The 57671-nt window shown below is 49.4% G+C and carries 45 protein-coding genes; 24 read left to right on the plus strand and 21 right to left on the minus strand.

Annotation, left to right across the window (positions count from 1 at the left end; translation table 11 throughout):
* Positions 1 to 82 precede the first annotated feature (82 nt).
* The gene (locus Q4563_RS11505) at positions 83 to 1831 is read right to left on the minus strand and encodes an alpha-amylase family glycosyl hydrolase (protein ID WP_303604590.1); all 1749 of its coding nucleotides are present in this window, start codon (positions 1829 to 1831) and stop codon (positions 83 to 85) included.
* Positions 1832 to 1941: 110 nt separating this feature from the next.
* The gene (locus Q4563_RS11510) at positions 1942 to 2487 is read right to left on the minus strand and encodes a gluconokinase (protein ID WP_215977276.1); all 546 of its coding nucleotides are present in this window, start codon (positions 2485 to 2487) and stop codon (positions 1942 to 1944) included.
* A gap of 102 nt (positions 2488 to 2589) precedes the next feature.
* Here Q4563_RS11510 and Q4563_RS11515 point away from each other — a divergent pair, with 102 nt between their 5' ends.
* Complete coding sequence (locus Q4563_RS11515; RefSeq protein ID WP_303604591.1) at positions 2590 to 3627, plus strand: LacI family DNA-binding transcriptional regulator; 1038 nt, start codon at positions 2590 to 2592, stop codon at positions 3625 to 3627.
* A gap of 67 nt (positions 3628 to 3694) precedes the next feature.
* Here the strand turns inward: Q4563_RS11515 and Q4563_RS11520 are convergent, their stop codons facing one another.
* The 6 genes from Q4563_RS11520 to pdsR form a co-directional block, all read right to left on the minus strand.
* A complete protein-coding gene (locus Q4563_RS11520) occupies positions 3695 to 6061 on the minus strand; it encodes a GH36-type glycosyl hydrolase domain-containing protein (protein ID WP_303604592.1) in 2367 nt (788 codons plus the stop codon).
* 131 nt (positions 6062 to 6192) lie between these two features.
* Positions 6193 to 7818: an MFS transporter gene (locus Q4563_RS11525; protein WP_303604593.1), complete on the minus strand. Its 1626-nt coding sequence runs from the start codon at positions 7816 to 7818 to the stop codon at positions 6193 to 6195.
* Positions 7819 to 7984: 166 nt separating this feature from the next.
* Positions 7985 to 8263: a DUF413 domain-containing protein gene (gene maoP / locus Q4563_RS11530; RefSeq protein ID WP_215977273.1), complete on the minus strand. Its 279-nt coding sequence runs from the start codon at positions 8261 to 8263 to the stop codon at positions 7985 to 7987.
* 253 nt (positions 8264 to 8516) lie between these two features.
* Positions 8517 to 8783: a 30S ribosomal protein S20 gene (rpsT, locus tag Q4563_RS11535; RefSeq protein WP_215977272.1), complete on the minus strand. Its 267-nt coding sequence runs from the start codon at positions 8781 to 8783 to the stop codon at positions 8517 to 8519.
* Between the two features lie 92 nt (positions 8784 to 8875).
* Entirely contained in the window at positions 8876 to 11089 is a 2214-nt protein-coding gene (locus Q4563_RS11540) for an ATP-binding protein (RefSeq protein WP_303604594.1), read from the minus strand.
* Complete coding sequence (gene pdsR, locus Q4563_RS11545) at positions 11086 to 11781, minus strand: proteobacterial dedicated sortase system response regulator (RefSeq protein WP_215977287.1); 696 nt, start codon at positions 11779 to 11781, stop codon at positions 11086 to 11088. The genes Q4563_RS11540 and pdsR overlap by 4 nt, the downstream gene beginning before the upstream one ends.
* A gap of 89 nt (positions 11782 to 11870) precedes the next feature.
* Here pdsR and Q4563_RS11550 point away from each other — a divergent pair, with 89 nt between their 5' ends.
* From Q4563_RS11550 to Q4563_RS11565, 4 genes are all read left to right on the plus strand, one after another.
* On the plus strand, positions 11871 to 13610 hold the full coding sequence (locus Q4563_RS11550; RefSeq protein WP_303604595.1) for a DUF3592 domain-containing protein: 1740 nt from the start codon (positions 11871 to 11873) through the stop codon (positions 13608 to 13610).
* Entirely contained in the window at positions 13600 to 15009 is a 1410-nt protein-coding gene (locus tag Q4563_RS11555; protein ID WP_303604596.1) for a C13 family peptidase, read from the plus strand. Before Q4563_RS11550 ends, Q4563_RS11555 begins: the two co-directional genes overlap by 11 nt.
* A 106-nt stretch (positions 15010 to 15115) precedes the next feature.
* On the plus strand, positions 15116 to 17185 hold the full coding sequence (locus Q4563_RS11560; protein ID WP_303604597.1) for a sensor histidine kinase: 2070 nt from the start codon (positions 15116 to 15118) through the stop codon (positions 17183 to 17185).
* Between the two features lie 157 nt (positions 17186 to 17342).
* Positions 17343 to 18185, plus strand: coding sequence for a hypothetical protein (locus Q4563_RS11565; protein WP_303604598.1), 843 nt, complete (start codon positions 17343 to 17345; stop codon positions 18183 to 18185).
* A 70-nt stretch (positions 18186 to 18255) separates the two neighbouring features.
* On the opposite strand, the gene Q4563_RS11570 is transcribed toward Q4563_RS11565, so the two are convergent.
* The 10 genes from Q4563_RS11570 to Q4563_RS11615 all read right to left on the minus strand — a co-directional run bounded on the left by Q4563_RS11570 (position 18256) and on the right by Q4563_RS11615 (position 27720).
* Entirely contained in the window at positions 18256 to 18669 is a 414-nt protein-coding gene (locus Q4563_RS11570) for an SRPBCC domain-containing protein (RefSeq protein WP_215977266.1), read from the minus strand.
* 246 nt (positions 18670 to 18915) lie between these two features.
* The gene (locus tag Q4563_RS11575; RefSeq protein ID WP_215977265.1) at positions 18916 to 19275 is read right to left on the minus strand and encodes a Na+/H+ antiporter subunit G; all 360 of its coding nucleotides are present in this window, start codon (positions 19273 to 19275) and stop codon (positions 18916 to 18918) included.
* A 7-nt stretch (positions 19276 to 19282) separates the two neighbouring features.
* Positions 19283 to 19552: a K+/H+ antiporter subunit F gene (locus Q4563_RS11580; RefSeq protein ID WP_215977264.1), complete on the minus strand. Its 270-nt coding sequence runs from the start codon at positions 19550 to 19552 to the stop codon at positions 19283 to 19285.
* Positions 19537 to 20049: a Na+/H+ antiporter subunit E gene (locus Q4563_RS11585; protein ID WP_215977263.1), complete on the minus strand. Its 513-nt coding sequence runs from the start codon at positions 20047 to 20049 to the stop codon at positions 19537 to 19539. Before Q4563_RS11585 ends, Q4563_RS11580 begins: the two co-directional genes overlap by 16 nt.
* Positions 20042 to 21565, minus strand: coding sequence for a monovalent cation/H+ antiporter subunit D (locus Q4563_RS11590; protein ID WP_303604599.1), 1524 nt, complete (start codon positions 21563 to 21565; stop codon positions 20042 to 20044). The genes Q4563_RS11585 and Q4563_RS11590 overlap by 8 nt, the downstream gene beginning before the upstream one ends.
* Positions 21562 to 21903 carry a Na+/H+ antiporter subunit C gene (locus Q4563_RS11595; protein WP_215977261.1) on the minus strand — a complete coding sequence of 114 codons (342 nt, stop codon included), beginning with the start codon at positions 21901 to 21903 and terminating at the stop codon, positions 21562 to 21564. The genes Q4563_RS11590 and Q4563_RS11595 overlap by 4 nt, the downstream gene beginning before the upstream one ends.
* Complete coding sequence (locus Q4563_RS11600) at positions 21903 to 24740, minus strand: monovalent cation/H+ antiporter subunit A (protein ID WP_303604600.1); 2838 nt, start codon at positions 24738 to 24740, stop codon at positions 21903 to 21905. Before Q4563_RS11600 ends, Q4563_RS11595 begins: the two co-directional genes overlap by 1 nt.
* 394 nt (positions 24741 to 25134) lie before the next feature.
* A complete protein-coding gene (locus Q4563_RS11605; RefSeq protein WP_303604601.1) occupies positions 25135 to 25671 on the minus strand; it encodes a DUF3833 domain-containing protein in 537 nt (178 codons plus the stop codon).
* 8 nt (positions 25672 to 25679) lie between these two features.
* A complete protein-coding gene (locus Q4563_RS11610; protein ID WP_303604602.1) occupies positions 25680 to 26570 on the minus strand; it encodes a phospholipase A in 891 nt (296 codons plus the stop codon).
* Between the two features lie 172 nt (positions 26571 to 26742).
* The gene (locus Q4563_RS11615; RefSeq protein ID WP_303604603.1) at positions 26743 to 27720 is read right to left on the minus strand and encodes a hypothetical protein; all 978 of its coding nucleotides are present in this window, start codon (positions 27718 to 27720) and stop codon (positions 26743 to 26745) included.
* Between the two features lie 433 nt (positions 27721 to 28153).
* Between Q4563_RS11615 and Q4563_RS11620 the strand changes: the two genes are divergently transcribed.
* Both Q4563_RS11620 and Q4563_RS11625 read left to right on the plus strand, forming a co-directional pair.
* Positions 28154 to 29386, plus strand: a complete 1233-nt coding sequence (locus Q4563_RS11620; RefSeq protein WP_303604604.1) for an efflux RND transporter periplasmic adaptor subunit — start codon at positions 28154 to 28156, stop codon at positions 29384 to 29386.
* Entirely contained in the window at positions 29386 to 32541 is a 3156-nt protein-coding gene (locus Q4563_RS11625; RefSeq protein ID WP_303604605.1) for an efflux RND transporter permease subunit, read from the plus strand. The genes Q4563_RS11620 and Q4563_RS11625 overlap by 1 nt, the downstream gene beginning before the upstream one ends.
* A gap of 77 nt (positions 32542 to 32618) precedes the next feature.
* On the opposite strand, the gene Q4563_RS11630 is transcribed toward Q4563_RS11625, so the two are convergent.
* Positions 32619 to 33536, minus strand: coding sequence for a response regulator transcription factor (locus tag Q4563_RS11630; protein WP_303604606.1), 918 nt, complete (start codon positions 33534 to 33536; stop codon positions 32619 to 32621).
* Positions 33529 to 36900 carry a hybrid sensor histidine kinase/response regulator gene (locus tag Q4563_RS11635; protein WP_303604607.1) on the minus strand — a complete coding sequence of 1124 codons (3372 nt, stop codon included), beginning with the start codon at positions 36898 to 36900 and terminating at the stop codon, positions 33529 to 33531. Before Q4563_RS11635 ends, Q4563_RS11630 begins: the two co-directional genes overlap by 8 nt.
* A 438-nt stretch (positions 36901 to 37338) precedes the next feature.
* Between Q4563_RS11635 and urtA the strand changes: the two genes are divergently transcribed.
* The 13 genes from urtA (at position 37339) to Q4563_RS11700 (ending at position 53377) form a co-directional block, all read left to right on the plus strand.
* Complete coding sequence (gene urtA, locus Q4563_RS11640; protein ID WP_215977284.1) at positions 37339 to 38529, plus strand: urea ABC transporter substrate-binding protein; 1191 nt, start codon at positions 37339 to 37341, stop codon at positions 38527 to 38529.
* Between the two features lie 89 nt (positions 38530 to 38618).
* Positions 38619 to 39545, plus strand: coding sequence for an urea ABC transporter permease subunit UrtB (urtB, locus tag Q4563_RS11645; RefSeq protein WP_215977254.1), 927 nt, complete (start codon positions 38619 to 38621; stop codon positions 39543 to 39545).
* A 12-nt stretch (positions 39546 to 39557) separates the two neighbouring features.
* The gene (gene urtC, locus Q4563_RS11650; RefSeq protein ID WP_215977253.1) at positions 39558 to 40706 is read left to right on the plus strand and encodes an urea ABC transporter permease subunit UrtC; all 1149 of its coding nucleotides are present in this window, start codon (positions 39558 to 39560) and stop codon (positions 40704 to 40706) included.
* Positions 40693 to 41442: an urea ABC transporter ATP-binding protein UrtD gene (gene urtD, locus Q4563_RS11655; RefSeq protein WP_215977252.1), complete on the plus strand. Its 750-nt coding sequence runs from the start codon at positions 40693 to 40695 to the stop codon at positions 41440 to 41442. Before urtC ends, urtD begins: the two co-directional genes overlap by 14 nt.
* A 10-nt stretch (positions 41443 to 41452) precedes the next feature.
* Positions 41453 to 42142 (plus strand): urea ABC transporter ATP-binding subunit UrtE, encoded by a 690-nt coding sequence (gene urtE / locus Q4563_RS11660; RefSeq protein ID WP_215977251.1) that lies wholly within the window; start codon positions 41453 to 41455, stop codon positions 42140 to 42142.
* A gap of 18 nt (positions 42143 to 42160) precedes the next feature.
* Positions 42161 to 43204 carry an aliphatic amidase gene (locus Q4563_RS11665; protein WP_303604608.1) on the plus strand — a complete coding sequence of 348 codons (1044 nt, stop codon included), beginning with the start codon at positions 42161 to 42163 and terminating at the stop codon, positions 43202 to 43204.
* A 110-nt stretch (positions 43205 to 43314) separates the two neighbouring features.
* Positions 43315 to 44382, plus strand: a complete 1068-nt coding sequence (locus tag Q4563_RS11670; protein ID WP_303604609.1) for an AAA family ATPase — start codon at positions 43315 to 43317, stop codon at positions 44380 to 44382.
* A 577-nt stretch (positions 44383 to 44959) separates the two neighbouring features.
* Positions 44960 to 45967, plus strand: a complete 1008-nt coding sequence (locus Q4563_RS11675) for a formamidase (protein ID WP_303604610.1) — start codon at positions 44960 to 44962, stop codon at positions 45965 to 45967.
* A 157-nt stretch (positions 45968 to 46124) separates the two neighbouring features.
* Positions 46125 to 47360 (plus strand): formamidase, encoded by a 1236-nt coding sequence (fmdA, locus tag Q4563_RS11680; protein ID WP_303604611.1) that lies wholly within the window; start codon positions 46125 to 46127, stop codon positions 47358 to 47360.
* A gap of 3 nt (positions 47361 to 47363) precedes the next feature.
* Complete coding sequence (locus Q4563_RS11685) at positions 47364 to 47735, plus strand: zinc ribbon domain-containing protein (protein WP_215977245.1); 372 nt, start codon at positions 47364 to 47366, stop codon at positions 47733 to 47735.
* Positions 47736 to 48674: 939 nt separating this feature from the next.
* Entirely contained in the window at positions 48675 to 49934 is a 1260-nt protein-coding gene (locus Q4563_RS11690) for an MHYT domain-containing protein (protein ID WP_303604612.1), read from the plus strand.
* A gap of 576 nt (positions 49935 to 50510) precedes the next feature.
* Positions 50511 to 51779 (plus strand): ATP-dependent RNA helicase RhlB, encoded by a 1269-nt coding sequence (rhlB, locus tag Q4563_RS11695; protein WP_303604651.1) that lies wholly within the window; start codon positions 50511 to 50513, stop codon positions 51777 to 51779.
* Positions 51780 to 52000: 221 nt separating this feature from the next.
* A complete protein-coding gene (locus tag Q4563_RS11700) occupies positions 52001 to 53377 on the plus strand; it encodes an AmpG family muropeptide MFS transporter (RefSeq protein ID WP_303604613.1) in 1377 nt (458 codons plus the stop codon).
* Here the strand turns inward: Q4563_RS11700 and Q4563_RS11705 are convergent.
* On the minus strand, positions 53356 to 53661 hold the full coding sequence (locus Q4563_RS11705; RefSeq protein WP_303604614.1) for an MGMT family protein: 306 nt from the start codon (positions 53659 to 53661) through the stop codon (positions 53356 to 53358). The two genes, Q4563_RS11700 and Q4563_RS11705, sit on opposite strands and share 22 nt — an antisense overlap.
* Before the next feature lie 100 nt (positions 53662 to 53761).
* On the opposite strand from Q4563_RS11705, the gene Q4563_RS11710 reads away from it, so the two are divergent.
* The 4 genes from Q4563_RS11710 to groL all read left to right on the plus strand — a co-directional run bounded on the left by Q4563_RS11710 (position 53762) and on the right by groL (position 57484).
* Complete coding sequence (locus tag Q4563_RS11710; protein ID WP_215977241.1) at positions 53762 to 54760, plus strand: DUF481 domain-containing protein; 999 nt, start codon at positions 53762 to 53764, stop codon at positions 54758 to 54760.
* A 2-nt stretch (positions 54761 to 54762) separates the two neighbouring features.
* Complete coding sequence (locus tag Q4563_RS11715) at positions 54763 to 55227, plus strand: FxsA family protein (protein WP_303604615.1); 465 nt, start codon at positions 54763 to 54765, stop codon at positions 55225 to 55227.
* 265 nt (positions 55228 to 55492) lie between these two features.
* Complete coding sequence (gene groES, locus Q4563_RS11720) at positions 55493 to 55783, plus strand: co-chaperone GroES (RefSeq protein WP_215977239.1); 291 nt, start codon at positions 55493 to 55495, stop codon at positions 55781 to 55783.
* 51 nt (positions 55784 to 55834) lie between these two features.
* On the plus strand, positions 55835 to 57484 hold the full coding sequence (gene groL / locus Q4563_RS11725; protein ID WP_215977238.1) for a chaperonin GroEL: 1650 nt from the start codon (positions 55835 to 55837) through the stop codon (positions 57482 to 57484).
* Positions 57485 to 57671: the final 187 nt, after the last annotated feature.

The following is a 57671-nucleotide window of genomic DNA, read 5'->3' on the forward strand; positions in this document are numbered from 1 at the left end:
TCCGCATTCCGCATTCCGCATTCCGCATTCCGCATTCCGCATTCCGCATTCCGCATTCCGCATTCCGCATTCCGCATCGCGTTTACTCACCCACATAATTCGTCAGCCATAAATTCTGATATGGCTGAAGCTGCATGGTTGAGCAAAGGTCATCAATCACTTGTCCGCTGATTAAATCGATCCAGTTTTCGGTGCTGATTAAATTAATGTCGGCCAGGTTAAGTTCTTGTGTCTGATCGCTTAAATTGTAGATGCAGAAGATGCTTTGTGTTCGTTGCATGCTTTGGCGCCAGAAAGCAAAAATTTCGGGCCTTAGGTGCAAGGTGAATTGCGTTGCATTGGGGTGAAAGGCGGGCTGTTTAGCACGAATTTTAATAAGGCGCTGTAGCTCGTTAAAAACTCGCTGGCCAGGGCCGTTGTCTTTACCGAGTCGCTCATTCAGATCGCTTAAGCTCCAGTTACAGCGGTTAATGGAGCGGTTGTGACCGGTGGTTTTTACCTTGTCGTAATCGTTGTGAGTGGCAAACAAGGTGTGAATATAAAATGCCGGAATACCTTCTACCGCCAGCATAATGGATTGCGAGCTGATTAGACGCTCCACTTGCCACTGATCGGTGCCTTTGTATGTACCTTTAAAGGCATCGAACAGGCTGATGTTAGCTTCGTAGGGTTTGCTGTTGCCTTCGGCGTCGGTGCGCGAAGAAATACGGCCGCCGAAGGACTCCAGCGCCGTTAGCATTTGTTTTAATTCGCCGTCATCCAATAGACCTTCTGCCGGGCGCAAACCAATACCATCGTGACTGGCGGTAAAGTTCAGGTAGGTGCAGCCCACAGGGGAGGGCGGCATGCTCATCATCCAGGTTTTTAAGTAGGTGCAATCTCCGGCGAGCAGGGCATGAATAACCAGCGGCGGCAAACTGAAGTTGTAAATCACGTGCGCTTCGTTACTGTTGCCAAAGTAGGTTAGGTTTTCACGATTGGGTACATTGGTTTCGCTGATTAACAGAGCGTGCGCATTTTTGTATTCGGTTAATAGACGAACTAGTTTAATAACGTCGTGAGTCTCGGGCAGGTGAATACAGCGCGTACCGATTTTTTTCCATAGGAACGCCACGGCATCAAGCCGTATCCACTGCGCACCTTCATCCAGATAGCGGCCGATAATACCGAGGTATTCCAATAAAACTTTTTCGTTGCGAAAGTCGACATCGACTTGATCGTGGCTGAAGGTGCACCAGACATGCTTGGTGCCGTCTGCGGTATCCGTTTTGCGCAGCAGTGGGCTGGTGCGAGGTCGTACCACGTCGGATAAATTGTCATTGGGGTCGGCTTCAACAAAGTAACCGCGCCCGGGGTCTTTGCCGTATTGGTAGTTGCGAAACCATAAACTTTGGCTGGATACATGGTTGATGACCAAATCGGCCATCAGTTTAAAATCTTGTGCCAGAGCATTGATGTCGCCCCAGTCGCCCAGTTCCGGGTCGACTTGGGTGTAGTCGATAACGGCAAAACCATCGTCTGATGAAAATGGAAAGAAGGGCAAAATATGCACGGCGGAAAACACGCCTTGCAGGTGATTGTGTAGAAAGTGCTGTAGGGTGTCCAGTGGCTTGTGGCCCGCTTCGCGGATGGAGTTGCCATAGGTAATGAGAAGGCAGTCTTTTTCCGACCAGAGCCGTTCTGGGGCCACTACATCTTTGCTAATTCGCGGCCCTATAGCGGCCAAACATTGTTCGGTTAGCTCATCGGCATTGCAATGGGGGTAGAGGGCTGCGATTAGCACGTGAATTTTTTGTTTGAGCTCTTCCAGTGAAAGGAAGTCTGTGGTCATGGAGTGGCCTCATTACCTAATGAATCGATACTACCTGTTCAGCGCTAGGCTGTAGGACGGGCATAAAAAAGGTGCCCGAAAGATCAAAGGCAAGAGTTGTGCCGCGCAGCCTAGTGCTCACTTAGTTTAGCATTAATGGTTTGTTTGCAGTCGTGTATTACCTCGGCCAGAGGTTTAGAGATATCAATAGGGATAATATCCTGTTCGTTTTCACAGGGCTCGAGGCTATCAAATTGGCTATCTAATAGGCTGGTCGGCATAAAATGATTGCTGCGGGCATTCATTCGGGCACCGATAACGGCTTTTGAGCCCTCAAGGTGTAGAAACAGGGTTTGGAATGGAAGTTGCCTTAATACGTCCCTATGGGCGTGGCGCAGCCCTGAAAACGCTAGGGTGCAGCTTTGCTTTCGTTCGGCGCAATCGGTTAAAAACGCACTAATGTTGTGCACCCAGGGGGCGCGATGCTCATCTGATAGCGCAGTGCCCGCGGCCATAAGGGCTTTGGCTTCATTGCTGTGGAAGTCGTCGGCATCATAAAAATGGTATTGGTAGTGTTGTGCCAAGGCCTGAGCAACGCTGGACTTACCTGAGCCAGAAACACCCATAATGATAATAAGCACCGGTGAGGTGGACGATTCAGGTTTGGTATGAGGCATTAAAGATAACTCGGTCGCATTGATTTGTTTCGAATAAGTCAAATGATAGCGCAAACATCGATTGTTATGCTAGTATTCGTTTAAAAATAGGGAGTAACACTCGTGGTGCGTACCCGCAATTCCTCTACCACTAAAAGAGCAACCTTGGCCGATGTAGCTAAGGTGGCAAATGTGAGCGCTATTACTGTTTCTCGGGTGATTAATCAGCCCGATAAAGTGTCGTCTGATTTGTGCCAACGAGTGCAAGAGGCGATTGATATGCTCGGTTACATTCCCAATCAATCTGCCAGCTCCTTGGCCTCGGCTCGCTCTGGCGTTATTGGTGTTTCTATTCCCTCACTGTCCAATATTGTCTTTAATGATGTGCTGCGCGGTATCTACGATGTGGCCGGCGCCAGCGATTACAAAGTGCTGCTGGTGGATACCCACTACTCGCCACTTGAAGAAGAAAAAATGATTCGAACGCTGTTGAGTCAATCCCCTGAGGCGATGATCATTACCGGTGGCGATCAAACCCGAGCGTGCGAAAGAATGCTCGCCAAAGCGGGATTACCTGTGGTGCAAATCATGGAAATTTTAAACCAGCCGCTGGATATGAATGTGGGCTTTTCCCACTATCAGGCAGGTTTTGATGTCGCATTGAAGTTGCTTGCCACTGGTTGTCAGCGTTTAGGGTTTATTGGTGCACGAATGGATGCCCGTGTGCAGCAACGTATGGCGGGTTTTAGAGATGCGCTGCAAGAGCGGGGCAAGTTAAATGAAAAGTTTCTAGTGACGACACCTGAGCCATCATCCATTGCATTGGGTGGGGAGTTGTTTCGCAGCTTATTAAGTTTATCGGCGGGGCAGGTCGATGGTATTTTTTGTTGTAATGACGATTTAGCGCTGGGCGCGCTGTTTGAAAGCCAGCGTATGAATATTAAAGTTCCTACCGATATCTCCTTGTGTGGCTTTAATGACTTTGAATCCTCCGCTTTTGTTAACCCGTCGCTGTCCAGCGTGCATGTGCCCCGCTATGAAATGGGAGTGCAGGCGGCTCAAATGATTGTGCAGGTACTTGAAGGTGAGGCCGTGGCGCAAAAGCAAAGGGATATTGGGTTTGAGGTCATATTGCGCCAATCATCTCGACCTATACAGTAGTGAATACTGGTCACTATAAGCTCTGACAAATAACGAGCGCCGACACAACGTCAGCGCTCGTTACGGTTTAATCCGACCCGATGTACATCTTCAAGTTGTATTCTTTACCTGCCGTGGGCGCTCTTAATCTAAAGTCTGCTTGTGGCTCACCATCGACAATCAGCACTGAAGCGCCTTCCCCTTTTTGATAGTGAACGTGAACGGTGGCGCCTCTAAAGTGCCGGGTGACCTTGGCATTATCCCAGCTAGTCGGTAGTTTTGGTTCGACCAATAAATCGTCGTTGTCGCCTTTTAAACCCAATAACCCTTCCACTAATGAGCGGTAGACCCAGCTCACCGTACCGGTATTAAACAATTGGCTGGAGCGCCCGGCGGTACGCGGAAACTGATAGTAGGCCCCGCGGTAGTAGTTGGGAATATAGATCGGCATTTGCCCGCGCTGGGCAAAATCGTCCGAGCTTGGGCCGGGAATCATTTGACGCAATAGCTTGTAGGCGCGGTCGGACTCGCCAATGCTGTACAGACTGTAGATGTAAAAAATAGCCGCGTGGTTGTAGACCGAGCCGTTTTCGGCGGACCCCGGATGTTTTTGTGTCACGCGGCCCACGTCTTCACGCATGGCGGTAAACGCCGGGGCCAGCATGGTGACACCGTAGGGGGTTTCAAGTTGCTGCTCTACGGCCTGCAACATTTTTTCGCGCTGCTCAGGCGAGCAGGTGCCGGCCAGTATCGCCCAGCTTTGTGGGTTGAGAAATATACGACCCTCAGAGTCTTGGCTGATGCCGAACACAACATTGTCGTCAGTAATGCCGCGGCCATACCAGTTGCCGTCCCACAGGTGTTTGTTGACCGAAGCGTTAATTTCATCGGCACTGGTGCGAAAATTCTGTGGGTTGTCGATAGAGCTTCGTTCACAGATATCGGCCCATACGTTAAGGGCGTAGGCGGTGGCAATGCTTAACCAGCCGGAAACTCCGCGGCCTTTATAGCCGACCATATTCATCGGGTCGCACCAGTCGCCCTGTGCAATGTAGGACAATCCGCGTTCATCGCGTGAGTCCAACAGCCACTGCATGGCGTTGCTGATGCGCTGTGCTACGCTGAGCGTTTTACCATCAACACCTTTGACCGGCTCATTTAGTAGCGCAAGGTCGCCGGTCTCGTCTAGGTAAGCTTTTAAACAGACGGGTAGCCAAACACAGTGATCGGTATGTGGCACTTGGTTAATGTACTTTAACTCGGCGTCTTCGTGCAGCAAGATACCGTCGGGCATAGCACCGCTCGCTTCCTGCTGGCCTAGCGCATGAGTAAATGCGTGGCGAGCGGTGGCGGGCTTGATATAACTCATGCCCATGTTGTCTTGCAGATAGTTGCGCGTTTGAGGGTCGGTGGTTAAACGGTTGACGTCGCCGTGATAAAACACCTGTCGTGCCAGCCAGTGATTAACAAAGTTGTTGAGGCCTTCATCGGGCGTTTCAATATGCAGGACACCGCTGCCGCTGGCAACATACTGGCCATAGGCTTGTTTGGCTTGTTGGAATTTTTCGGCGCTTAAATAGCGCTCTTTAATGAGCGCTATTTCGTTCTCATCTTTGGCAGGTCCAAACGCAAAGCGGTAAGTTTCGCATTGATTTTCTGGCAAGGATACGCGGTATTGCAAGGCCGCTAGTGGCGTTTCATAACGCGCGTCGTCGCAAGCTAGAGTATCGGCTTGCAGGGCGTCGGGGTTGTGCAGGCCACCTTCGCCTTCAAAGGCTTCGCGTTGAGTTTGCCAGGCGACGGGTGGGCGTTCGTGCAGCAAATATGTTTTGTCTTTAAAGTGCTGATTTTTAAAGTAGTCAGGGTACTTTTGATAAGGTGTTACGCAGCTGGCAACAATAGCGCCGAGTGCTGGATCGTATTGGGCACTCTGATTCATCCAGCTCATATAGCCGGGCGTGAAATACGGGTAGAGGCTAAGGTTGCGTGTGCTGGCTCCGGTATTTTTGACACTGAACTGCCACAGCTCTACCGCGTCGTCGACGGGTAAGCTAAGCTCAACATGCACTTCAATGTCGCCGAAGCGTAGCGTCCATTGAATGTCATTTTTTCCGGGTGAGAACGTATAGTCACAACCCTTGGCGCGCACTGGCTCATAGGGGGCCGAGAATATTTCCCCGCTATCCTCATCTTTGAGATAAAAAAAACGACCGGGGTGGTGGGCGTAGTACGGCTGCTCTGGCTGCATAAACGTTTTCGCTTCCAGATTGGGAGCGTAGGCATATTTGGCCGGTTCTGGCTGCATAAACTGGGAGACGGCATAGCCCCGGCAGTTCATTTGAATCATCATCTTTTTATTCCATAAAAAGCCCGAGGCGCGCGGCATCAAGGTGGGGCTTTTAAGATGAAAGTACTGACCATCTTCGGATGGAAATAGCTCTGGTGTAAAAGACATGATTGCCTCGTAGATAAAAAAGAGCGCCCAACCTCGGTTGAGACGCTCAAAGGGAGGATGATTGTGTCGATTGTGACTGCTGGTTGTTAATCTCTTTGAGCTGTCTGTGACAACGTTTATATGCGATCGTTTTATTGATGCTTAATCTCAAGCTCGCGCTGTATAACGGTCAACTTGTCGCCGGTTAAGTCGTAAAATATCAGTGCGATAATGGCAATAAAGGCAAAGGCACCAGGGGCCAGTGTTTGCATATACACAATGCCGTCCAGTGATGCATTTGATTGCGCCTGATTGGCTTGGTAACCCAGCGCGGCCAGTACCGATAGCATGAGCGCTGAACCAATGGCGCTGCCTATTTTTTGCGAGAAAGTTGTGGCGGCAAAGGTCATTCCTGTGGCGCGGCGCCCGGTCTTCCATTCGTTATAATCGGCCACGTCGGCGTACATGGCCCAGGTGATAGGGGCTTTTGGCCCCAACGCCAATGAAATCAGCATGCTTAATATAAACATCCAAATAATTTCATTGGGGATGCTGGCACTGTCGAGTGTGCTGCCATCGGCACGAGTTTTAACAACACTGATTGTTTCATTATTTTGTGTGGTTAACGATAAGGTGGCCGATGTTTCGGCTAAATCTACCCGATCTTTGATTATCCAAAAGACTTTTTCGTAGCGCGTCCAGCGGTAGCTGTCGCCGGTTTGATGTTCTTCTGCTAAAAGTTCGTGGGCTTGCAGTTCGGTACGATTGGTTTCGTTGACATCAACCACACCAAGGGCGTTGGGCTTAGGGACAAAAGCAAAAATAATACACAGTACGCTGACAACACCCATTAAAATCATTAACAGTTTTACTTTGTCCATGTATCGGGTAAGGGTGGCGGCGGACATGGCACCAATCATCAACCCTAATACTTGCAGCCCGATATACGCACCAAGCAAATCTGGGCGTTCAACAAAATACTTAAAATAATAAGTGGCGGAGCTGCCACGCAAGGTGAAGGTGGTCATAATCACCATGGCGAGAATAAAAATAATTATCCAGGGCTTGCAGGTGAATAACGTTTTTAAATCTTGCAGTGGTTCGGCGGTTTGTTGTGCCGGCGGGGCAATACGCTCGCGGGTGGTGGCAAATGTAATCACAAATAAAATGGAGGCAATAACCGCATAGATGCTCATGGTTATCTGCCAGCCGATAGGGCTATAGCGATCGCCGCTACCGAAATATTCGGCTAACTCAGGCGTCGCGGCACCTACGATAATGCCGGTAAAGTAGGCAAAGAAAAACCGGGTACTGTTGAGTGTGTTTCTCTCTTGTGGGTCGGCGGTTAGTACGGCCGATAATGAATTGTAGGGCATGTTGAGTACGGTGTAGGTCAACATTAAAATCATATAGGTTGCATAGGCCCATACTAGTTTGCCGCTCTCGCCTAAGTCGGGCGTAGTCATGGTGAGCAACCCGGCGCCCATCATCGGCAGTGTGCCGAACAATAAGTAGGGGCGGAATTTCCCCCAGCGGGTTTTGGTTCTATCGGCAATAGCGCCCATAGCCGGGTCGGTAAAGGCATCCACTATTTTGGTAATGGTTACCATGGTGGCTGCCGCCGCGGCGCTGATACCAAAAATATCGGTATAAAAGAAAATTAAGTACGAGCCAATAATGGCCCAATAGAAGTTAAAGCCGGCATCACCCAGTCCGTAGCCTATACGTTCACGCCAACTGAGTTTGGCCAGTCTCTGGCTGGGAGTTTTGTCTGTCACGATAGTGCCTCTGGTTTCTTATTGGCTTTCGAGAGCTAATTAGCTTCGAAAATGGCAAATGATAGCGCAATCATACTGCTATCTAGAGGTAAAATCCAGTGTCAGAGTTTTGCATTTGTTGGCATTAACCCGCTAAGCACTGCTGGGCTTAGCGGGGTTTGTGGGCTCAGGCAGAATTTTTCAGGGTGATTTGCGATTGTTTTAGCTGGGTGTATTTCTGCCAGGCGTGAACCACGGGGTTGGTGGGGGCATTTTTGCCGTTAATGGCTTTGAGTATTTGCAGGTCGGCAAAATTGGGGTTGAGAACCTCGTCCTGCAGCAATGCATTGATGAGGCAGCCGTGTTTTTTGATTAGGCGAATTTGGGCGCTGGTCAGGCTGGCCGTATCTTTAAGGTCATTGATACCGTAGTAAGGCTGTTTGATAAAGTGTTCACGTGGCAGCATGGGGTGATCTCCTTGGTGTATCTCCTGATGAGCGAAGTGACGGGAGATTTATAGCCAAGTTTTCTGACGCGGGTATTGCGGTTGTGTGACGTTTTTGAGAAATAAGTATGGGGAGTGGCTAAGACGATCGGGCAGCGAAAAAGAGGAGGGGGTGCATTTGCGTAGGCAGTTTCGTGTCTACTGCTATGGGGCGTGTCATTCTCAGGCACAAAAAAACCGGCTTAAGCCGGTTTTTTTCAAGCTCAGCTTCCGCTTAGGAGGCCAGTGCTTTAATTTTGCTATTCAGGCGGCTCTTGTGGCGAGCAGCCTTATTTTTGTGATATACGCCTTTGTCGGCTACACGATCCAGCACTGGAACAGCTGCTGTGTAGGCTTCTTTGGCTTTCTCGGCGTCACCTGCTTCAATGGCGGCATCCACTTTCTTCAAGTAGGTGCGCACCATGGAGCGCAGGCTGGCGTTGTGCTTGCGAGCTTTTTCATTCTGGCGTGCACGTTTTTTGGCTTGAGGTGAATTTGCCACCGTGTTGCTCCTATTAAATCAAAAAAATGTATTACTGAGCGGCTGACGTCAAGACGTAACAGTGCCCGTAAAAGACGCGGCATTTTACCCGTTTAACAAGTATTGTCAACACTTGTTGTGCGTCTTTGTGCATTTAGCTCAGGGTACAGAGCCGGTATCGTAACACAAACTTTTACCCCATCGGGCAGGTCGGTGGCGGTGGCTGTACCGCCGTGAAAGCGGGTAATTAGCTCGACAATATAAAGCCCCAGCCCCAGGTGGGGGGTATCTCCACCTGAGCGGGGTCGGTGCGAGGTGAGTGACTGAAATAACCGTCCTTGCATATTGTTGGGTAGGTGGGGGCCTTGGTTGCAGACTGACAGTGCCAAGATTACGCCATCTTGCTCAGTGGATTGATAGTTCAGGCCAAGGGTAACCGGGGTGTTGTCGCGGGCGAAGCCTACGGCGTTATCGACCAGTTTATCCAGCATTTGCACTAATAGCTCTGGGGCAACCTTGACCTCATAGGTGCCGGTGCTCGCCGGTTGAATGTCCACCATAAAACGCTGGGCGGGGTAGGCCGATGAGTAAGCTTGGCTGATATCACTTATCAGTTGTTGCAAGTTGACGGTAACGAGCTCTGCACTGGCAATGCTCGCCTCTACCCGGCTGGCCTCGGTCATGGCGCTGATGATAAAGCTTAAGCGCTCACTACCCGCCTGGGCGCGGTGCGTGTATTTGTGAACGTCTTCGCCCTCGCTTTGTTGGAGGTTGTCGAGCGAGCCGGTGACAACCGCCAGAGGGGTTCTCAGCTCGTGGGATAGCTTGCCGGTCAGTGTGCGCAAATAGTGATTGTGATCCTGCAGTTGAGTGAGCACTTCGTAATAGTGTTGTGACAGTTCGGCTATTTCGTCTTGGATGGTGAATTGAGGCCAGTGTGATAGAGACTCAGGTAAGTTTTGCCCCTTGGCTTGGTTGGCGGCGCGGCTAAGCTTGGCGATGCGAGCACTTAAAAAGCTGGCGTAGCCCAGCAGTAGCAGTAGGAGTAAGCCGCCGCCGAGCAGGGATGATGCGAGCAGACGTTTAATACTGTCTTGATCAAGCAATTGCCAGGGCTGTACTCTTTGCTCAATGATGACGCTGCCTAGGTGACGCGACTCCAGTGCCGGCAGGTGGGAGCTAATAAGCGGCACCGCTACGGTGGCTATTAAGGCGTCTTGGTCGCGCGCCCAAAATGCTCGCGGCTCGCGGTTTGGATAAGAGATGTCGGGATGGTTCCAGTGGCCTGAGGCGGTCTCAAATGTCGGGCGTCGGGGCATTTTCATAATCGAGCCGAGCAGGCGCTGAGTGATGCTTGGTGAGGCGTGAGTGTCTGCAAGTTCTCCCGCCTGGCCTCTTTGCCAGTGATGTTTATCGATTAAGCTCAAGCGAGTATTGGGGCGGGTAAACACTTCTAGGGCGCTGTTGAGCGACTGCGCGGGGCGGATCATTTGGCCCACAGCGGGCGGCAGTACACCGGGGTCGGGGCCCGCTGCACTCAATGCATAGGGCGGCAGAGTGCCGGCTGAGCGTTGCGGGTTTGTGGGCGATTGATCTACGGCGGCCAAAGCCATGGCGGTTTGAGTCATGTTTGTGGGCAGCGACAATTCTACCTGGTAGCCAGTGTTCGTTTCGCGCCACAAGCCCTGAATAGCCTCTTGAGTGACAACTTTACCGAGTGCATTGCGATACAGCGCCGTCATCTGCCCCGGTACTTCTGCCCGCAAAATATGTAAGTGTTGATCTTGGGCGCCGGCGTAAAGCAGCAAATGGTCTCCGCTGGCCAAAGCTTGGTTGTCAGTGCGGTATAAGGGCTGCTTATCGTGGTGCGGGGCTTCAGCATTGTGAAAGTGCCGTTGCTTGTCGTCTACCTCTATCAATAAATAGGTTCTTTCGCCCGAGGTAAGGCTACGGTATTGGGCTGTTAAGGCAGTCTCGCTGGGTAGGGGCAGCGGTGGTATAGCCAGTTGGTGCCAATCAGCGGCAGAGCCGTCTACGGTGATAGGACTCGGTGTGCTTGGCGTGGTTGTTGATGAGTGGTTAGAGTTATCGGTATGGCTGTAGAGGGTTTTACCCGCTGGACGTTGGGGTGAATCAGCCAGGGCGCTGCGGGTCAGCAGCTCGATGTCATTGCCCAGGCGGGCGGCTACTGCTTGGGCAATACCGGTTAACTGGTTCAGGTGGCTGGCTTTAGCTTGCTCGTTGAATATACGCAGCGAGTAAAGCGTAAGTCCCGGAGTCAGCAACCCCGCCAGGGCGAGCAGTGCCAGCTGTTGGCGTAATCTCACGTTGCGCTCTGCCAGCGATAGCCCATGCCGTAGGCGGTTTGTATGTGATCGAAGCTTGAGTCGGCGGCGCTGAATTTGCGGCGGATACGTTTGATGTGTGAGGTAATCGTGTTGTCATCCAGTACTACGTTAGCGGCATCCATCAGTTGCTGACGGTTTTTGACATGCCCTGGATGTTTAGCCAAGGCGTACAAAATCCAGAATTCGGTGACGGTTAAGTCAATCGCCGATTCACCCCAGCTGACGCTCATGCGGGACGAGTTAATTAGCAGCTTACCGCGCTCCAGGGTGTCGTCTTGCTGAGTAGGGGCTCGCATGGCATCCACCCTGCGAAACAGCGCATGAATGCGCGCCAGCATATGGGCCTGGCTGATGTCTTTGGTTAAATAATCGTCGGCCCCCAAGCGCAGCCCCGAGATTACATCGAACTCATCATCGCGAGCGGTCAGAAACACGATCGGCAGGTTGGGGGCCAGAGTGCGCAAACTGCGACACAGCTCAAAACCGCCTTCAATATCGTCACCCAGCCCGACATCAATCACCGCCAGGTCGGGCAGCTTAATATCGAACGCCGCTTGGGCCGAGGGGCGATCCAAGTAGTGCTCTACCTGAAAGCCAAGGCGGCTAAAGGCGTCTTTATAGTTGTCAGCGATGGCTTGTTCGTCTTCAACGATTGCGATGGTGCGGGCCATGGATGTATTCCGTGCATTGCGTAACGTAAGGGAATTGCGCATGATGTTATTTTAACGCCCGATGATCAAGCCAAAAAGGAGATGCCCCAGTGGCTAAAGAAAAAAGCTCGTTGACAGCAAAATTAAAAGAGCGCTGGTTGATGATATTGTTTGGCTTGCCATTTGCCGCTGTGGGCGTGGGCATGTTCTTTTGGGGGGTGGCCGGCACACTGGTTGATAAATGGGCGGTGGAGTCATGGCAACCGGTATCAGCACAGCTGACTCAGATTGATCTTAAGCGCGGCACATCCGACGGCTCTATTACGTATAAGGTCACGGCAAGTTATCAATACTCGTTTAATGGGCAGCCGTTTATGGCATCGCGCGTGGGTCTAACCGATGGCTTTGATAACGTGGGTGACTACCACCAGCGGGAATCGAGCCGATTACAGCGGGCGTTAAACCAAGGCCAGTCAGTGCAGGCATGGGTAGACCCCGATCAACCCAGCCAAGCAATTCTTAATCGAGATGTGCGCTGGGGAATGATTGGCTTTAGCATGATCTTTGTGATTGTTTTCGGTGGGGTAGGGGGCGGTATTATTGTTTATTGTCTGTGTGCGCCGACCGATAAAATGCCCAACCAAGGGCGAGAGCTGGGTGATCGCCCTTGGCTTGAACGACGCGATTGGGCCCACAAGGAAATCAAAAGCAATGGGAAAACCAGTCTTTATGTTAGCTGGGGAGTTGCCATTGCGTGGAATGCGATTGCCATACCCGCCGGTATTGGCGGCGTCAATGCGGCCTTAAAAGGCGAGTTGATCGCCTTGATTGCGCTGTTATTCCCCGCGGTAGGTTTGGGGTTAATCGGTTGGGCCGTCTCGGTCACCTTAAGCTGGCGCCGATTTGGTCCGGCGCCGCTGCAACTTGATCCTTACCCCGGTGCTGTGGGCGGGCAGGTAGGGGGCAGTATCGAGGTGCGCTTGCCTTACTCGATTAATCATCGCTTTGATGTGTCATTACAATGCTTGCGCAGTTACATGTCCGGCAGCGGTAAAAACCGTTCGCGCCGCGAATCACTGGTTTGGCAAACTGAGGGGGTCGCTCAAACGCAGGCTAGCGCCACCGGTACTCGGCTGGAAATTCTGTTCGATGTGGACAGTGATTTACCCGTATCGCAAACGCCCAGCCGCAGCTACCATCTGTGGCGTTTGGTGGTTGACTGTGAGTTGCCGGGTGCAGATTTTTCTCGCCAATATGAAATTCCGGTCTTTGCCACCGGCCAAAAGGCAGCAGCTCTTTCGCGTTTAAGTACGGAAAATATACTGGCTCAACAATCGCGAGAAGAAGCCCTTGAGTCGGTGTTAAATGTAGAGCAAATTCCCGGTGGCATTATTTTACATTACCCCGCTTGGCGTCACCCAGGTGGCAAAATGGCATTGATATTAGTTGGGGCGATTTTCGCTGGGGTTGGGTTTTTGATTCCAGCCGATGATTTTCCCAGTTGGATTTTTACCTTGATTGGTATCCCAATGCTATTGGCGGGTATCTATTATTTAATGTGCAGTTTGGATGTTCGAATTGATCAAAGCGAACTGGTGACCCGCCGACGTTTACTGGGGGTGAGTTTAGGTAATCGTCACTACCCGCGCAGCAGTATTCAATCCCTGGCACTGAAAGAAAGCTATACCTCCCAATCTGGTAAATCGCACACCACGTTTTACAAAATAATTGCCAAGCGGCACACCGGCAAACCAGTTACTGTAGGATTTAATTTGGCCGGCCGTGATGTGGCCAAGCAAGCCTTAGAATCACTCAGCCTGCTGACTGGGGTAGCGATTGATGAAAATTAGTTTTTTGGTGCTGGTGCTTTCGCTACCTGTTGTAGTGTGTGCTCAGCCGAGTGAGAGCACCGAGCATGAGCTCGTGTTACCCGATGGTTCACAGTACCAAGGCTCTTTGTTTGACGGTTTGCTGTCGGGCGAAGGTGTATTGCAATGGCCAAATGGCGATCGTTATCAGGGTGAATTTAACCTCGGCACTATGACTGGGCGCGGCACGCTAACGTTGGCGAGTGGGGATGTTTTTAGCGGCGAATTTGTCACCGGCCAATTGCAAGGCCAAGGACGCTGGCAAGGCGAAGATGGCTCGCACTATGTCGGTGGCTTTAAGGCCGATGAATTTCACGGCCCCGGGGAGTATCACAGCGCCGAGGGTGATGTCTATCAGGGTGATTTTGTCGCTGGCGAGCTCACAGGCCTGGGTACCTACCAAAGTGCCGATGGTGTGTCCTACGCGGGTGAGTTTAAAGGGTGGCACTACCACGGTGCCGGAGTTTGGCAGGACGACCAACGGCGCTACACCGGAGAGTTGATGGATGGTTACTTCCACGGGTATGGTGAGTTGTATGACTTAACACGTGATGAGGTGGATTATGCTGGGCGTTGGCGTTGGGGCAATCAGTCGCCAGTCGCTGCCGATAAAGCTCAAACACGAGCTGCACGCGTCGCTTTTGAAAAGGCACTGTTTTCGCAAGAAGAACGCCTCAATCAAACCTTACTAGGCGTTCGAGCTTCGGTGCCAGGCGAGGTCGATCTGTACGCACTTTTGTTGGCCGGCGATGGCACCCAAGGGGTGTTTGATGCCGAGGTGCGTACGATTGCCGAGCAACTGCAAAGCCGGTGGCTCGATGCCGAACAAGTCGTGACCTTGAGTAACTTGCCTGAGTCAGTGGATGAGCTGCCACTTGCCACTGCGGGTAATCTTGAGGCGACGGTTGCCAAGCTGAGTCAGGTGATGCAGCCAGAAGAGGATATATTGTTACTTTATATCACAAGCCACGGCTCGCAAGAGCATGAATTTTCTTTAGCCGCGCCGAGCCATGACTTTCTCGACATCACCCCCGAGAGCTTAACTGCAGCACTGGCCCCACTAGCGGCTACACCCAAAGTGCTTATTATATCAGCGTGTTATTCCGGTGGATTTATCGATCAGTTAAAGGCGCCGCAGCATTTGGTGCTGACCGCAGCCCGACATGATCGCACCAGTTTTGGCTGTGGCGATGCAGATACTATGACGTACTTTGGTCGCGCTTATTTTTCCAAGGCACTGCCAGAGACGAATAGTTTTGTGAAGGCATTTGCGAAAGCCAAAAGCTATATTAAACAGTGGGAGCAGGATCAGGACGTCGAGCACTCGCAACCGCAAATTTTTGTGGGTGACTCGATAGAGGCAATACTCGAATCTCTGTAAACTGCCGCTAACGTACCACGCTTACGCACTCACCTCTTCTGATAGGGCGTAATAGGGACTAGTCGTGCTTGAAAACGAAGCACACCTAAGAAGGAGACTTGGTGTCGTGATAAGAAAAAACGCAGCGCCTGCTGTTCAAATTGGGCGCTGGTTAGTGATATTGATAATGGCGCTAGGGACTTGGGCAAATGCACAGAGCCCCGCGCAGATATTGTCGGAATCCATGTCGGCGGCGGTTAATACTGACAACCTGTCGCTTTTGGTTCTGGAAGACCCGGCACGGGCGTTGACTATTGAACAGGTTATGGCTTTGCCCGATTCGCGCTTCGAGCAAGCATCGGGCACCGTGTCGTCTGCGACCCGTGGCGGACGTTTATGGCTGCGTTTTTGTTTACAGCCAGATGACGATGCCCCCACCGAGTGGTTGCTGGCACTCTTACCGGCATACATTGAGCATGTAGAGCTGTACCGACAAGGGCAGCTGATAAGCAGCGGCAAAAAACAGGGTTTTGCGTATCCGTTTAGCAACCGAGAGTACGATTACCGTGGATTTGTATACCGGCTTAACCTCACACCGTCGGCGCTGACTACCTATGATGTAAAGCTGGAATTTTATAATCGCCAAAGCACCGATGTCTTGTTGCTAACCACCGAGGCATTTCAACGCTTTATGGCCACCGAATATGTGACCTATGGACTCTATTTGGGAATGGTGTTGTTAGCGGCGCTGATTAACTTTATTTTTTGGTATCGGTTGCGCGATCGAGATTACCTGCTTTACGCTTTGTCAATGTTACTGCTGGGGGCGTTTTCATCCATCAGTGGTGGCTATGCTTCGCAGTTTATGTTTCCCAACGCTGAATTTTCGGCGCCCATCTTAATGATGTTGAATCTCACCTTGTTCTGCGCGGTATTTACCGCGTTTTTACAAGGCGCTTTTTTACTTCGATCTTATTACCGTTGTATATACTATGTCAGCTGGGGGTATATTGCGGCATATTTGGTAATGGCGGTACTGTTTGTTGTGGCTGGTTGGCGCTGGTTGTTTATCGCCAACTCGGTGCTGACCAGCTCAGCAATCCTTGTTTTTTTGTTCGTCAGTCTGCATGCGTTGGTTCGTCATCGCGTGTTGCGCTTTTATGCCGTCGCTTTTTTACCACTGCAAATCGCATTGGTGTTGATCATATTGAAGGCAGTAGGGCTAGGTAGTTGGATTCCCCTGGCCGATCACCTGCCCAATATTGGCGGCTTAATTCATGTGGTACTACTTAATTTTGCTTTGGCGCGGCGCGCCTGGCAGGCAGAGCAAGATAAGTTTGCCGCGAAAGAAGCTTTATTACAGCAAGTAACAACTCATAACCTTGAGCTGGAGTCAAAGGTCCAAGCAAGAACACGTGATTTGGGTTATGCCAATAGTGCCTTAACAGAGGAAGTCGAGCAAAGGGTAGCCATTGAGGTGAAACTAAGAGAGTCTCTGGCCAACGAACAGTTGGCGTTACAGACGCAAAAAGAATTTGTGGCAATGGTGTCGCATGAGTTTCGTTCGCCCCTGGCGGTTATTGATATGGTTGCGCAAAATCTACATGTACAGCTGAACCAACGCTTTCCAGAGGTGGTGCCTCGAATACAGCGTATCCGCAATAATACCGAGCGCCTGACCACTCTGATGAATAATTGTTTAACGTCTGAGCGTTTAGCCACCGATGGAGCACGGGATTTAAAGTGGCAATCAGTGGACTTGTGTCAGCTTCTGCAAAAGCTATTTTCGTTTGATTATGGGCAGGGGCGGATTGAGCTGGTATTGCCAACAGCGCCAATTGTCAGTGATGTTGACCCCGAGCTGTTCGCGATTGCTTGGGTCAATGTTGTGGAGAATGCGCTTAAATACTCCCCGGAGGATACAAAGATACTGGTGCAGCTGTGCCAGGCTGAATCGCAAGTCTACTTGCAGATAAGCGACCGTGGCCCGGGTATTGATCCAAATCTGCAAGATAAAATATTCGACAAATTTTACCGGGCGCCAAATGTACAAACCCAGCCAGGCTCTGGTCTTGGTTTATATTTGGCAAAAACCATAGTCGAGCAGCACGGGGGAACTGTTACCTTGCTGCCAAGTGAGGGGGCCGAGCTTGGTTGCTGTTTCCAGTTTCAGTGGCCGGTGACGCAGTCACGTTAAATCATCGCCCTAGGGACGATGTCGTGATTGTCTAAGACTTAGTTCGCAATCCGGTGTCGGTCGAGAGGTAATGACGAGCCGCAGCAGTGAGCGGGTGGGTTGATGTTTAATATAACTAATATCTCGCGCTCTACACCCGATAAAAATAGGAGTTATTATGAAATATTTATGGGCCTCGTTAGCGTTCTATGCCAGTGTACTTTCGCCGCTAAGCTTGGCTGACGCGGCCGGCTGGATTCTAATTGACGACTTTGAAGCCCCTAATGCGCTGGCGCACTGGAGCAAGGCCGATACCAAAAATGACACTGAGCCGCGCATCGATAATCCGCAAGTGACCGAGCGCCGTACGGAAGCTGGGCCGGGTGAAGAAAACGCCTATTTGCTTAAAAAACCCGCCGCTGAAGGTATTGTTGGCAACCGCAAAGCACTGACTTATAAGGCACTGCCTCGCGAGGTTAAACTAGGGGAGACTTTTACGTTTTATAGCCGCATTCAGGTTGAGTCTTTTCCCAATAACCATGCATTCGGGGTCAGCAATATGGGCGCCGAGGGCATCGAGAAAAATGACTACAACGCGTTTGAGCCAACGTTGCGCGTAACCGACAAAACCGAATCCTCGGGGTTGGTTAATACCGGCGCCTTGATGGTCAAGGTCGATGGTGGCTATGCCAATGTTATTAATCCCACAACCGGGGCAGAGGCCAAGCCTCTTGAGCCTGGTCTGTGGTATGAAATCTGGTATGTCGTCAATAATGCCCCCAGAGCTTTAGGCGGCCAGCGCTACGATGTGTTTGTCCGAGGCGGGGAGTTTGCTCAGCGAACGCAAGTTTATCGGCAGGCGGATTTTCGCATGCAGCGCGAACAGCCACTGACGCACATTTTAATGAATTGTAATACAGGGCCCCACCGCGCCCCATATGGCAACGGTGGTTTACTGTATGACGATTTGTATATGAGTCAGGGGGTGAATTTATTAACGCCAAAACTCAACTCTAATTAATGTGTGGGAAATATTGGATGAAGATAGGGGTGCAATGGAGTTTCTATCGTCTGCACCCTGAAATCTGTGTTTAATGAGTTTTATTTTCCACATAATTTTTAAAGCTATTGAGAATGCTTAGCCAGCCTTGCTTTTGCTGCTCCGCGGTGTGATTGTCTTCAGTGTCAAATGTTTGGATGATTTCAACGCTGTTTTTTAAAGCTGTAAATTTAATCTCTACCATACGTTGATCGGCAAGTTGGTAGCGAATTAATTGATGCGGAATGATGGCCGTAAATTCACCCTCAAAATCAAACCCTGCTGTGCCATCTTTGGCCTGCATCCGGTAGTTGAAACGACCGCCTTGCGAAAGATCCAGTTCTGCGCTTGGACAACACCATTCATCAGATGCTGTATTCCAGTGAGTAATATCTTCCGGGGTCACCCAGGCATTCCAAACCGTGCTCAGGGGGGCGTTAACAAGCGTTTCGATTAATATTTTCATACACACTCCTAGTCGTGGTTGTATCGTAAACAGTTAAGGTCTTTGACTACTCAAACTGTTGTCGAATAGGGATTGTGTAAATCGACAGATGTATGAACAAAAAGGGGGGCGAACAATAGGGATTATTTATTCAGATCCAGTAATTGCTAAGAAGCTCCAACGGTCTTAATCGTCGGGATAGAACAGACTAGGTATACATATGATACCGAGGCCGTTCTATTCCACAGGCTAATCTAACCTTAACACTCAGCTCGTACTGTCAGAATTATCACTTTGGCGCTGCCAAGGAATATTACGTGTACGTTCTTCACAGGCAATCTGCCGGTGCAGGGCTGCTTTACCTACTATGTGTGCGCTGACTGGGGCGGTAATAAATAAGAACAGGGCAATTAGCAGCTCGTGAAAACTTAGGCCTGCTTCGGTGGCGGAAAAGAATATGATAGAGCCGATAATCATGCCGCCCACGCCGAGGGTGGTGGCTTTGGTGGGGCCGTGCAGGCGCATAAAAAAATCTTGCAGGCGTGCTAAGCCCAGTGAGCCAATAAGCGCAAACACGCCACCTAATAATAAAAATAGTGAAATAGTAACTTCTAAATAGATATTCATGCTCGCCTCACTCAATGATGTCGCCGCGCAACAGATATTTTGACAGGGCAACCGTACCCACAAAGCCCATAACCGCAATAAGCAGAGCGCCTTCAAAGTAGAGTGTTTTTTGTTCGTGCATACCAAACAACACCAACAAAGCAATGGTATTAATATACATGGTATCCAGTGCCAAAATGCGGTCTGGCAGTGATGGACCAATGCATAGGCGCCATACATTTAATACCAAAGCCAGAGCAACGATAAACATCGTGAGCTGGATTACGTTTTGGAGCATTCGAAAATCTCCTTTAATGGGCGCTCGTAGCGCGACTTAATGTCAGCAATGGTGGCTTCAACATCATCCACGTGTAAACCGTGTACCAACAGGTAACCCTCTTCCATCTGCAGATCGACGGTCACTGTTCCTGGGGTGAGAGAAATGGTATTGGCCAATAGGGTAATGGTGAAGTCTTGTTTTAACTCCAGCGGGATTCGCATAAATGCCGGCTGCAGTTTTTGGCGGGGCCCCATAATTAACACCGCCACTTGCGCGTTGGCGATGACGATATCCCATAGCACCAGCAACAAAAAGCGCAGGGCCAACCAAGGCTTGGCGATAACCATCGATTGCGGCCAGAAGGCTTGAGTGAAATAGGGGATGGCCCAGGCTAAAAAGCCACCTAATAACCACTGCCCAAGGCCAATACTATTGCTCATGGCTAACCAGAGCCCGAGCATAAATATACTCAATAATTTATGTGGGAAAAGTTTTTTGTAGGTGACACTATTCATGGTGTATCCCCTCGACAGTTTGGTGGCTTAGCACAGCATCAATATAATTGTTGGGGGCCATGATTTGGGCGGCGGTGGCTTGGGTGTAATTTACCACAGGGCTGGCGGCAAAACTCAGCGCTAGAGTGCAAGCAAAAAGTGCCATTACTGCTGCCAATGCCAGGTGGTCTGCTTTGTCTGCTTTGGCGGTGCGGTTTTCGGTGCGCCAAAAAATGGTGCTGCCACTGCGGCTTAACGCGGTCACCATAACAATGCTTGAGGCCAGCAGTAAAAACCAAAGCCAGAAGGTTTGCTCATCGCTGACGGCAGAGCGCATCAACATGACCTTGCCGATAAAGCCAGACAGTGGCGGCATACCAATCACGGCCGCCGCGCCAATGAAAAACACAGTCCCCAGCAGCACCGGTTGTTTGGGTCGTGGCCCGGTGATAATACGGTCCGAGGTGGCCCCGCGTTGACGCATAATAATATCGGCCAATAGAAATAAAGCGGCACACACCCAAGTAGAGTGCAGTAAATAGTAGAGTGTGGCGCCCAGGGCGGCAACGCTGTTCAGCGCCACTCCGGCTAACATGGTGCCGACCGATACTACGACTAAATAGGCAATTTGCAATCGCAATTCTCGAGCAGCAAGAGCCCCAGCCGCCCCTAGGGTGAGCGTAATTAACGCTAAAGGCCAGAGCCAAGGGCTGGCGACATTAGCGAGCAGGCCTGCTTCGGTGCCGAACACCAAGCTGTACATGCGAATAATGGCGTAAATACCGATTTTGGTCATGATGCAAAACATAGCGGCTACAGGAGCCGAGGCCGAGGCATAAGCTCGTGGCAACCAAAAGTACAGCGGTACCATGGCCGCTTTTAAACCAAATACCACCAACAACAACAGCGCAGCGGCGTGCATCAGTGGCGCTTGCTCGACGCTGGTGTTGGCGACCTTGACTGCCATATCCGCCATGTTCAGGGTGCCGGTTAAGCCGTAGAGTAGGGCAGCGGCAATCAAGAATAAGCTCGATCCAATCAAATTGAGCAGTACATAATGCAACCCTGATTTAATCCGCGCTGCGCCTCCACCGTGTAGTAGCAAGGTGTAGGAGGCAATTAACAGTACCTCAAAGAACACAAACAGGTTGAACAAATCACCGGTTAAAAAGGCTCCGTTCACGCCCATCAACAAAAAGTGCATCACGCTGTGCAAGCTATCGGTGGGTTTGTCATTGCCGCGCGCAGCGTACCAGAGGCTAAAAAAAGCCAAGCTGGCAGTCAGGGCTACCATCAAGGCACTGAGGCGATCGAGCACTAAGACAATACCAAAAGGGGGAGCCCAGTTGCCGAGTGCGTAGACCAGTGTTTGGTCACCGGCGGCAATGCTCAGCAATACCAAAGCCACTGCAAGTTGGGCGCAGACACTGATAAAACTGATGCCGCGTTGAATCCGTGGCGGCCGCCCTGTGCCGAGCAATAATACAATGGCCGTCAGAAGTGGTAACAGTACCGGGGCAATAATCAAATGGTTCACGATTTGATCTCCTCGATACTGTTGCGCCCGTCGACATGATCATTGCCGAGCTCAGCACGCGCTCGCAGGGCGAGCACTAAGACAAAGGCGGTCATGGCAAAGCTGATTACAATGGCCGTTAAAACCAAGGCTTGGGGTAAGGGGTCAGCGTACTGATCGCCCACACCAATAATGGTACTGGCGCTAGTGTTTAAGCGCCCGGACATAAAAATAAACAAATTAACCGCATAGGTAAGTAGAGTCAGCCCCAAAATAATGGGGAATGTGCGGCCGCGCAGTAGTAAATAGACGCCGCAACTGGTCAAGATGGCAATGACGGCGGATATTAAAATTTCCACTAATCGTCTCCTTTATTCAGATCGGCACCGCTAAACGCTTTACTGGTCGGTGGGCGGGGCGAATGGCTGGTTTGCGCCAGCTTGCCGAGGTGGGCCAAGATCAACAAGGTAGCCCCCACAACGGTAATATAAACCCCAGTATCGAAGATCATGGCAGAGGCGAGCTCAATCTCCCCGATCAGTGGGATATGGAAGTGGTCAAAGGTCGAGGTTAAGAACGGATAGCCGAAGAACCAGCTACCGACCCCAGTTAAAGTGGCAATTAAAACCCCCGAGACAGCGACGCGACGGTAGCGCCAGCGCAAGCGCTCTTGCATCCAAAGAGTGCCAGAGGCCAAATACTGCAAGATTAAGGCAACGCTGGTCACTAGGCCGGCAATAAAACCACCGCCCGGAGCATTGTGCCCGCGCAGGAAAATAAAAATCGACACCAGAATGGCCAGTGGTAAAAGAATACGCGCCATCACAGACAGTATGGGGGGGTGGGGCTCTTTATCCCAGCGGCGGCCATCGCCATCGGCTTGTGGTAGTGGTAAATGTAAGCCGTTGAGCATGGCATAAATACCCACCGCGGCAATGGCTAAGACGGTAATTTCGCCCAGGGTATCGAAGCCGCGAAAGTCCACCAGAATCACGTTGACCACATTGGCGCCGCCGCCACCGCTGACACTGTTGGCCAAATAAAAGTCAGATAAGGTTTGGTACGGTGTGGTGAGCATCGCAAAGGTCAAAATACCCATGCCCAAACCGGCGGCTGTGGCGAGAATGATATCGCGCCCCACGCGCTTTGCTCCCGATTCGTTGGGAGTGATTTGCGGTAAGAAATACAGAGCTAGCATCAGTAAGACGATGGTAACCACTTCTACCGAAATTTGCGTCAGGGCCAAGTCTGGCGCGGAATATCGCACAAAAATCAGCGATACCACCAATCCCACTACACTTAAGAGCAACAGTGCGGCAAAACGGTTGTGATGCAATAGCACTGTACCTAATGCACCGACGGTTAGAACAATGGCGGCTAGCAAGCTGACCGGCTCTAATGCGGTGAGTGTGAAGTCTTGCGGCCAGGGAATACCCGGTAATAAGGCATAACCGATTGCCACCACGGCGGCGCCGATCAGCAGCGCCATATAACGTTGCAAAGAGTTGTTTTGAATTAAGTCGGTGAGCATCTGTGCCATACGCACCGAGAATTGCACTCTCGATTCGAACATTATTTTTTCATCGTGGCGGTATTTCCGCTCGTAGAACGCAAACAACCCCGAGCGCTGGCGATACATCAGCAAGCCGCCAGCTAAAGCCACAAAGCTCATGATTAAGGGCAAATTTACCCCGTGCCAAATGGCGATGTGGTAGTCGGGCATGTCGTGACCTAGCACGGCCAAGCTGGCTGCTTGCAGAAACGGCGCCACCGTCAAGTTGGGTACAATTCCTACCAATAAACACAAGCCCACCAGGATTTCTACCGGCACAATCATATAGCGCGGTGGCTCGTGCGGTGGGTATTTAGGCAAGTCGACAGGCTCACCATTGAAAAATACATCGTGAATAAACCGCACCGAATAGGCGACGGAAAAAATACCGGCTAAGGTGGCAGATAAGGGGAACACCCAGCTGAACATGCCCATGGATTCAATGTGCAGCGCCTCGGAGAAAAACATCTCTTTACTGAGAAAGCCGTTCAGCAAGGGCACCCCAGCCATGGCGAGGGCGGCGACCATGGCGAGTAGAGCGGTGTGCGGCATGTACTTCCACATGCCGTTGATTTTGCGCATATCGCGGGTGCCGGTTTCGTGATCGATAATCCCGGCGGCCATAAACAGCGAAGCTTTAAAAGTGGCGTGGTTAATAATATGAAATATCGCCGCCACCACTGCCAAATCGGTGCTAAAGCCAAGCAGCATGGTAATCAGCCCGAGGTGACTAATGGTTGAGTACGCCAACAACCCTTTGAGGTCGTGTTTGAACAGTGCGTTGTAGGCACCGAATAACAAGGTCGCCATACCGGTGAAGGTCACCAAATAGAACCAGCCATCGGTACCAGCCAGAGCAGGGTGCATCCGCGCCAGTAAAAAGACCCCAGCTTTGACCATGGTGGCCGAATGCAGGTAGGCCGATACCGGGGTAGGGGCGCTCATGGCATGGGGTAGCCAAAATTGAAAAGGGAACTGAGCGGACTTGGTAAAGGCGCCTAGTAGCACCAGCACCAGAATGACTGGGTAACTGGCGTGAGCCTTAATTTGATCGGCAGCGGCAAAGATGGCATCCAGCTCAAAGCTGCCGACAATACGCTCGATCAAAAGGGCGCCGGCCAGCAAACACAACCCGCCGGCACCGGTGACAGTCAGCGCCATACGGGCACCTTTGCGGGCGTCGGACTGGTCGGACCAGTAACCTATTAACAAGAAAGAGACCAGGCTTGTGATCTCCCAAAAGACGATCATCAGCAACAAGTTGCTGGATAATACAATGCCTAACATGGCCATCATAAACAGCTGTAACAGCGCGTAGAGCTTACCCAGAGAGTCGCGTTGAGCGAGGTAATAGCGGGCATAAAGCACCACCAGCAGGCCAATGCCAACAATCAGTAGCGCAAACATCAGGCCTAGACCATCTAAGCGCAAGCTTAAATCCAGCCCAATGGCTGGCAGCCAGGCAATATAAACTTGTTCAATATGACCGGAGAATACTGAGGCTGAACTGCCCAGTAGTATGCCCAGAGCACACAGTGGTCCTATAGCCGCTGAATAGGCACATATTGTGCGCCCAAACCGCTCTGTATAGACGGGCAAAAGTGCCCCTAGCAAGGGAAGTAAAATAATACTTAATAATGTCATGGTGTGTTAACACCCCTGTTGTCGGCTTGTCGCATGCGAAACCGGTGAATACAGTGTGAGCAGTTAACCCCTTGGGAAGGGATTCGTTATCGTCATCCACAGATAGGTCGGCGGGTCTTGATAATAAGGTTGGTAGCGTGAGTCCCTTGCGCCAAGGTGCATCACCAGCGGGGTGTCAGCCAGTTTGCTGCGTCTGCATTGACTATTATGTGTGTCGGGCTGTGCCATTATCTGCAAATCCTTGAATCGGCTCGCTTTTGTGAGCTTAACGCATGGGACTTTATACACAAACTGGCAGCGAAGTGCCAGATGTGAAAGCAACCAGAGAGTGGGTTGCCTATCAATGCAGGTGGGCGGAGCGGCTGGGGGTGATTACTTAATCGACAAGTAGCGCTTATTCTTCTAGTTTGCGGATTACCAACTGTACGCTCCCGACCTTAAAGCCCCATTTTCTCAGGGTTGACTCGTTCATGACGACGTTTTTATCCACCAGCCACATCCAGTCGTCTACATTAACGGCGAGCTTGCTGTCGTTATAATCGATCATAAGCGTGTATTTCAGGTTTAACGCATTACCTTGAAACTGGCCCTTACCGATGCCTTTCACGTCCCCAGCGGTGGCGTCGAAGCGGCCTTGGTTGGTTGGGGTTAGTGTCCAGTTGCGATACTGAACTTCGCCGTCATCGAATGTAAAACGCTCGGCCAGCGTGCCAATGCCACCCTGCCAACTGGCGTCTATGGTGGCGTCAAAATGCCTTATGGCTTCGCCGGAGCGATTTTTGACCACGCCGTGGGCCACTAGCGGGCCTTGGAAAAACGCTTCGGGTATAAAAGTGGGAGAGCGTTCGGCGTAATCGTTTAGCGTGTGTCCAGCGCACCCCGCGAGCATAAGCAAGGTGAACAATAGGCTGATCGGCTGATAAAAAGACATGGCGAATCCTAAAGTATATCGGTAAAGGTAACGCCGAGCCCGATGGAGCGTGTGCGCGTATTGTAATCAATCAGGCTGGCCCCGTAGCCATTAAAGGCTTTAATATAGCCGCGCACAGTGGAGGTCAGGGGAAACGACCAGCTCAGCTCCCAAGCCCCCTTGTCGGAAAAGGGGCGGCGCGTCATAACGCTGACTATATGATCTTTACGTGCATAAGCGCCGGTCAGTTCATAATTGCCGTAATACTCTTTGATATCTGGATTGTCGTCGTCCTCTAAGTCTTCCGGAATGCGATACCATGGGGATACGTTAAAAGCGAAATTGCCTTTTTCAAAAACGCTGTTTAGCTTGATTCGATTCCAGCTGCGCGACAGATCGCCCGATTGGCCGTTGGATTGGTGGGAAAACACCACCTGATTCATCACATTGCGAAAGCCCAATAGTTCCCAGTCGTTAGCGATGGCTAAAATCAGCTCGGGCTCGTGGTTCGTTTCGCGAAAAGGGCGAGAGACCCCAGTGTTATAGGCCTGCCAAAACGAGCGGTTGGTGTAGGCGACGTACAAATTGCCATTGTTGTGCAGTAAATCCTGAGCGATGAGCACCTTCATGCTGAGTTGAAATTCAATTTCGGTGTGCTGTAAATCGGCGGTTTTCGAATCGACCTCAAGGAAAGGGGTCGTGTTGGGTTGGTCCGTGTAGACGCCGGGCAACACAAAGTTGCGGTTGTGCGGTGTTAATAGAAAGCGGTTTTCGTTGTTGAGCGCCTCAATCGTCATGCGCTTGTGCAATACTTTGGCTTTTTCCGGAACGGCCGGGGTGTCTTCCTCTGTCGATGCAGACTCCAGACAGCGCTGGCGCAGTTCCCCCACCGTGGCCGTATTCTCTGCCGTTGTGGCCAAACCTGCTAAGCATTGGTCTGGGGAATTGGCTGAGGCCCAAGCGCAGGGGCTGAGCAACGCAAGTAAGAAAAGGTGTCTGAGGTCGAATAGCTTCATAGCGCGGGCACTGTAATAAAAGCGCCATTGTGCCGTACCGTTTGGGCAACGACCAGTGCTATTCTCTAATGCTTGCTTAACTGGGTGCGATACCGCTTTCTAACCACTGGTCCATATCGACATCGTGCCAGTGGCTGATCAATTCAATGCCGCTGTCGACGATACTCAAATAGACATCGATAATGTCAGTGGCCAAGTTGTAAATTCGATTACTGTCGGCATTAATGGCACCCTCGTGCAAAATATCGGTTTCCACCATATTCAGCAAAAACATTAACTTGAGCTCATAACTTTTAAGTTGGCTCAGTAAGCCAATATCCTCATCGAGAATACCCTCTAATCGTTTGATTTGATGGCGTAATTTCTCGTTGTTTACCCTTGTACACTGAATAACATAACGCAGTTTGCTGTTATGGTGTGAATCGAGAAACCCGGCGGCGGCCGCATAGGTGCCTAAGGCTCGGATGCGACCAATTTGTTCCACTACGGCTGGCAATAACCGACTGGTAAAGTGCAGTACTTCTAAGTGTTTAAACCGGCTAGGGTAGCTATTGGTTGTGTTCTTGGGGGCGCTGGACTCACCCAGAGCGTCTTGTATGGGTTGTTCTAGCTCTCGTGACAGGCTGGCCATCATGGCCAAAGATTGCTCAATAAGATGACAGTGCAACTCGTAGTTGTCGATTACCGTGTCTTCTTGCCAGTCACGGCTGATGGTTACCCAAGCACTTTTTAAGCTTTGCTGATCTCGATCGCTCAATAAGTTATCACCTGCACTCGCCATGGCCTGTAGTAAAAGAGTTCGTCTTTCCAATTCGGCCTGCAGTTGATGAAACTCTTGATGAAATAAGTTATTGCCACCAAGCAAGCCCATACTCAAGCCGCGATGGCGCTGCGCACCTTTGATGGTTCGATTCAGCTGGCGGATTAAGTTGAGTGCTTCTTGGCGGCGGCGGTAGACCGCGTAATAACGCTGATATAAAGCACTGCTATTGCTTTCTTCTGGTGCGGAGTCCACGTTAATCTGTCCGTTTATTGTGCGTGACTGATGGTTCATCGAGTATGATCCTGCCCCAAGAATGGCAATTTTGGCTTTCTTTGAGGGCTTTTGGTGCACGTTGCCGCGTTTTTCATCTGAATGTTCATGTCTCACTCAGGTTATTTGATTTACTTTAGATTGATTGAGCAATCTGTATGCCAGTATGACATTCGCGGTTTCAGGCGCCAGCGATGTCTAAAACCCGTAAGCTGGCTCCCTACCGCTCAGTAACCCTTCAGGGCTGTGGTCTTTGACAGAGCACGGGCATGGGATGGTGCAATTTAATTGCGCATTTTAGAGGGTTCTTTTATTGCAATTGACTGCCGGTAGGCGGGGAAAAGGGGTATTATTGCCGTCGGTTAATAGTAGTGATGAAGTGCGTTTACGCCAATCATTCAAAAGCTGCCCATCTATCTTTGGTGATAAGGGCTTTCGATAAGGAGCTTTAACAATGCAGACCCCGGGCTTTTTGGGTAGAAATATACGCTGGATAGCGCCTCTACTAATCATTGTGATTAGCATAGCTCTCTTGATATTGATGAAAAGTCTGCGGCCGGAGCCTGCTGCCAAGCCCCCAGTAGATAGTACCGTTTTGGTTGAGACGCGTGAAATAGCATTGTCGGCTAAACGTCTTGATATTCAAACTCAGGGCTTGGTGAAAGCTAAATACTCGACTGAATTGGTAGCTCAGGTCAGCGGTGAGATTATCGAGTTATCTCCAGCCTTTGTGCGTGGAGGTCTGGTTCAGCAGGGCGATATACTGGCGCAGATTGACCCCACCAATTATCAAGTTGCCCTAGAAAATGCGCGCGCCGGTCTGGCCAGTGCTGAATCAGCCCTGGAACAGGAGATGGCTCAAGGGGAAGTGGCGCGAGTTGAGTGGGAGGCGGTTAATGATCGTCCCGCGCCGGCGCTGGGGCTTCGTAAGCCTCAATTAGAGCAAGCTCAGGCACGTGTGGTGGCTGCCCAAGCAGACCTGAAAATGGCTCAAAAAAACCTAGACCGAACCTACATTAAAGCCCCCTATGATGCGTTGATTGTCGAACGTTTGGTAAGTCTGGGAAGTTTTTTGAATGTCGGTGCAAAGCTGGGTCAGCTGATGGACGTTAGCAGTGCCGAAATACGGTTGCCAGTGGCAACCACAGATCAGCAGTTTCTCCCCAATGGGGGTGTCGGTGTTGAGGTGACCTTATCGGACAATACTAGCCCCAATCTCGATGGCGCTAAGTGGCAAGCGCGCATTGTGCGCAGTGAGGGGGTGATTGATGAAAATACCCGCATGCACTATTTAGTTGCCGAGGTGAGTGATCCTTATAACCTCCACGATGCACAAGCCCATTTAGAACCGCTAACGTTTGGTCGGTATGTTGTGGCCCAGTTGGCGGGTATTAACCTGCCCAGCGCGGTGGAGATTAATCGCTCCTTGGTGAAAGATGGCAAGGTGGCTGTTTTGAAAAATGGCAAATTGCACTTTAAGCCGGTTACTGTTGTGCGCCATGATCAAGGGCAAAGTGTGATATCGGCGGGCTTGGCTCAGGGTGATCAACTAATTACCACAGCCATTGAGTTTCCAGTAGAAGGCATGGCATTAAAATTAAGATCCGAAGTGAGTGAGACGCAGTCGGATGACGAGCTTGGTGCGCAAACCAATACACCCACCACAGCCGAGCAGGGAGACGCCTAATGGAGTCGGCTGCAGATACTCGTAAAGGCGTTATTGCTTGGTTTGCCCGCAACAGTGTAGCGGCAAATTTATTGATGATTGTATTGGTGCTAATGGGGCTGTACAGCGCCATGACCATTCGTAAACAGATGTTTCCACAAATGGAAATTAACTGGATTAATATCAATATTACCTACCGCGGTGCGGCCCCTCAGGATGTTGAAGAGGCCATTACGGTAAAGCTGGAAGAAGCTTTGGCCTCGGTGCAGGGTATTGAACGCTTGATAACTCGCTCCAACCGCGGCAATGCCAGTGCCAGTATCGAGGTAATGGAAGAGTATGATGCGCAAGAAGTACTGGATGAGGTGAATACAGCGGTAGATTCTATTTCCAGTTTTCCCGACGGTATGGAGCGACCGCAAATCAGCCGGGTTAAATATCGCCAAGAGGTTATGTATGTCTCATTGTATGGCGACCTTAATAATTTTGATCTAAAGCGGCTGGGTGAAGAGGTTTATAACGAGTTGCGCGCCTTGCCCGATGTTAGCATTGTTGAGTATTACAGCGGCGCCAACTATGAAATAGCGATTGAAGTCAGTCGCGACAAGCTGCGCGAATATGGGTTTACTTTTCAAGAAGTGGCCCAAGCGGTACGCAACTGGTCTACGAATCAATCGGCTGGCGAAATACGCGCTGAAGATGGATTTATTTCTGTACGGGTAGAGGATCAGGCCTATATAGGCGAAGAGTTTGAACGCTTACCGCTGCGTACTTCCGCCGATGGCAGTAAAATTTTATTGGCCGATGTGGCAGATGTTAACGATGGTTTTGAAGAGGGAATTAACTACACCAAATTAAATGGCCATAATGCAGTTACTTTTTTTGTCGGTGCGACAAAAGATCAAAGTATTACCGATGTCTCCAGCACCGTAAAAGGCTACCTTGCCGAGCGCAACCAAACCTTGCCCGATGGCGTGGAAGTGGCTTCTTGGGTCGATTTTACTTATTACCTTAACGGCCGCTTGAACATGATGTTGAGCAATATGTTTTGGGGTGGTTTGTTGGTGTTTGGCATTCTCGCGTTATTTTTACGCATGAAGCTTGCCATGTGGGTCATGCTGGGGTTGCCAGTAAGTTTTCTCGGAGCTTTGTCTTTCTTACCCTTAAGTTGGATTGATGTCACCATTAATGTGGGTAGTTTATTCGCCTTTATTATGGTGCTCGGTGTGGTGGTGGATGACGCCATTGTTATCGGTGAAAGTGTGCACAGCGAAGTCGAAGAGCGCGGGCAGAGTATTGATAATGTGATTCGCGGCGCTCAACGAGTGGCTACCCCCGCCACCTTTGGAGTGCTAACCACCTGTGCGGCATTTATGCCGATGGTACTGGAGTCCGGCCCCTCTGCGGCGTTTGCCCATGCTATCGGCTATGTCGTGGTCTTGTGTCTGCTCTTTTCCTTGGTGGAATCCAAATTAATATTGCCCGCTCATTTGGCTCATATGAAGCCGGCAAAAGCCAATGACACAAGCCCTATTGCCCGTGTGCAAAATAAAATAAGTTCATTCTTGCAATATTTTGTCGACCACTACTACACACCAGGGCTTAAATGGTCGATGCATTATCGCTACATCATTATGGCGATTTTCACCGGTGTGATATTACTGACCGCTGGTATGTTTATGGCGGGCGTTGTGAAGTTTGTGGGTATGCCCAAAGTGCCGCACGATTTTGCCACAGTGAATATTGAAATGAATCCCAGTGTGCCGGAACAGGTCACCATGGAGGCCATGCTATCCATCGAGGCTATGATTAACAAAGTTGAAGGCGAGATTGAAAACGAGTTTAGCCATCCTATGGTGGAAAAGCTCTATGTCTCGATGAAATCCCGTACCACGGCCGAGGTTCAGGCTAAGTTGGTCGATCCGGAAGTCCGTCCTTTGGATACCTTTGATTTGTCGGCCCGCTGGCGCGAGAAGATGCCCCAGATCAGTGGCTTGAAAAGCCTGACGGTGGTAGACAGTGTCCAAATGGCACCGGGCGGCAGTAATGGCGATGTCAGTTTTCGGGTGGTAGGGAAAGATATATCGCAGCTGCGCTTGGCCGCCGCAGATATTCGCCGCGCCATGGGTGAGATTGATGGCGTATACGAAATTCAGGACAGTGAGCAGCAGGGTGTTAAGGAGGCTCGGTTTACCTTAAAGCCTGTGGCCTATAGTTTGGGGCTAACCACTTCTGAGGTGGCAACCCAGGCCGCGTTTAGCTTGTACGGTATTGAGGCTCAACGCATTGTTCGCGATGGAGAAGAGATACGCGTTATGGTGCGCTACCCCGAAGGTCAGCGCAACGCGATTGATGCTGTTAACGAAGTATTAATAACCACCAGCACCGGCCACAAAGTGCCATTGCAAGAGGTGGCTGATATTGCTTTGGTTGATGGCGTGAATCAAATATACCGTGAAGATGGTAACCGCACGATTACGGTGTGGGCCACTTTGGACTTTGAAAAAGTACAGCCTTTGGCGGTAGCGAACAACTTACGTAAAGGTGTCTTTGGCGATATCGAGCGTCATTACCCCAAGGTCACTTTGGAGGAGTCGGGCAGTTTAAAGGATGAACGCGAAACCGTGTTTAACTTCTTCATTAATATTGCCACCATTTTAATGATGATCTATATATTGCTGGCACTGCCACTGCGCTCCTATATTCAGCCGTTAATGATTATGTCGGTGATTCCCTTTGGCGTTATCGGGGCTATATGGGGGCACATGATAATGGGCTATGATTTCAGCCAGTTGTCGCTGTTTGGTATCTTTGCGACTATAGGCGTGGTGGTAAATGACTCATTGGTATTGGTCGATTACGTCAATAATGCCCGCAAAGGTGGCGACACTTTGCAGGAGGCTGTGGTCAAAGCGGGGCGGCGACGGTTTAGGGCGGTTATCTTAACCTCGATGACGACGTTTATTGGCCTGTTGCCGATTATGTTTGAAAGTTCACTGCAAGCAAAAATTGTGATACCGATGGCAATCTCTTTGGCATTCGGTGTTCTGTTTGCAACGTTTGTGACTCTGCTCTTGGTGCCGATACTGTATTTGGTATTACACGACGTTACAGCGGGCGGCCGCAAATTACGCCATTGGTTTTTACCGTACCGGTCGGCCAATCAACGAACATAAGTCAAACGTGTTGCTACTGCTAGCCATAGTGTGAGTTGTAGCGGTAATGGGTGCTTTGCCGATAAGAAATTGTCGGCTTATCCCTTGCTGGCAAGAGCACGAATTGCCATGGCAGCGGCTGATGTTCTGTTTTCGACCCCCATTTTTTTAAATATTTGCTCTAAGTGTTTGTTGACGGTTCTTGGGCTCATCTCAAGGATTTGGCCAATTTCGCGGTTGGTTTTCCCATTGGCTATCCACAATAGTACGTCGGCCTCACGTACGGTGACCTTAAAGCTGGTGCGTAATAAATCGCTGTAGTTTTCGTTGCTGGGTTGATCGGAAAGTCGCAGTAAAAATTCATTCTCCCCAATCTCTGCTAAATATTCGACGCCGACAGTGCCGTCAGCATTGTCGAGTTGCATTTTATGCCCCGTCGAAGGCGAGTGCTCCAACCATGTTTTTAATGTGTTGGAAAGCTGTGCCGGGCTATTTGTGTCTGCCGGTTGAGCTTGCGCTAAGATTTGATAGACCCTGGGGGTTGCCCATAAGGTATCCCCGTTTTTATTGATGGCAAACAGTGTCTGCCCTGCAGCTTCTAGGGCCATTCTGGCGCTTTGGGTCATACGAGCGTTGGCTAGATGAACATGCATTCGTGCGATAAGCTCCGATGCATTAATTGGCTTGGTAATATAATCTACGCCACCAGACTTCAAACCCATAACGACATTCTCAGTGTCGCTAAGACCCGTCATAAAGATAATCGGCACATCCATTAATTTTGGTTGTTCTTTAAGCGCGCGACACGTTTCAAAGCCGTCCATATTGGGCATAATGGCGTCGAGTAGAATAATGTCGGGAGTAATATTCTGAGTGATTGTAATCGCTTGGCTACCTTCCAGGGCGACCAAGACGGTCATGTCTGCTTCTTCTAGGACATCACTGATCATACGAATACTGTCGATGCTGTCATCGACAACTAGGACGACATTTTTTTTATAGGTTTTGTTATTCATTTTCAGTTGCCTTTAACATTGAAATCAGGGATTCAAATTGAAAGTTATTGGCCATTTCTACGGCTTGATCATAAAAAACTCTGCTGCACTTTCCCTGAGCCATTAAGTTGTTTAATAGTTGGATTATGCCTCCTTTATGCCCGATAATGGCTAAATCTTTTATTTTTTCTCGTGTTGCCTCATCCAATAATACTGGGCTGTGCTCAATGACCGTTTCTTGATTTGCCACATCTTGATCGTGAACCGGATGGTATTGCCAGTTCAAATTCAGTTGCTCACCAATGGTCTCTAATAAATTGTGGATGTTGATCGGTTTTACCACATAAGCATTATGATGAGATTTATCTATAGTGTCAGTATGAGTTTCACGTGCATCGGCTGAAACCATAATAATAGGGCAGGTCAGCCCACTGTTACGTAATTGTTCCGCAATTTGCCAGCCATTTAATCCGGGCATGGATATGTCAAGCATGATTAAATCAGGCTGAATGTTATGGGCAGAGTCAACCGCCATAAGTGAGTTATCGACCAGCTCAACTCGAAAACCTAATGGTGTAAGAGCGGCTTCTATAAGCTGCCGATGGGATGCTTCATCGTCAACGACCATAAGGGTCTTACGTGGCTCGGCATAACCAAATATTTGTCGATCTGGCTGTGGTAGTTGGCTCGGTGAGTTTGTGCTGGAAAGCATCAATGCCAGCCTAAACTGAGTGCCTTTGCCGACTGTACTGGTTAGTGACAGATCACCACCCATTATATCTGATAATAGTTTAGAGATGGTGAGTCCAAGGCCGGTACCAGTGACCGAAGAACCCGGCGTTTTCACCCGTTCAAAAGGTTGAAAGATACGCTCTATATTATCCTCAGAAATCCCAACCCCTGTATCGGTAACCGAAAATTCGGCCACTTGGCTGCGATAGCGAATATTAAAGATAATTTCGCCTTTCTGGGTATATTTTACCGCATTGGATAACATGTTAATCAAAATTTGGCGCAATCGTTTTTCATCTGTTTTAACAAATTCTGGCAAGGCTGTCTGTTGAATATAATCAAACTTTAAGCCCTTAGCTTCTGCCTGCAGGCGAAACATGTGCACTAATTGATCAATAAGCTGGGGTAGGCGTACTTGCTCGATATGCAAATCTAATCGACCGGCTTCGATTTTAGAAATATCCAGAAGTCCTTCAATTAAGTCGCCTAAATGTTCACCACTACGGCGGATGACAGAAATTGCATTGCGCCGGTTAGGTGGAATATTAGGGTCTTTTTCTAACAGCTGGGCGTAGCCTAAAACAGCGTTCAGAGGAGATCGAAGCTCATGGCTAATGCCCGCTAAATAACGACTTTTAGCATTATTGGCCGCCTCAGCGGCCTCTTTCGCTCGTTGTAGCTCTCGATCGGTTTGTTCGTGAGCGATGATTTCTTCTGTTAACAATCGGGTTTGCCGTTGTGACTCCTCTTGCGCGACGACACGACTTTCATGCGCGAGTACGGCGAGCCAGATGACAATCCCTGTAATGATGACGAGAAGGAAGAAGACTTTCCAGAGTGTGAGGGCTGTAATAGGGGTAGGAGATTGAAAATAGATTAATGATAATAATAATCCTGAAAACCCATTAATAACGGTCAATAACCCAAAAAAATGCCCAATGCGTGAATTAATAGTGGGTGTTAATGAGGCGGGTAAAAACTTCTGAATAAAATTCTTCGCTTGAATCCAATACCCAGCGCCGGGTTTGCAGTAATCACCGCATCTGGCATCTAATGAACAACATAACGAGCAGATGTTGCCTGCGTAAGCGGGGCAATAGCTGATATCTTCTTTTTCTAAGTTAAGTTCACAAATACAGCAAATAGCCGTTGATTGGGTATTGTCATAATAATTAACGTCCGTGGCGATAAAGGGTCTTGCTATGTAATATCGACCTTTCGTGATCCAGGCAATCATCGGCGCAGCTATTAATGCCGTGATTAAAGTAATAAAGTGAGCGAGTGCCTTAGCCGTTTCGCCGGCATTATTGGCGTAACACAGCATGCCTACAATACAAGCAAGCACCATGGCCCCACAGCCAACGGGGTTTATGTCGTATAAGTGGGCTCGTTTGAATTCAATATGCTTAGGGGAGAGCCCTAAGGGTTTGTTGATCGTTAAATCGGCAACTAAAGAGCCAAGCCAGGCGACCGCAACAATCGCATAAAACCCCAGTGTTTGCTCTAATGCCTGGTAGACACCAAGCTCCATTAAGAGCAGAGCAATGCCAACATTGAAGATAAGCCATACCACGCGCCCGGGGTGGGAGTGGGTGAGTCTGGAAAAAAAGTTAGACCATGCTATGGAGCCGGCGTAAGCGTTGGTTACATTGATTTTAAGCTGGCAGAGAACAACAAAGACGCCGGCAATACCCAGCGCTACCTGTGGAGATTGGGTGATATAGCCAAAGGCCACCATGTACATTTGAGTCGGGTCAGTAGCATCAATTGAATTAATGCCATGTTTAAGCGCCAGTACGGCTAAAAAAGAGCCCGCGAGCATCTTTATAGTCCCTACGATAATCCAGCCAGGCCCCGCTGCTAGGGTGGCGAACCACCACTTTCGTCGACTTTTCTTATTGTTTTTAGGTTCAGGGATAAAACGAAGAAAATCAACCTGCTCACCAATTTGAGCGATTAGGGCAAACATAATGGCTGCCGCAGACCCAAACATGACAATATCAAAACCAGCATTGCTCTGTTCTGGGCTGACAAATTGGGTCCAGTCGGAGACAGAGCTGGCGTCGGCATAGATAATAAAGATAAAGGGTAATAGTTGCAGGGTTAGCCAAATTGGCTGTGTCCAAATCTGAAAACGGCTGATAAAGGTTATGCCATAAATAACCAAGGGTATAACCACAACTGCACTGATAAAGTAACCAATGGCAAGGGGGATAGCGAATAATTGGTCTAGCGCCATAGCCATAATGGCGGCTTCTAAAGCAAAAAATATAAAGGTAAAGGATGCGTAAATAAGCGAGGTGATAGTTGACCCGATATAGCCAAAACCGGCTCCACGGGTTAATAGATCAATATCGACACCATACTTAGCCGCATAATAACTGATGGGGATGCCCGATAAGAATATGATCAAGCTGACCGTTAAAATGGCGGCTAGAGCATGTATAAAGCCATAATGCATCGTTGCCGTTGCACCAATAGCTTCTAGCGCCAAAAATGAAATTCCACCTAAAGCGGTAACAGCTACCCGGCTAGCGCTCCAGCGTCTCGCGCTTTTGGCAGTAAAGCGTAGTGCGTAATCCTCTAAGGTTTGGTTTGCGACCCAGCGATTGTAGTTTCTTCGAACCCGAAATATATGTTGTTTTGCTGTCATAGCTCACAGATTGTTATTGCATAAGTCGGGCGAAAACAAAACGCCCCATATTGGGTCGAGCGCCTAGCGAGGCGCCCCAAATTGGTGCTGTATGCGGTTAAGGAAAAAGATTGAATCCACGTAACATCTACTTCCTTTAGTAGCGTGGTATCCGCTAGTCCTCCTCTCCTCAATTCTTGTGCCATAAATCGTTTTTTGGGGAAAAATTTTGCTCAGACCGTACTCGCCTTAAGTTAATGGCTGAATGCGTCAAATGACGTACCTCTATGGTGTGTTTAGCGAATTGGCCAAAAGCCTTGTTTTTCTGACAATAGCAGGGCAGGCATACGATGTCTTAAAAACTGGCAAACCACATCATGAGGAAAGATCATGGCTAACACGATCAATAAACACCCAGCGGGTTCTAGGAGTAAGCTTCCCGGGTTGGTGAAATCATTAATGGGCGCGGCAGCCTTTGCCTCTATGGCGTTGACTGCTCCGGCTTCTTTGGCTGAAGTTAACACAACTGACCTAGCGGTAACTGAAGATACGGTTAAAGTGGGTATTCTTCACTCAGTGACCGGCACCATGGCTATCAGTGAAACAGGTTCTGTGCAAGCAGAAAAGCTGGCTATTGAGCAAATCAATGCCATGGGCGGTGTGTTGGGTCGCAAGATCGAATATGTTCAGGAAGATGGCGCTAGTGACTGGCCAACGTTTGCAGAAAAGTCGCGTAAGCTTTTGCTTAACGACAAAGTAGCTGCAGTTTTCGGTTGCTGGACCTCAGCCTCTCGAAAAGCGGTACTGCCCGTATTTGAGCAATATAACGGTATGCTTTATTACCCAACTTTCTATGAGGGTCTAGAGCAGTCACCTAATGTAATTTATACCGGCCAAGAAGCCACTCAGCAAATTCTTGCAGGTATTGATTGGGTTGTAAAAGAGAAGAAGGCTAAAACCTTCTATCTGTTAGGGTCGGACTACATTTGGCCTCGTACCTCTAACAAAATTGCTCGCAAGCACATCGAGAAACTGGGCTTGAAAGTTGTGGGTGAAGATTACTACCCGCTAGGCCATACGCAGTTCAACTCGATTATCAACAAGTTCAAGTTGAAAAAGCCTGACGTTATCTTTGCTTCAGTAGTGGGTGGATCTAATGTTGCTTTCTATAAGCAATTGAAAGCCGCTGGCATCGACATGACTAAAGAGAAGCCTCTGGTTCTGACCATTTCGGTTACTGAAGATGAAATCTTGGGTATCGGTGGTGAAAACATTGATGGTGCTTATGCGTCAATGAAGTACTTCCAGAGTCTTACCAACGACAACAACCAAGCATTTGTTAAGGCATTTAAAGAGCGTTGGGGTGACGACATCGTAATCGGTGATGTAACTCAAGCGGCTTATTTAGGTCCTTGGTTGTGGAAAGCTGCTGTTGAAGCCGCAGGTTCATTCGATGTGGATAAAGTTCGCGCTGCCTCACCAGGTATTGAGTTGACGACTGCACCAGAAGGTTATGTGAAAGTTCACCCTAACCATCACTTGTGGTCTAAAACCCGAATCGGTAATGCAAAAACTGACGGTCAGTACGAGATTGTGTACGAAACCCCAGAATTGATCGAACCAGATCCATTCCCCGCCGGTTATCAATAAGTAAGTCTGGAGCCCGTATAACGGGCTCCTTTGATTCCTAAGTATTAAAAGTTATTGAAGTTTCCGATTTTCAGCACGAGGATTGAGCGATGTTCGCCGATTATTCCACTTCTGAATTAATGTCAATTTTTGCCATGCAAGGTTTTGCCGGGTTAATACTTTTCTCGGTATTTGTTTTGATGGCATTGGGTTTGGCTATTATCTTTGGCCAAATGGGCGTTATCAATATGGCACACGGCGAGTTTATGATTCTCGGCGCGTATGTTACTTATCTCACATCAAATGTATTTTCTGAATACATGCCAAGCATGTTTGGTTCTTACTTTTTTATTGCCATGATATTGGCCTTTATAGCGGCAGGTGCACTCGGGATGTTTGTCGAGTGGGCACTGATCCGACATTTATACAAGCGCCCACTAGACACCTTGTTGGCTACCTGGGGCTTAAGTTTGATTTTACAGCAAATTTATCGATCGGTATTTGGTGCACGTGAAGTGGGTGTCACCTTGCCAGATTGGTTAATGGGCTCTTTCCAGCTATCGGAAATTGTAGAAGTGCCAATTAATGGTATTTTTGTAATGACTTTGGCTATTGGTATATCCCTTGCGGTTGCCGCCCTAATGTATAAGTCTCGTTGGGGTATTCAAGTTCGATCAGTCGTGCAAAACCGTCCTATGGCAGGTGCTGTAGGTATTAATACCTCAAAAGTAGACCGCCTAACCTTTGGTTTAGGTTGCGGTATTGCAGGTGTTGCCGGTAGTGCATTCACCATGATTGGATCTACTGGGCCAACTTCTGGCCAGCTTTATATTGTTGATACCTTCCTTGTGGTTGTATTCGGTGGTGCAGCGAGCCTATTAGGTACCATTGCTTCTGCTTTCACAATTTCGCAAGCCCAATCGACCATGGAATTCTTTTTAAGTGGTTCTATGGCCAAAGTTCTGACGTTGTTGTTCGTAGTGGTGATTTTGATGCTGCGCCCTCAAGGTTTGTTTTCACTTAAAGTGCGTCGCTAGGAGGAAGGTTCTATGTCATATGCAGGATTTAAAACACTGTTTCCTAAAAGTGACCTGATTGGCTTTGCGGTACTCGCCTTTATATTGGTAGTAGTACTTCCATTGGGTGTGGATATATTTAGATTAAATCTAATCGGTAAATATCTAACCTATGCTTTTGTGGCTGTGGGCTTGGTACTTTGCTGGGGTTCTGGCGGTATCTTAAGTTTAGGTCAAGGTGTTTTCTTTGGCGTGGGTGGTTACGCGATGGCGATGTTCCTAAAGTTGGAAGCATCGTCTCCAGAAAACACGGCCATTCAATCCACGCCTGGTATTCCAGACTTTATGGACTGGAACCAGATTACGGAACTACCTTGGTTTTGGCAGCCGTTCCATAGCCTAACCTTTACCGTGTTAGCCATTATTATTGTGCCTTCGATATTTGCATACATCATCGGTGTGGCGATGTTTAAGCGTCGGGTGGGTGGAGTGTACTTCGCCATTATTACCCAAGCCGTAGCCGCTATCATGACTATTCTGGTAATTGGTCAGCAAGGTTATACCGGTGGCGTTAACGGTATTACTGATTTGCGTACATTGCATGGTTGGGATATACGAACCGACGAAGCGAAATATGTATTTTATTTCCTCTGTGTGTTCTTGTTGTTTGTGTGTCTGGCTGTTGCCCAGTTTGTACGTAAAAGTAAGCTAGGTAGGCTCTTGGTGGCAATGCGTGAAATGGAAGATCGGGTTCGCTTCTCTGGTTACGATGTTTCCAATTTCAAAATCTTCGTGTTTTGCCTGGGTTCCGCCTTTGCGGCCATTGGTGGCGCCATGTTTACTCTGCAAGTTGGCTTTATGTCACCGACCTTGGTGGGCATTGTTCCCTCTATTGAGATGGTTATTTTCTGTGCCGTCGGCGGTCGTCTCTCCATACTGGGGGCGGTTTATGGTGCCTTAGTGGTTAACTGGGCCAAGACTACTTTGTCAGAGAGCTTTCCCGAGTTGTGGTTGTTTGCCATGGGGGCTTTGTTTATTGCCGTAGTTATGGCATTCCCCAATGGTTTGGCTGGTTTGTACAGTAAATACTGTGAACCATTCATTAAAAAGAAATACAACTCTATTCGTGCTAATCGAAAAGGTGATGTAGTCGCTAAGGGGGCCACTCATGAGCAGCAGTAATACTGATTTTGTACTCGCCGTAGAAGGATTGACAGTCTCATTTGATGGCTTTAAAGCGGTTAATGATCTGAGTTTCTACGTCGATAAGAATGAAATTCGAGTCATCGTGGGGCCGAATGGTGCTGGTAAAACGACAGTTCTGGATTTGATCTGCGGGCGTACCAAATCGACTGAAGGCTCAATAAAATTTCGCAATCGCGAACTCACTAAGATGAAGGAACATCAAATTGTTAGAGCTGGTGTGGGAAGAAAATTCCAAACGCCTTCAATTTATGGTGATTTATCGGTTTTTGAAAATTTAGAGATTTCATTTCCTCGAGGCCGTTCGGTTTTTGGTGCGCTGGTTTTTAAGCGTGACGCCGAAGTATTAAATCGTGTTGATGAAGTGGCCGATATGATCTTTTTGAAAGATCTTCTGCATACCCGGGCCGATCTTCTCAGTCATGGGCAAAAGCAATGGCTTGAAATTGGCATGTTGCTGATCCAAGACCCTGAGCTTCTTATGCTAGATGAGCCTGTTGCAGGTATGTCGGTTGCAGAACGAAGAAAAACGGCAGAGCTGTTGCGACGGATTACTAAAGATCGATCTGTTATCGTTATTGAGCATGATATGCAGTTTGTTGCTGAAATTGCCGATAAGGTCACTGTTTTGCATCAAGGAAAAATTCTGGCGGAAGGTACGGCAGAGGATGTGAAAAAAGACGAAAAAGTGATCGAAGTTTACCTGGGCCATTGAGGAATATATCATGTTAAGTGTTTCTAATTATCACGTCAGCTATGGTCAAAGTGAAATCATACATGGGATGAACTTTGACGTTAAACCCAACGAGATTGTCGCCATTATGGGGCGCAACGGAATGGGTAAAACAACTTTGATGAAATCTTTGATGGGGGTTATTCCGAGTAAGTCAGGTGAAATTACTCTGGGAGGTAAAGATGTCTCCAATATGCAGAGTTACCAGCGCGTAGGTGCAGGGTTTGGCTTTGTTCCTCAAGGGCGAATGATTTTCTCTAGCATGACTGTTAAGGAAAATATTGAAACTGGGCTTACTACAACTAAAGCCCGAACCGTACCTAAAGATCTTTATGATCTATTCCCGGTATTGTTAGAAATGCGTAATCGCCGAGGCGGTAACCTATCCGGTGGTCAACAACAACAGTTGGCTATTGCCCGTGCCTTAGCAAGTGATCCAAAATTATTATTACTGGATGAGCCCACCGAAGGTATTCAGCCTTCCATTATTCGGGACATGGCCAGAACATTAAAAGAGATTCGCGATCAACGAGGTCTTTCGATTGTTGTGTCAGAGCAGGTGTTAAGTTTTGCTCTTGATATAGCCGACAGAATTCTAGTGATTGAGAAGGGAGAAATTGTTCATGAAGAACTTCGCGAAAATGTAGATGAAGCAAAAATTGCTTCATATTTATCAGTTTAAAATTTCGAGAGGTTAAATATGCGTCACGGTGATATATCGAGCTCCCCAGATACGGTTGGAGTGGCTGTCGTGAATTACAAAATGCCTAGGCTGCACACTAAAGCCGAGGTGCTGGAAAATGCCCGTAAAATCGCCGATATGATTATCGGTATGAAAAAAGGGTTGCCTGGTATGGATTTGGTGGTTTTCCCTGAATACAGCACCATGGGTATTATGTATGACACTGACGAAATGATGGCCACTGCGGCGACTATTCCTGGTGCGGAAACAGAAATATTCTCTGCAGCTTGTCGTGAGGCAAATACGTGGGGAGTGTTTTCACTTACGGGTGAACAACATGAAGAGCACCCCAATAAATCACCTTACAACACCTTAATCCTCATTAACAACAAAGGTGAAGTTGTTCAAAAATACCGCAAGTGTATTCCTTGGTGCCCAATTGAAGGTTGGTACCCTGGTGATCGAACTTATGTCACCGAAGGCCCTAAGGGTATGAAAATTAGCCTGATTATTTGTGATGACGGCAACTATCCTGAGATTTGGCGCGACTGCGCAATGCGCGGTGCTGAGCTCATCGTTCGCTGTCAGGGCTATATGTACCCGGCTAAAGAGCAGCAAGTAATGATGTCCAAGTCTATGGCGTGGGCTAATAATTGCTATGTGGCAGTGGCCAATGCCAGCGGTTTTGATGGGGTTTATTCGTATTTTGGACACTCTGCGATTATCGGATTTGATGGCCGAACCTTAGGCGAGTGTGGTGAGGAAGATATGGGCATTCAGTACGCTCAGTTATCTGTATCCCAAATCCGTGATGCTCGAAAAAATGATCAATCTCAAAACCATTTGTTCAAACTATTACATCGCGGATATAGCGGTGTTCATGCTTCTGGTGATGGTGATAAAGGCATTGCTGATTGTCCTTTTGAATTTTATCGTTCTTGGGTTATGGACGCGGAAAAAACTCGTGATTCAGTCGAAGCGTTTACCCGCTCCACTGTAGGTGTCGCCGACTGTCCTGTCGCTGACTTGCCCGTGGAGGAGAAGTCGAAAACAGTTGACTAAAAGTTGAGTTAGCAGTGATTTAGGCTCAGCACCTTAGTTGTGGTTCGCCATAATGGCGGGCCATGGCAGGTGCCGCGGCGATTGCAGGGCGAACAGAGTGTGGATGGAACGTGGTTTTTATAAACGAAGTGCTCGAGCAAAATCGAAAAAAACTAGAAGCCGACAAAGCGTCGGTTACTCCCAAGGTTAAGGCGGCCGCTACAATCCGCAGTCGGTTTGTTTTTGACCTGGAACATGCCCATAGGCTGTTGAATGAGCGTTTAAAGGGGCAGCCAGAGGTGGTCGAGCAATTGTTAGATGCCTTGGCGTTTATCAAGGTCGATATTGCTGACAGTCAACGCCCTTTGTGGAATGCGTTGTTGCTTGGTCCGACCGGGGTAGGTAAAACGCAGTCAGCGAAATTACTGGCCCAAATTCTGACCGGCAATGAAGATAACCTTTGTCGCATTGATATGAATACATTGTCGCAGTCGCATTACAGTGCGGCTATTACCGGTGCACCGCCCGGTTATGTGGGCAGCAAAGAAGGTGTTAGCTTATTTGATGAAGCGCTGATTGAGGGCGATTTAGCCCGACCCGGGGTGGTGTTATTCGACGAGATTGAAAAGGCTAGCGATGAGGTTCGCATGGCTTTGCTCAGTATATTGGAAGATGGGCACCTTACTTTAACCGGTTCAGGCAAGAGTATTAACTTCCGCAATTGCGTTATTTTAATGACATCTAACCTGGGGGCGCGCCTGTGGGAGGGTACGCAGATGGGGCGTTTAGGTAAGGCGCTCGGTGTGCAGCGCAGCCGGCAACAACGAGCATTGCAGACGATTACGCAAAGCTTTTCTCCCGAGTTTTACAATCGCATTGACCGGGTCATGATGTTTGACTCGCTTTCGAGCGAAGCGGCGCACGATATCTTGATGTTGGAGCTCAATCAGCTAAATCGGAGGTTGGCGCGGAAAAACTGCAGTCTGATACTGAGCACTGAAGTGTGTAGCCATTTGGTTAAAATGGGCTTTACCGCTCGCTACGGTGCCCGTTCGGTGCGACGCTTGGTGCGAGATAGCATTGAGGTACCCTTGGCACGCTTTCTGGTGGATCATGCTAATGAGTTAAATGAGGCCTCCTTGCTCAACTTAAATGGCGTGTGGGCACAAGGTAAGGTGCAGTTTACCTGCCAAAGCTAATGGGTTAGCTGACAAAATTTTATTACCGTTTTTCGCCGGTTTCCTTTATGGGGCCGGCTTTTTTATTTGTGTTGATTGGGCTTCGCCGCTGATTGTGGGGCAGGGCGTCAAGTAGCGTGGCTGGTGGCTTGACGACATTGTGTTTATTGTCGTTAAAACCATACACCACGGTGATCGTGTATTGGCCCATACCCTGATCTATTTTGGCTCACTGGCGGCAAGCTCACCTGTTTTGGACCATAGCTCGCAGGGTTAACAACTCTCCATTGGATTTACCCTCAATCCTTCTAAAGCGAAGCCGTGGCCACGGATTGGGCAGCGGCTGGTCTAAGGTGCTAGGCAATTCAATGTTGCTGAGTAATGGCCCTTGCAGTGCCGCTAAGAATGGTCAGCACCAATTAATACTCATATTTCCTTTCGTACTTTGCTTTGTTGCTACCCTTTTGCTGCTTCCCTTCCCAGTTGCACCGAGTTTGCAAACCTACGTCATTTAACGAATATGCGCAATGTTATAACATTGCAATACTGGCGTTGTATCTGCAGGTAACCCATTAAACATTCATTCTGGAGTTTTAGTATGGCTAGTACAGGTAGCGTCAGCGCTTGGGATGAAGCGCTTTTAACCGCAATGATTCAATACCCCGTTCCGGTAATTAAAGGTCCCGAAGATATTCAAGTTCAGGTGGATCAAATTTGTACGGCTCTGGCATCGACAAAAGCCGGTTACCCTGATCTTGATTTGATCGTATTTCCGGAATATTCCACGCAAGGTTTAAATACGGCTATTTGGACCTATGATGAAATGCTGTTGACCATCGACAGTCCCGAAATTGATCAATTTCGTAAGGCCTGCGTCGACAATGACGTATGGGCCGTTTTCTCCCTAATGGAGAAAAATGAGGATCCGTCTAAACCGCCCTATAACACCGCTATTATCGTCAACAATGAGGGCGAAATTGCACTGCACTATCGCAAGCTGCAGCCTTGGGTGCCGATTGAGCCATGGTCGCCGGGCAATTACGGCATGCCAGTGTGTGACGGACCTAAAGGTTCCAAGCTCGCCGTTTGTATCTGTCACGATGGTATGTTCCCAGAGCTGGCTCGCGAAGCCGCTTATAAAGGTGCCAATGTTTATATTCGCATTTCCGGTTACTCGACTCAGGTAAACGATCAGTGGATCTGGACTAACCGTACCAATGCTTGGCAAAACCTGATGTACACAATCTCGGTTAACTTGGCCGGTTACGACGGTGTGTTTTACTACTTCGGTGAGGGCACGGTGTGCAACTATGATGGCAATGTTGTGCAGCAAGGTCACAGAAACCCTTGGGAAATCGTGACGGCGGAGCTTTTCCCGAGATTGGTGGACAAGGCTCGGGAGAACTGGGCGCTGGAAAATAACATCTTTAATCTTGGCTGTCGGGCTTACGTAGGCCAGCCGGGCGGCAGCAGAGACAATTACCTGACGTGGGTTAAGGATCTTGCCGAAGGTAAATATAAGCTGCCCTGGGATGACAAAATTAAAGTTCGCGATGGTTGGAAGTACTATCCCGACGGCGTAAAGCTGGGGCCGATGCCAAAATAGGCGCTCGACTTTTCATTTAGTGCCGCATTGGCGACCACCTGCCTACGTTATTTGACGTAGGCAGGTGGTGCTATTAACGAATGGTCGTTCCTTTTGGTTTCATCGATACTGCAGTCGTTATTAAACAGTTCAAGATGATTCCCCAGGAGTTACCGACATGACAGAAACCATTGTAAAAATCGATATAAGTAAGACGCCCTATGAAAACGATATGATCCACAATCGTTGGCACCCCGATATCCCTATGGTTGCCACGGTTAAGCCTGGCGATGATTTTATTATGGAGTGCTACGACTGGACCGGTGGTCAGATTGAAAACAATGACAGCGCCGACGACGTACGCGATGTTGATTTAACCCAGGTTCACTTTTTATCTGGCCCTGTGGGTGTAGAGGGTGCTGAACCGGGTGACCTTCTGGTGGTTGATATCCTTGACATTGGCGCTTTTAAAGAAAGCCAGTGGGGATTTAATGGTTTTTTCTCTAAACAAAACGGCGGTGGTTTCTTAACCGAACATTTCCCAGAAGCACAAAAATCGGTCTGGGATTTTAATGGTATGTTCACCAAGTCTCGTCATATCCCAGGGGTTGAGTTTGCAGGCCTTATCCACCCAGGTTTGATTGGCTGCCTACCATCGAAAGATATGCTGAATGAATGGAATACCCGGGAAAAAGGGTTGTACGAGACCGAGCCTGATCGTGTTCCTGCATTGGCGACTTTACCTTATGCTGAAACCGCACACATGGGCCGCATGGCACCTGATGAGGCTAAAGAAGCTGCCAACGAAGGGGCGCGTACCGTTCCTCCTCGTGAGCACGGCGGTAACTGTGATATTAAAGACTTATCACGCGGCTCGAAGATCTATTTTCCTGTGTATGTCGATGGCGGCGGTTTGAGCGTCGGCGATTTACACTTTAGTCAAGGCGATGGCGAAATTACCTTCTGTGGTGCTATTGAGATGGCTGGCTGGATTCACCTGCGTGTTAGCCTAGTGAAGCAGGGTATGTCTAAATATGGCATCAAGAACCCGATCTTTAAGCCAAGCCCAATGACTCCGAAATACGATGACTACATTATCTTCGAAGGCATTTCGGTTGATGAATATGGTGAACAGCATTATCTGGATGTTCATGTTGCTTATCGTCAGGCTTGTCTGAATGCAATTGAGTACCTAACTAAGTTCGGTTACAGCAAGGCGCAGAGTTACGCCATTCTCGGTTGTGCGCCGGTGCAGGGACACATTAGTGGTGTGGTGGATATACCGAATGCTTGTGCCACCTTGTGGTTGCCAAATGATATTTTCGCGTTTGATATCAACCCGACAGCTGATGGGCCTACCATTCAGGTAGACAACACCGCTGTGGATATTCCTAAGTCGCCTGATAAGGAGTAACCCATGCCTGTTTATGATTATCGTTGCCAAGAGCATGGCGTGTTTAGCGGCTTAGCTACTATGGAGAAAAGCTCTGAGCCCTCTAATTGCCCTGTGTGTGGTGAGGCTTCGGCTAGGGTGATTATGATGTCACCGGAGCTGTTTAAAATGGCTCCGAGTAACAAAAAAGCCCACGAGCGCAATGAGCAATCAAGGGATGCTCCAGCGTTTTCAACGCCCGAGTCCCGCGCTGAAAAACGCGCTAGGCATAAGCATGAACATGGCAGTGGTTGTGGCTGTGGCTCGGATGCGCCCATTCGCGGTTCCAAGGCCGTTTACATGCCGGATGGTAGCAAGGTGTTTCCGTCAGCCCGGCCTTGGATGATTAGCCACTGACGTCTTTATTCAAGTTTAATCTCTGTTCGTTTGTTTGAGTTTCGGGAGGCATTGCCTCCCTTTTTTTTGCCTCAAGGTATTATGATTATTCGCGCTAACAGTCTTTGAGTCATTTATCTGGCTTTCATGCTTAGCCTTACGGCGCTCTCTAACACGCCACTGAGTTGGGGTTTTTAATGTAATAAAGAATTATCCAGTGATGACGCTGTTCAAAGTTTTGTAGATTGTTCGCAATAGTTGCGACTTCATAAGCTCTTCAATCGAGCTGTCAAAATTAAGCGCAATCATAGGCTTTTTAAGGGGCAGAATTCCCCCTCTTAGGCATACCAATAATAAAGGGCTGCAATCACAAGCCTCAATACTTTATGCAATTGATACCAAACACGGAGCATTCATAGTCAATACTCTATTTCAGGTTAGCCGCACAACCCTAGGCTTTATAAGAAGTGGCAACGGATTTACGAGCCTTTTTTTGATTCACTTGTGAGGATGCGGGTGAATAATCTTTGTTCAGTAAGTCGAAAATCGACAAGCTCAAGATGCCTAGTTGCTTTTGCGCAATGTCATAATTTACAGAGGCTCTAGGGTGGAGTAATCGTCAATGGGCAACTCATACTAGTAGTCACCGCCGGTTTCAAATTCGTCAATTGCAGTGCCTCCGCTGATCTTATCTAGATATTCGCCTTCTGCGCCTGAATTGTTACCGCTAACAATTCAGACGGGGGATTATTTAAAAAAGCAAAGCTCGTCTCGAGCCCTGAATTTCTTCATTCGACTATATAAGAAACTCTAAAGGGTGAGCTCCATGGGATTGTTGGTCATAATATTAGATTACACATGTAAACATATATTTACATATATTTATCTGGCTGATGCATCCATGTTGATTTTGGCGACGTAAAATCCGCCACAGTTCAAAAACATCAGAGGTAAGTCCGCATGACAGGTAGTTACAACCTGACGCTTGTATTCGCTTCATACTGCGTGGCGGTCATCGCCGCTTATACAGCCATTTACTTTGGCACACGGCTGTTCACGTTGCAGGGCAGTGCCCGCAAGTTTTGGCTAGGCACCGGTGCTGTTTGTTTAGGGACTGGCATTTGGTCAATGCACTTTGTCGGTATGAGCGCTTACACCATGCCCGGCAATATGACTATGAGTTTCAGCTTACCCTTGACCATTGTTTCATGGTTGCCTGCGGTGGCGGCCTCAGCGCTGGCACTGTTAGTCATTACTCGTGTGAAAATTGCCAAGCGTGGCATTGCCGCCAGCGCGGTTATTATGGGCGCGGGTATTTCGGCTATGCACTACGGCGGTATGTTCGCCATGCGCATGGAGCCCGCCATTGTATATGACACTGTGATCGTGGCAATTTCGGTGCTGATTGCGGTGGTTGCCTCGGGTGCGGCTTTGGTGATCTGCAGGCAGGTAAGGGTTGTGCCAGCCCGTTACGCGCTAGTGGTTAAAGCGGTGGCAGCTTTGGTGATGGGTGCGGCAATATGTGGGATGCACTACACCGGTATGGCGGCGGCTACTTACCCGATGGATGGTGCCATGGCGGCCGATAATCGCCTGAGTGGTGACTGGATGGGTATCCCGACGGCTATTGTGGCTGGTGGGTTTTTGTTGTTGGCTCTGGTGATTGCTTATCAGGATTTCCGCCAAGCGGAACGTGAGCGACAGCATGATATTAAGCAGGCGAAACAAGTTCACCTCGATGCATTTCATGATCCGGTAACGGGGTTAGGTAATCGTAGTGATATCGAACGTAAGCTGATGGGCTTATTGGCTGGAAGTGAAAAGCAGCGAGCTTTTTCTGTGATATGTGTTGATATTTCCGATTTCAGAGAGCGAGCTGCGGATTTGGGCGATACAGCTACCGATGCCTTTTTACGTGAACTGTCGTCTTTATTGGTTACAGAATGGCAAAATGCGAAAATGGTAGGGCGGTTAACTGCCAGTAGCTTTATTGCCCTTATGCCAGAAATTGACAAATCCCAGGAGGCTAAAGTCGCTCAGCGCTTAAAGATCGCGCTGCAGGGCTCGCGCAAGGTTAGCGACTTTGGTACTTTTATGGTGGGGCTTAGCCACTACCCGACGTCGGCCACCAACAGCCGCTTATTAATTCGCGAAGCGCAGCGCCCTAAATACAGTCTGCGCTTCCAGGGCGCTTCGTCACCGATTGCACAGCCTGCTTAATGATTGGAGCAAGGTGAGCCTAGATGTTGGTATGTGCCGAGTAACTGGTTGCTCGGCAATCCCAATGTAGCGTATTGCGAGATAAAGGGTAGTATTAGGGGCGGCCCATTCGGTTGTTACGAAAACTATCCAATTTATGCCAGAAGGCCCGTGGCCAGTCGCGATGAGCGGAGACTCAACCAGAGCAATCGTGTATACTCCGCGCACATTTTAATCAACGGGTGTACGATTTTGATCTCAAAGCTGTTCAGGAAGGTTGTCGGTAGCGAAAAGGCTCCAGCGGCTAAAACCGAAACCAAAGAAAACTCCGGTAGCCGTGGCGATACTCAGCGCCCCAATAAGCAAGGGGGCAACAAGCGCCGTAAGCCAGCTGCCCCTCAAGCCGGCCATTCGCCTGATAAACAGTCTGCTGACAAGTCGAAACCCAGAGGCGATGGTGACTCCAAACCCAAGGCACAGGGCAAGTCCGATCAGAAGCCATCGCAGCGTAAATCGAAGCCCAAACCAAAGCCCAAGCCCAAGCAAAACACCTCTCCCGCAAAGCCTTGGGATATTTCGCAGTTTCCGGTGCCGGAAATGGAAGGCAAAACCCGCTTTCACGATTTAAACCTGGAAACTGGGTTGATGCACGCCATTGCCGATGAGGGGTTTGAGTACTGCTCCCCCATCCAGGCCCAATCCTTGCCGCACGCGTTGCAGGGCAAAGATGTGGTCGGTAAAGCGCAAACTGGTACGGGTAAAACGGCTGCCTTCCTCACTGCCATTATTGATGATTTGCTCAAGCACGGTCTCGACGACGAGCGCTATGCCGGTGAAGCCCGCGCCCTGATTATTGCCCCAACTCGCGAGCTGGTAATGCAAATTGCCGATGACGCAAAAGGCTTGTGCAAACACACTGATTTGCAAATTCATACCTTAGTTGGTGGAATGGATTACACCAAACAGCAAAATCGTCTGCACAATACCTTGGTGGATATTTTGGTGGCTACCCCGGGCCGCTTGCTCGATTTTTGTCGTAATAAAGATGTGTATCTCGACCAGCTTGAGATTATGGTCATTGATGAAGCCGACCGTATGTTGGATATGGGCTTTATTCCACAAGTTCGACAAATTGTGCGGCAAACGCCGCGTCGCGAAGACCGCCAAACCTTATTTTTCTCGGCTACCTTTACCGATGAAGTACATCGTTTGGTTGATCAGTGGACAGAAAATCCGATTACTATTGAGATCGAGCCCGAAAGCGTTGCCACCGATACGGTTTCCCAGCACGTGTATCTCGCCTCTACCGATGAAAAGTACACTTTGCTTTATAACCTGATTCAAGACGCGGAAGTCGAAAGCATGATTGTTTTTGCCAATCGCCGCGACGAGTGTCGTAAGTTACAAGATCAGTTGCGCCGCCACGGCATTAAGGTAGGCTTGCTGTCCGGTGAAATCGCTCAAAATAAACGTGTTTCTACCTTGAATGCCTTTAAAGATGGCAGCTTGAAAGTATTGGTGGCAACCGATGTGGCCGGCCGGGGTATTCATATTGATGGCATTAGTCATGTGGTGAATTTTACCTTACCTGAAGAACCTGAAGATTACGTACACCGAATCGGTCGTACCGGTCGCGCGGGTAAAACCGGTACCTCCATCAGCTTTGCCTGTGAGGACGACGCTTTTCGCTTAATGCCTATCCAAGATTTGTTGGGTAGTGAGCTTAGGTGTGAACAACCGCCTCAAGAGTTGCTGTTAGAGACCCCTCCGATGGCACCGGCAGAGAAAAAAGAGTACCGCAGCCAGGGGCAAAATAATCGCCGCGGCCCAGGGCGAAGCAGAAGTCGAGGGCCTCGCCGCTCTTAATCGCCCCTAATTTGGCTTGCTTTGTAATTCGATAAGACCGCTGTTTGGCAGTGGTCTTTATTCGTTCTGGAGTGACTGGTCGTTGATCAAATTCCTCGCTTTCATGTGTTTTACGCCCATTACTTAAGCTTTTCTCATTCGACCTCGATGGGCCCCGTGCGGGCTTGCGGCTTTTCTGATACCTTTGTCTTTTTACTCGCGGTCGCCAACAGGCTTTAACTATGAGTCCAGTTCCTTCTCAAGCGTCTACCCATTCGTGGTTGCAAGCGCTCGATAACTACCGCGATTGGCGTTTGCTCTATATATTCTTGCTGGGCTGTTCCTCGGGCTTCCCTTTTGTTCTTATCGGTTCGAATTTAAGTGGCTGGTTGACCGATACGGGCATTTCACGCTCACAAGTTGGATTGCTGGGCGTGGTGTTTGTGGTCTACGCCATTAACTTTCTCTGGGCACCTTTGGTTGACCGGGTACGCTTGCCAATCGTCTGTCGACTATTAGGCCATAGACGCGGCTGGATCTTTACCTTGCAAGGGCTTATGTTGTTGGCCACTATTGGGCTTGCTCAAACTAATCCGGTGGACAATCTTCAACTGTTAGCGGTGTTTGCATTAGTGATCGCCAGTTGTGCCGCTACCCACGATATCGCCATTGATGCCTACCGGATTGAAATCATTGGTAAAGACTCCCGCCGGGTTCCCGCCGCTTCGGCCATGAGTATTATTGGCTGGTGGACCGGCTATTCTCTGCCCGGTTACCTCGCCTTTGCCAATGCCGAGTCTGTTGGCTGGGCAGGGGTCTACTCTTGGATGGCGGTGATTGTTGGGCTGCTTATGCTGTTCACCCTAATCGTGCGCGAGCCCAAGACCGATCGCCAGGCGCTGCAGAATGCGGCTGAGCTGCGCTATGCGGGTATGTTAAATGCACGCGATAATGACAACCCTTGGTCGCGGGCGATGGTTTGGCTCAGTGTGACCATCGTTGAGCCATTTGCCGACTTCTTTCGGCGCAATGGCTGGCAGCTAGCCGCGGCCATTTTATTGTTTGTTTTCTTATTTAAGATCGGTGAGGCATTTTTGGGTCGTATGTCCATTGTGTTCTATCGAGAGGTGGGGTTTAGCAATGAACAGATTGCCAATTACTCAAAATTGGTGGGCTGGGGGCTGACGATTATCTTCACGCTAGTTGGCAGCACCATCAATATTCGTTACGGTATTGTCCGGGGTTTGTTTATTGGCGGTGTCGCCATGGCCGCGAGCAATTTAATGTTCGCTTGGATTGCCTTAGTGGGTCCCAAAGAGTGGCTATTTTTAGCCACCATTGTGGTGGATAATTTCTGTGCGGCCTTCTCAACGGTGGCCTTTGTGTCGCTACTGACCTGGCTAACCGGTAGGGCTTTTTCTGGGGCCCAGTACGCACTTTTGGCTTCGCTTGGGAACCTGGGGCGAACCTCAATGTCTTCGGGCAGTGGCTATTTAGTTGATGCGCTGGGTGGCAACTGGGCGTTCTTTTTTGTTCTGACGGCGCTGATGGTGATTCCCGGTTTAGTGTTGCTTGTTTTTATTGGCCGCAAAATGACTCAAGGCGACTCAAACAGATGATTAAGAGATACCTTATTACCGCGAAAAACAACGCCCTCGGCCTCAAGGCGACGGCGCTGCTCTGCTCCGGCTTCGTTGGGCAAGGCAATACGCCCGCCGGCGGCAACCACCCGGTGCCAAGGGAGCGAGCTGTGCTCCGGCAGTGTTCGTAGCACAGCCCCTGCCCAGCGCGCGGCACCTGGTCGGCCGGCCAAGTGCGCTAATTGGCCGTAGGTCACGACCGAGCCCGCTGGTATAAGCATCAAAGCAGTGTAAAGGGCGGTATTAAAATTTGATTCGGGCACGGACTTGCTCCACAACCTATTAAAATGAAAGCCAGTGTAACCGACTATGCAAAACACACGAAGACAACAATGGATAACAAAGCTTGGGCTCGGGGCAGCAATGTTATTGCTCTGCAGTGCGGGCCATGCCGGAATGGTAAAGCTGTACAATGGCGATCAGCTAGAAGGCGACTTTGTCCGTCTCGATGGCGACAAGCTGGTGTGGAGTTCGAAAAACTTTGGTGAAGTGAAAATTTCACGTACTAATATCCAGAATTTAAACACTACTATGCCAATGAAAATCAGTGGCAGTGATACACCTTGCTTAATCGATGGCATGAAGCAAGAGCACTTATTTTACAGCTGTGGAGGTGATCCCCAACAGCGCAGCGCCCCCTTGGCCGCGCTCGATATCATGTTGCCCTTTGAGAGCCATATTGACGGTGAATATACCTTTAATGGCAAGTTCAGTCTGTCGGGCTTTTTTGCTAAAGGTAATGATGTTCGGCGCGATATTAAGGTAAAAACTCAGGCCGAGTATCGCCGCAGTGAATTTCGTCACAATGCGTTACTGGAGTATGCCAGTTACTCGTCAGACCGACAGGCACCGGATGAGGTTTGGTCGGGCCGTTATTCGCTCGATTGGTTTTTCCGCGAGCGTTGGTTCTGGACCAATGACTTAACCTTAGGGGCTGATGAGGCGCGGGCTATCGCTGAATATTATTCACTGGGTAGCGGTACCGGTTATCAGTTTTGGGAAAATACGCAAACGGCCTTCGCGCTGACAGCGGGGTTCACCTATCTGAATGAGCGTTATGAAATTCCAGATGTGCCTGCCGATGACTTTGAGGTTGAAAACGAGCGTGTTGCCACCCGGCTGGGAACGGACTTTCGCTATAAATTACCGCTCGGTATCGCTTTTTTTCACAACAATTCCTTGGTTAGCTCATTGGAGGATGATCAAGATTGGCGCTTAAGCAGCAACACCGGGCTGAGCACGATGATCGCCGGTGAACTCTATTCCGAACTCAAGGTCGACTACAGTGTGGATAACCTGCCTCAGCAGGACACAAAACGTGAAGACACCCGCCTGATGGTCGGGGTCAGTTATGAGTGGTAACTATGCCTTTTGTTCTATTGTTGTTTATTGGTGTTCCCCTGGTAGAAATCGCCCTATTTATACAAGTAGGGGATGAGCTGGGAGTGCTGCCTACCGTGGCTTTGGTGGTGATAACCGCCGTGCTGGGGGTTGGCTTGTTGCGCTGGCAAGGGTTCGAGACCATGACTCGTGCCCGCAGTCGCATGGAGGCGGGTGAGATGCCTGCGCGGGAAATGGCCGAGGGCTTTATGCTGTTGGTGGCTGGAGTGTTGTTAATGACCCCGGGCTTTTTCACCGATACAGTGGGCTTTTTACTGCTGGTGCCCTGGTTGCGTTACGCACTTTTTCAGTGGGTAGCCCCACGTTTTGTGGTGCGCACACAGAGCCCGTTTTCCGGCCCCAATGCGGGTAGCCATCAAACGTTTGAAGGTGAGTTTTACCACCCTGACGAACCCGTGCAAGAGAAGCCCCGGCTGGATAAAAAATAGCCAATATCGCGCATCTCTGTCAAAAAGTTCGCTTTTAGGCAAAATATCAAATTTTTTTGCCTTCCTGCCATTGAAAAGCCTAGGTTCATCCCCAATTTGTTCAGCAGACCGGTTGTCTGGGGTGGGCCATATTAAATGATCTCGCCCGCGGATAACCTTGAGTATTTTTGCCACTGCCCTATGGGGTGGTGGCAGAATCCCGACCTTCGGGTTTTTCAACAATGTGCTAAGCATTTTAAATTTTGCTAGTGGGAGATGACAGTCCATGAAAATTCGTCCGTTACACGATCGCGTTGTGGTACGCCGCAAGGAAGAAGAGGAAAAAACTGCAGGCGGTATCGTACTGCCAGGTTCGGCCAAGGAAAAACCAAACCAAGGTGAAGTTGTTGCCGTAGGCAATGGCCGCGTGCTCGACAATGGTGAGGTTCGCGCGGTAGACGTGCAAGTGGGTGACACGATTGTATTTGGTAAATACGCAGGCAGCGACACCATCGAAATCGAAGGTGAAGAGCTGGTTATCCTGAGCGAAACCGACATTAAAGCGGTATTGGCGTAATACCCCAACCCCAATTGAGTAACTGAAAGAAATACTGGAAGGATTAGAACTATGTCTGCGAAAGAAGTGAAATTTGGCGATAGCGCCCGTCAGCGCATGGTAGCCGGTGTAAATATCCTGGCTGATGCCGTTAAAGCCACCTTAGGGCCCAAGGGCCGCAATGTGGTACTGGAAAAATCTTTTGGCGCGCCTACCGTGACCAAAGATGGTGTGTCTGTGGCTAAAGAAATTAGCCTGGAAGACAAGTTTGAGAACATGGGCGCGCAAATGGTGAAAGAGGTTGCCTCCAAAGCCTCTGACGACGCCGGTGACGGCACTACCACTGCGACCGTATTAGCCCAAGCCATTGTCAACGAAGGCCTGAAGTCTGTTGCCGCCGGCATGAACCCTATGGATCTGAAGCGCGGTATCGATAAAGCTGTAACCGCTGCTGTAGAACATATTAAATCTATTGCTCAGCCTTGTGATACACCCAAAGCGATTGCTCAGGTAGGCACTATCTCAGCGAACAGTGACTCACACATCGGTGACATCATTGCCGACGCTATGGCGAAAGTGGGTAAAGAAGGTGTTATTACTGTTGAGGAAGGCACCAGCCTTGAGAACGAGCTGGACGTGGTAGAAGGCATGCAGTTCGATCGCGGTTACTTATCGCCTTACTTTATTACTAACCAAGATAACATGATGGTTGAACAGGACGATCCGTTCATCCTATTGGTTGATAAGAAAATCTCTAATATTCGCGAGCTGCTGCCAACGCTGGAAGCTGTTGCCAAAGCAGGTAAGCCTCTGGTGATTGTGGCCGAAGATGTTGAGGGCGAAGCCCTGGCGACTCTGGTTGTGAACAACATGCGCGGCATCGTTAAAGTGTCTGCTTGTAAAGCGCCTGGTTTCGGCGATCGCCGTAAAGCCATGTTGCAAGACATCGCCGTATTGACCGGTGGTACCGTGATCAGCGAAGAAGTAGGCTTGGATCTGGAGAACATCACTCTGGAGCACCTGGGTACTGCTAAGCGCGTGACCATGAGCAAAGAGAACACCACCATCGTTGATGGTGCGGGTGTGGCCGCTGAAATCGAATCTCGTGTTGCGCAAATTCGCACTCAAATCGAAGAAACCTCTTCTGATTACGATCGCGAAAAACTGCAAGAGCGTGTGGCGAAATTGGCCGGCGGTGTTGCGGTGATTAAAGTGGGCGCTGCCACTGAAATGGAAATGAAAGAGAAAAAAGCACGCGTTGAAGATGCCTTACACGCAACCCGTGCCGCGGTAGAAGAGGGCGTTGTCCCTGGTGGTGGTACCGCACTGTTGCGCGCCGTTGCCGCGATTGCGGAGTTAACTGGCGACAACGAAGAGCAAGATGCCGGTATCGGTATTGCGCGTCGCGCCATGGAGGCACCACTGCGTCAAATCGTAGCCAACGCTGGTGAAGAAGCCTCTGTGGTTGCCGAAGCTGTGCGCAAAGGTGAAGGCAACTTCGGCTTTAACGCAGCCTCTGGCGAATACGGCGACATGCTGGAGATGGGTATTCTGGATCCGGCCAAAGTAACCCGCACCGCGCTGCAAGCGGCAGGTTCGGTTGCCGGTCTGATGATCACTACCGAGGCAATGGTGGCAGATAAGCCAGAAGATAAAGGCGCACCGGCCGCACCGGATATGGGCGGCATGGGCGGAATGGGTGGCATGGGCGGCATGATGTAAGCCCAGCCACTTAAAAAGGCACCTACCTCGGTAGGTGCCTTTGTTTTATCCAGGGGTGAATCTATTGCATAGTGTTCACCGCCTACAGGCGCTATACTTTAGCGCTCCAGATAAAAAGTATCGGCGGTGATTTGCCGTTGATGACAATATTATCCTGCCCGGGCCGGTGTCTGGCTTGGCTAAAAAT

Source organism: Gilvimarinus sp. 1_MG-2023 (assembly GCF_030548285.1).

Coding starts and splice junctions, on each gene's coding strand:
- Q4563_RS11505 (WP_303604590.1), bottom strand. CDS start 1,831: ATGACCACAGACTTCCTTTCACTGGAAGAGCTCAAACAAAAAATTCAC.
- Q4563_RS11510 (WP_215977276.1), bottom strand. CDS start 2,487: ATGCCTCATACCAAACCTGAATCGTCCACCTCACCGGTGCTTATTATC.
- Q4563_RS11520 (WP_303604592.1), bottom strand. CDS start 6,061: ATGTCTTTTACACCAGAGCTATTTCCATCCGAAGATGGTCAGTACTTT.
- maoP (WP_215977273.1), bottom strand. CDS start 8,263: ATGCTGCCACGTGAACACTTTATCAAACAGCCTTACTACGGTATCAAT.
- pdsR (WP_215977287.1), bottom strand. CDS start 11,781: ATGGCCCGCACCATCGCAATCGTTGAAGACGAACAAGCCATCGCTGAC.
- Q4563_RS11555 (WP_303604596.1), top strand. CDS start 13,600: ATGAAAATTAGTTTTTTGGTGCTGGTGCTTTCGCTACCTGTTGTAGTG.
- Q4563_RS11565 (WP_303604598.1), top strand. CDS start 17,343: ATGAAATATTTATGGGCCTCGTTAGCGTTCTATGCCAGTGTACTTTCG.
- Q4563_RS11570 (WP_215977266.1), bottom strand. CDS start 18,669: ATGAAAATATTAATCGAAACGCTTGTTAACGCCCCCCTGAGCACGGTT.
- Q4563_RS11575 (WP_215977265.1), bottom strand. CDS start 19,275: ATGAATATCTATTTAGAAGTTACTATTTCACTATTTTTATTATTAGGT.
- Q4563_RS11580 (WP_215977264.1), bottom strand. CDS start 19,552: ATGCTCCAAAACGTAATCCAGCTCACGATGTTTATCGTTGCTCTGGCT.
- Q4563_RS11585 (WP_215977263.1), bottom strand. CDS start 20,049: ATGAATAGTGTCACCTACAAAAAACTTTTCCCACATAAATTATTGAGT.
- Q4563_RS11600 (WP_303604600.1), bottom strand. CDS start 24,740: ATGACATTATTAAGTATTATTTTACTTCCCTTGCTAGGGGCACTTTTG.
- Q4563_RS11605 (WP_303604601.1), bottom strand. CDS start 25,671: ATGTCTTTTTATCAGCCGATCAGCCTATTGTTCACCTTGCTTATGCTC.
- Q4563_RS11615 (WP_303604603.1), bottom strand. CDS start 27,720: ATGAACCATCAGTCACGCACAATAAACGGACAGATTAACGTGGACTCC.
- Q4563_RS11620 (WP_303604604.1), top strand. CDS start 28,154: ATGCAGACCCCGGGCTTTTTGGGTAGAAATATACGCTGGATAGCGCCT.
- Q4563_RS11625 (WP_303604605.1), top strand. CDS start 29,386: ATGGAGTCGGCTGCAGATACTCGTAAAGGCGTTATTGCTTGGTTTGCC.
- Q4563_RS11630 (WP_303604606.1), bottom strand. CDS start 33,536: ATGAATAACAAAACCTATAAAAAAAATGTCGTCCTAGTTGTCGATGAC.
- Q4563_RS11635 (WP_303604607.1), bottom strand. CDS start 36,900: ATGACAGCAAAACAACATATATTTCGGGTTCGAAGAAACTACAATCGC.
- urtA (WP_215977284.1), top strand. CDS start 37,339: ATGGGCGCGGCAGCCTTTGCCTCTATGGCGTTGACTGCTCCGGCTTCT.
- urtB (WP_215977254.1), top strand. CDS start 38,619: ATGTTCGCCGATTATTCCACTTCTGAATTAATGTCAATTTTTGCCATG.
- urtC (WP_215977253.1), top strand. CDS start 39,558: ATGTCATATGCAGGATTTAAAACACTGTTTCCTAAAAGTGACCTGATT.
- urtD (WP_215977252.1), top strand. CDS start 40,693: ATGAGCAGCAGTAATACTGATTTTGTACTCGCCGTAGAAGGATTGACA.
- urtE (WP_215977251.1), top strand. CDS start 41,453: ATGTTAAGTGTTTCTAATTATCACGTCAGCTATGGTCAAAGTGAAATC.
- Q4563_RS11665 (WP_303604608.1), top strand. CDS start 42,161: ATGCGTCACGGTGATATATCGAGCTCCCCAGATACGGTTGGAGTGGCT.
- Q4563_RS11675 (WP_303604610.1), top strand. CDS start 44,960: ATGGCTAGTACAGGTAGCGTCAGCGCTTGGGATGAAGCGCTTTTAACC.
- fmdA (WP_303604611.1), top strand. CDS start 46,125: ATGACAGAAACCATTGTAAAAATCGATATAAGTAAGACGCCCTATGAA.
- Q4563_RS11685 (WP_215977245.1), top strand. CDS start 47,364: ATGCCTGTTTATGATTATCGTTGCCAAGAGCATGGCGTGTTTAGCGGC.
- Q4563_RS11690 (WP_303604612.1), top strand. CDS start 48,675: ATGACAGGTAGTTACAACCTGACGCTTGTATTCGCTTCATACTGCGTG.
- rhlB (WP_303604651.1), top strand. CDS start 50,511: ATGGAAGGCAAAACCCGCTTTCACGATTTAAACCTGGAAACTGGGTTG.
- Q4563_RS11700 (WP_303604613.1), top strand. CDS start 52,001: ATGAGTCCAGTTCCTTCTCAAGCGTCTACCCATTCGTGGTTGCAAGCG.
- Q4563_RS11710 (WP_215977241.1), top strand. CDS start 53,762: ATGTTATTGCTCTGCAGTGCGGGCCATGCCGGAATGGTAAAGCTGTAC.
- Q4563_RS11715 (WP_303604615.1), top strand. CDS start 54,763: ATGCCTTTTGTTCTATTGTTGTTTATTGGTGTTCCCCTGGTAGAAATC.
- groES (WP_215977239.1), top strand. CDS start 55,493: ATGAAAATTCGTCCGTTACACGATCGCGTTGTGGTACGCCGCAAGGAA.
- groL (WP_215977238.1), top strand. CDS start 55,835: ATGTCTGCGAAAGAAGTGAAATTTGGCGATAGCGCCCGTCAGCGCATG.